53 protein-coding genes and 1 pseudogene (1 of these 54 only partly in view) are annotated in these 56,022 nt (G+C 59.4%); 37 read left to right on the top strand and 17 right to left on the bottom strand.

Translation table 11 applies throughout. From position 1 onward, the window contains the following. The 4 genes in view from ssuD to A7D21_RS04050 are tightly spaced (at most 28 nt apart) and all read left to right on the top strand, a layout consistent with a single transcriptional unit that may run on beyond the window. On the top strand, positions 1 to 1,062 hold the 3' portion of the coding sequence (gene ssuD / locus A7D21_RS04065) for an FMNH2-dependent alkanesulfonate monooxygenase (RefSeq protein WP_053258557.1). The gene continues 87 nt to the left of window position 1, outside the view; only the last 1,062 of its 1,149 coding nucleotides appear in the window; its start codon lies off the left edge, out of view; the stop codon is at positions 1,060 to 1,062. Positions 1,063 to 1,071: 9 nt separating this feature from the next. Next, on the top strand, positions 1,072 to 1,860 hold the full coding sequence (gene ssuC / locus A7D21_RS04060; RefSeq protein WP_069551129.1) for an aliphatic sulfonate ABC transporter permease SsuC: 789 nt from the start codon (positions 1,072 to 1,074) through the stop codon (positions 1,858 to 1,860). Further along, positions 1,857 to 2,663, top strand: coding sequence for an aliphatic sulfonates ABC transporter ATP-binding protein (ssuB, locus tag A7D21_RS04055; RefSeq protein WP_069551128.1), 807 nt, complete (start codon positions 1,857 to 1,859; stop codon positions 2,661 to 2,663). The genes ssuC and ssuB overlap by 4 nt, the downstream gene beginning before the upstream one ends. A 28-nt stretch (positions 2,664 to 2,691) precedes the next feature. Then, positions 2,692 to 2,907: a molybdopterin-binding protein gene (locus A7D21_RS04050; protein ID WP_003213899.1), complete on the top strand. Its 216-nt coding sequence runs from the start codon at positions 2,692 to 2,694 to the stop codon at positions 2,905 to 2,907. 124 nt (positions 2,908 to 3,031) lie between these two features. Here the strand turns inward: A7D21_RS04050 and A7D21_RS04045 are convergent, their stop codons facing one another. Together A7D21_RS04045 and A7D21_RS04040 are read right to left on the bottom strand one after the other, a co-directional pair. After that, a complete protein-coding gene (locus A7D21_RS04045; protein WP_053258554.1) occupies positions 3,032 to 3,673 on the bottom strand; it encodes a TetR/AcrR family transcriptional regulator in 642 nt (213 codons plus the stop codon). Between the two features lie 227 nt (positions 3,674 to 3,900). Beyond that, the gene (locus A7D21_RS04040) at positions 3,901 to 5,277 is read right to left on the bottom strand and encodes a glutamine synthetase family protein (protein WP_053258553.1); all 1,377 of its coding nucleotides are present in this window, start codon (positions 5,275 to 5,277) and stop codon (positions 3,901 to 3,903) included. Between the two features lie 278 nt (positions 5,278 to 5,555). Here A7D21_RS04040 and A7D21_RS04035 point away from each other — a divergent pair, with 278 nt between their 5' ends. The 8 genes from A7D21_RS04035 (at position 5,556) to A7D21_RS04000 (ending at position 14,715) form a co-directional block, all read left to right on the top strand. Further along, the gene (locus A7D21_RS04035) at positions 5,556 to 6,335 is read left to right on the top strand and encodes a gamma-glutamyl-gamma-aminobutyrate hydrolase family protein (RefSeq protein WP_053258552.1); all 780 of its coding nucleotides are present in this window, start codon (positions 5,556 to 5,558) and stop codon (positions 6,333 to 6,335) included. A gap of 39 nt (positions 6,336 to 6,374) precedes the next feature. Beyond that, positions 6,375 to 7,733: a glutamine synthetase family protein gene (locus A7D21_RS04030; protein ID WP_053258551.1), complete on the top strand. Its 1,359-nt coding sequence runs from the start codon at positions 6,375 to 6,377 to the stop codon at positions 7,731 to 7,733. Between the two features lie 58 nt (positions 7,734 to 7,791). Then, the gene (locus A7D21_RS04025) at positions 7,792 to 9,156 is read left to right on the top strand and encodes an aspartate aminotransferase family protein (protein ID WP_053258550.1); all 1,365 of its coding nucleotides are present in this window, start codon (positions 7,792 to 7,794) and stop codon (positions 9,154 to 9,156) included. Positions 9,157 to 9,363: 207 nt separating this feature from the next. After that, positions 9,364 to 10,458 (top strand): polyamine ABC transporter substrate-binding protein, encoded by a 1,095-nt coding sequence (locus A7D21_RS04020; protein ID WP_053258811.1) that lies wholly within the window; start codon positions 9,364 to 9,366, stop codon positions 10,456 to 10,458. Positions 10,459 to 10,605: 147 nt separating this feature from the next. After that, positions 10,606 to 11,700, top strand: coding sequence for a polyamine ABC transporter substrate-binding protein (locus A7D21_RS04015; protein ID WP_053258549.1), 1,095 nt, complete (start codon positions 10,606 to 10,608; stop codon positions 11,698 to 11,700). Positions 11,701 to 11,774: 74 nt separating this feature from the next. Continuing rightward, entirely contained in the window at positions 11,775 to 12,917 is a 1,143-nt protein-coding gene (locus A7D21_RS04010) for an ABC transporter ATP-binding protein (protein ID WP_003176776.1), read from the top strand. Then, entirely contained in the window at positions 12,914 to 13,834 is a 921-nt protein-coding gene (locus A7D21_RS04005) for an ABC transporter permease subunit (RefSeq protein WP_069551127.1), read from the top strand. Before A7D21_RS04010 ends, A7D21_RS04005 begins: the two co-directional genes overlap by 4 nt. After that, positions 13,831 to 14,715: an ABC transporter permease subunit gene (locus tag A7D21_RS04000; protein WP_003176774.1), complete on the top strand. Its 885-nt coding sequence runs from the start codon at positions 13,831 to 13,833 to the stop codon at positions 14,713 to 14,715. Before A7D21_RS04005 ends, A7D21_RS04000 begins: the two co-directional genes overlap by 4 nt. A gap of 131 nt (positions 14,716 to 14,846) precedes the next feature. Here the strand turns inward: A7D21_RS04000 and A7D21_RS03995 are convergent, their stop codons facing one another. After that, positions 14,847 to 15,488: an HD domain-containing protein gene (locus A7D21_RS03995; protein ID WP_053258547.1), complete on the bottom strand. Its 642-nt coding sequence runs from the start codon at positions 15,486 to 15,488 to the stop codon at positions 14,847 to 14,849. A 287-nt stretch (positions 15,489 to 15,775) separates the two neighbouring features. Here A7D21_RS03995 and A7D21_RS03990 point away from each other — a divergent pair, with 287 nt between their 5' ends. Then, positions 15,776 to 16,741, top strand: a complete 966-nt coding sequence (locus A7D21_RS03990; RefSeq protein WP_069551126.1) for a GlxA family transcriptional regulator — start codon at positions 15,776 to 15,778, stop codon at positions 16,739 to 16,741. On the opposite strand, the gene A7D21_RS03985 is transcribed toward A7D21_RS03990, so the two are convergent. Further along, a complete protein-coding gene (locus tag A7D21_RS03985; protein WP_069551125.1) occupies positions 16,719 to 17,072 on the bottom strand; it encodes a carboxymuconolactone decarboxylase family protein in 354 nt (117 codons plus the stop codon). The two genes, A7D21_RS03990 and A7D21_RS03985, sit on opposite strands and share 23 nt — an antisense overlap. A gap of 99 nt (positions 17,073 to 17,171) precedes the next feature. On the opposite strand from A7D21_RS03985, the gene A7D21_RS03980 reads away from it, so the two are divergent. Then, a complete protein-coding gene (locus A7D21_RS03980) occupies positions 17,172 to 18,074 on the top strand; it encodes an AraC family transcriptional regulator (RefSeq protein WP_053258544.1) in 903 nt (300 codons plus the stop codon). Positions 18,075 to 18,117: 43 nt separating this feature from the next. On the opposite strand, the gene A7D21_RS03975 is transcribed toward A7D21_RS03980, so the two are convergent. Then, positions 18,118 to 20,475 carry a penicillin acylase family protein gene (locus tag A7D21_RS03975; RefSeq protein WP_069551124.1) on the bottom strand — a complete coding sequence of 786 codons (2,358 nt, stop codon included), beginning with the start codon at positions 20,473 to 20,475 and terminating at the stop codon, positions 18,118 to 18,120. A gap of 170 nt (positions 20,476 to 20,645) precedes the next feature. Between A7D21_RS03975 and A7D21_RS03970 the strand changes: the two genes are divergently transcribed. Both A7D21_RS03970 and A7D21_RS03965 read left to right on the top strand, forming a co-directional pair. After that, positions 20,646 to 21,752, top strand: coding sequence for a GNAT family N-acetyltransferase (locus A7D21_RS03970; RefSeq protein WP_069551123.1), 1,107 nt, complete (start codon positions 20,646 to 20,648; stop codon positions 21,750 to 21,752). Continuing rightward, positions 21,749 to 22,627 (top strand): hypothetical protein, encoded by an 879-nt coding sequence (locus A7D21_RS03965; protein WP_069551122.1) that lies wholly within the window; start codon positions 21,749 to 21,751, stop codon positions 22,625 to 22,627. Before A7D21_RS03970 ends, A7D21_RS03965 begins: the two co-directional genes overlap by 4 nt. On the opposite strand, the gene A7D21_RS03960 is transcribed toward A7D21_RS03965, so the two are convergent. The 4 genes from A7D21_RS03960 to A7D21_RS03945 all read right to left on the bottom strand — a co-directional run bounded on the left by A7D21_RS03960 (position 22,605) and on the right by A7D21_RS03945 (position 25,257). Further along, positions 22,605 to 23,822, bottom strand: coding sequence for a DegT/DnrJ/EryC1/StrS family aminotransferase (locus A7D21_RS03960; protein ID WP_069551121.1), 1,218 nt, complete (start codon positions 23,820 to 23,822; stop codon positions 22,605 to 22,607). The genes A7D21_RS03965 and A7D21_RS03960 overlap by 23 nt on opposite strands. Next, positions 23,819 to 24,232, bottom strand: coding sequence for a multidrug efflux SMR transporter (locus A7D21_RS03955; RefSeq protein ID WP_053258539.1), 414 nt, complete (start codon positions 24,230 to 24,232; stop codon positions 23,819 to 23,821). Before A7D21_RS03955 ends, A7D21_RS03960 begins: the two co-directional genes overlap by 4 nt. Then, positions 24,232 to 24,588 (bottom strand): EamA family transporter, encoded by a 357-nt coding sequence (locus A7D21_RS03950; RefSeq protein ID WP_053258538.1) that lies wholly within the window; start codon positions 24,586 to 24,588, stop codon positions 24,232 to 24,234. The genes A7D21_RS03955 and A7D21_RS03950 overlap by 1 nt, the downstream gene beginning before the upstream one ends. 90 nt (positions 24,589 to 24,678) lie before the next feature. Further along, complete coding sequence (locus A7D21_RS03945) at positions 24,679 to 25,257, bottom strand: DUF6436 domain-containing protein (protein WP_053258537.1); 579 nt, start codon at positions 25,255 to 25,257, stop codon at positions 24,679 to 24,681. A gap of 99 nt (positions 25,258 to 25,356) precedes the next feature. Here A7D21_RS03945 and A7D21_RS03940 point away from each other — a divergent pair, with 99 nt between their 5' ends. Next, on the top strand, positions 25,357 to 26,298 hold the full coding sequence (locus tag A7D21_RS03940) for an alpha/beta hydrolase (RefSeq protein ID WP_069551191.1): 942 nt from the start codon (positions 25,357 to 25,359) through the stop codon (positions 26,296 to 26,298). A 105-nt stretch (positions 26,299 to 26,403) separates the two neighbouring features. Here the strand turns inward: A7D21_RS03940 and A7D21_RS03935 are convergent, their stop codons facing one another. Further along, complete coding sequence (locus A7D21_RS03935; RefSeq protein ID WP_053258536.1) at positions 26,404 to 27,156, bottom strand: DUF2059 domain-containing protein; 753 nt, start codon at positions 27,154 to 27,156, stop codon at positions 26,404 to 26,406. Between the two features lie 131 nt (positions 27,157 to 27,287). Between A7D21_RS03935 and A7D21_RS03930 the strand changes: the two genes are divergently transcribed. Together A7D21_RS03930 and A7D21_RS03925 are read left to right on the top strand one after the other, a co-directional pair. Continuing rightward, entirely contained in the window at positions 27,288 to 27,920 is a 633-nt protein-coding gene (locus A7D21_RS03930; RefSeq protein ID WP_053258535.1) for a 2OG-Fe(II) oxygenase, read from the top strand. A gap of 2 nt (positions 27,921 to 27,922) precedes the next feature. Next, positions 27,923 to 28,420, top strand: a complete 498-nt coding sequence (locus tag A7D21_RS03925; RefSeq protein WP_069551120.1) for a DUF523 domain-containing protein — start codon at positions 27,923 to 27,925, stop codon at positions 28,418 to 28,420. 49 nt (positions 28,421 to 28,469) lie between these two features. On the opposite strand, the gene A7D21_RS03920 is transcribed toward A7D21_RS03925, so the two are convergent. Then, positions 28,470 to 28,955: a transporter substrate-binding domain-containing protein gene (locus tag A7D21_RS03920; RefSeq protein ID WP_053258533.1), complete on the bottom strand. Its 486-nt coding sequence runs from the start codon at positions 28,953 to 28,955 to the stop codon at positions 28,470 to 28,472. Positions 28,956 to 29,089: 134 nt separating this feature from the next. Here A7D21_RS03920 and A7D21_RS03915 point away from each other — a divergent pair, with 134 nt between their 5' ends. After that, positions 29,090 to 29,530: a DUF4399 domain-containing protein gene (locus A7D21_RS03915; RefSeq protein WP_053258532.1), complete on the top strand. Its 441-nt coding sequence runs from the start codon at positions 29,090 to 29,092 to the stop codon at positions 29,528 to 29,530. 64 nt (positions 29,531 to 29,594) lie between these two features. Here A7D21_RS03915 and serA read toward each other — a convergent pair whose 3' ends face one another. Further along, positions 29,595 to 30,824, bottom strand: coding sequence for a phosphoglycerate dehydrogenase (gene serA, locus A7D21_RS03910; protein ID WP_010167810.1), 1,230 nt, complete (start codon positions 30,822 to 30,824; stop codon positions 29,595 to 29,597). A 226-nt stretch (positions 30,825 to 31,050) separates the two neighbouring features. Between serA and A7D21_RS03905 the strand changes: the two genes are divergently transcribed. The 4 genes from A7D21_RS03905 to A7D21_RS03890 all read left to right on the top strand — a co-directional run bounded on the left by A7D21_RS03905 (position 31,051) and on the right by A7D21_RS03890 (position 35,338). Then, positions 31,051 to 32,445, top strand: a complete 1,395-nt coding sequence (locus A7D21_RS03905; protein ID WP_053258531.1) for an FAD-binding oxidoreductase — start codon at positions 31,051 to 31,053, stop codon at positions 32,443 to 32,445. A gap of 22 nt (positions 32,446 to 32,467) precedes the next feature. After that, positions 32,468 to 33,133: a fumarylacetoacetate hydrolase family protein gene (locus A7D21_RS03900; RefSeq protein ID WP_053258530.1), complete on the top strand. Its 666-nt coding sequence runs from the start codon at positions 32,468 to 32,470 to the stop codon at positions 33,131 to 33,133. A gap of 252 nt (positions 33,134 to 33,385) precedes the next feature. Beyond that, on the top strand, positions 33,386 to 34,309 hold the full coding sequence (locus A7D21_RS03895; RefSeq protein ID WP_053258529.1) for an SdiA-regulated domain-containing protein: 924 nt from the start codon (positions 33,386 to 33,388) through the stop codon (positions 34,307 to 34,309). A 120-nt stretch (positions 34,310 to 34,429) separates the two neighbouring features. Next, on the top strand, positions 34,430 to 35,338 hold the full coding sequence (locus A7D21_RS03890) for an SdiA-regulated domain-containing protein (RefSeq protein ID WP_053258528.1): 909 nt from the start codon (positions 34,430 to 34,432) through the stop codon (positions 35,336 to 35,338). On the opposite strand, the gene A7D21_RS03885 is transcribed toward A7D21_RS03890, so the two are convergent. Then, positions 35,339 to 37,285, bottom strand: a complete 1,947-nt coding sequence (locus A7D21_RS03885; RefSeq protein ID WP_069551119.1) for an autotransporter domain-containing protein — start codon at positions 37,283 to 37,285, stop codon at positions 35,339 to 35,341. It abuts the gene before it with no gap. Positions 37,286 to 37,652: 367 nt separating this feature from the next. Continuing rightward, positions 37,653 to 38,324: a ribose-5-phosphate isomerase RpiA gene (gene rpiA / locus A7D21_RS03880; RefSeq protein WP_069551118.1), complete on the bottom strand. Its 672-nt coding sequence runs from the start codon at positions 38,322 to 38,324 to the stop codon at positions 37,653 to 37,655. Positions 38,325 to 38,461: 137 nt separating this feature from the next. Between rpiA and ilvA the strand changes: the two genes are divergently transcribed. From ilvA to A7D21_RS03860, 4 genes are read left to right on the top strand one after another with little or no spacing between them, the layout of a single operon-like run. Then, positions 38,462 to 39,976 carry a threonine ammonia-lyase, biosynthetic gene (gene ilvA, locus A7D21_RS03875; RefSeq protein WP_053258525.1) on the top strand — a complete coding sequence of 505 codons (1,515 nt, stop codon included), beginning with the start codon at positions 38,462 to 38,464 and terminating at the stop codon, positions 39,974 to 39,976. 40 nt (positions 39,977 to 40,016) lie between these two features. After that, positions 40,017 to 40,430 carry a DUF2269 family protein gene (locus A7D21_RS03870; RefSeq protein WP_069551117.1) on the top strand — a complete coding sequence of 138 codons (414 nt, stop codon included), beginning with the start codon at positions 40,017 to 40,019 and terminating at the stop codon, positions 40,428 to 40,430. A 9-nt stretch (positions 40,431 to 40,439) separates the two neighbouring features. After that, complete coding sequence (locus A7D21_RS03865) at positions 40,440 to 41,690, top strand: SDR family oxidoreductase (protein ID WP_053258523.1); 1,251 nt, start codon at positions 40,440 to 40,442, stop codon at positions 41,688 to 41,690. After that, on the top strand, positions 41,687 to 42,154 hold the full coding sequence (locus A7D21_RS03860; RefSeq protein WP_053258522.1) for a DUF2269 domain-containing protein: 468 nt from the start codon (positions 41,687 to 41,689) through the stop codon (positions 42,152 to 42,154). Before A7D21_RS03865 ends, A7D21_RS03860 begins: the two co-directional genes overlap by 4 nt. 114 nt (positions 42,155 to 42,268) lie before the next feature. On the opposite strand, the gene A7D21_RS03855 is transcribed toward A7D21_RS03860, so the two are convergent. Next, positions 42,269 to 42,925, bottom strand: a complete 657-nt coding sequence (locus tag A7D21_RS03855; protein WP_053258521.1) for an HAD family phosphatase — start codon at positions 42,923 to 42,925, stop codon at positions 42,269 to 42,271. A gap of 143 nt (positions 42,926 to 43,068) precedes the next feature. On the opposite strand from A7D21_RS03855, the gene A7D21_RS03850 reads away from it, so the two are divergent. Together A7D21_RS03850 and ptsP are read left to right on the top strand one after the other, a co-directional pair. Further along, positions 43,069 to 43,548, top strand: coding sequence for an RNA pyrophosphohydrolase (locus tag A7D21_RS03850; RefSeq protein ID WP_053128161.1), 480 nt, complete (start codon positions 43,069 to 43,071; stop codon positions 43,546 to 43,548). A 22-nt stretch (positions 43,549 to 43,570) separates the two neighbouring features. After that, the gene (gene ptsP / locus A7D21_RS03845) at positions 43,571 to 45,850 is read left to right on the top strand and encodes a phosphoenolpyruvate--protein phosphotransferase (RefSeq protein ID WP_053258520.1); all 2,280 of its coding nucleotides are present in this window, start codon (positions 43,571 to 43,573) and stop codon (positions 45,848 to 45,850) included. 98 nt (positions 45,851 to 45,948) lie between these two features. On the opposite strand, the gene A7D21_RS03840 is transcribed toward ptsP, so the two are convergent. Next, entirely contained in the window at positions 45,949 to 46,695 is a 747-nt protein-coding gene (locus tag A7D21_RS03840; protein WP_069551116.1) for an NRDE family protein, read from the bottom strand. A 212-nt stretch (positions 46,696 to 46,907) separates the two neighbouring features. On the opposite strand from A7D21_RS03840, the gene lgt reads away from it, so the two are divergent. The 7 genes and pseudogenes from lgt (at position 46,908) to A7D21_RS03805 (ending at position 55,466) form a co-directional block, all read left to right on the top strand. Beyond that, positions 46,908 to 47,720 carry a prolipoprotein diacylglyceryl transferase gene (gene lgt / locus A7D21_RS03835; RefSeq protein ID WP_053258518.1) on the top strand — a complete coding sequence of 271 codons (813 nt, stop codon included), beginning with the start codon at positions 46,908 to 46,910 and terminating at the stop codon, positions 47,718 to 47,720. Positions 47,721 to 47,785: 65 nt separating this feature from the next. Then, a pseudogene (gene thyA / locus A7D21_RS03830) lies at positions 47,786 to 48,364 on the top strand (thymidylate synthase); the annotation flags it as partial. Between the two features lie 110 nt (positions 48,365 to 48,474). Beyond that, a complete protein-coding gene (locus A7D21_RS03825) occupies positions 48,475 to 49,722 on the top strand; it encodes a tyrosine-type recombinase/integrase (protein ID WP_069551115.1) in 1,248 nt (415 codons plus the stop codon). After that, entirely contained in the window at positions 49,719 to 52,067 is a 2,349-nt protein-coding gene (locus A7D21_RS03820) for a site-specific integrase (RefSeq protein WP_033897587.1), read from the top strand. Before A7D21_RS03825 ends, A7D21_RS03820 begins: the two co-directional genes overlap by 4 nt. Further along, on the top strand, positions 52,064 to 54,133 hold the full coding sequence (locus tag A7D21_RS03815) for a tyrosine-type recombinase/integrase (protein WP_033897588.1): 2,070 nt from the start codon (positions 52,064 to 52,066) through the stop codon (positions 54,131 to 54,133). Before A7D21_RS03820 ends, A7D21_RS03815 begins: the two co-directional genes overlap by 4 nt. Beyond that, positions 54,130 to 54,636 carry a hypothetical protein gene (locus A7D21_RS03810; RefSeq protein ID WP_033897589.1) on the top strand — a complete coding sequence of 169 codons (507 nt, stop codon included), beginning with the start codon at positions 54,130 to 54,132 and terminating at the stop codon, positions 54,634 to 54,636. The genes A7D21_RS03815 and A7D21_RS03810 overlap by 4 nt, the downstream gene beginning before the upstream one ends. Next, positions 54,633 to 55,466, top strand: coding sequence for a thymidylate synthase (locus tag A7D21_RS03805; protein WP_033897590.1), 834 nt, complete (start codon positions 54,633 to 54,635; stop codon positions 55,464 to 55,466). Before A7D21_RS03810 ends, A7D21_RS03805 begins: the two co-directional genes overlap by 4 nt. A 223-nt stretch (positions 55,467 to 55,689) precedes the next feature. On the opposite strand, the gene A7D21_RS03800 is transcribed toward A7D21_RS03805, so the two are convergent. Further along, positions 55,690 to 56,022: MerR family DNA-binding protein (locus A7D21_RS03800; protein WP_069551114.1), on the bottom strand; the 333-nt coding region annotated here is incomplete at its 5' end.

Below are 56,022 nucleotides of genomic sequence, written 5' to 3'. Positions count from 1 at the left end.
GGTTACCTGCAACAAGTGGCACAGGCGGCCGACCGCCTGGGTTTCGGCGGGGTGCTGATCCCGACCGGCCGCTCCTGCGAAGACTCGTGGCTGGTGGCCGCCTCGCTGATCCCGGTGACCCAGCGTCTGAAATTCCTCGTCGCCCTGCGCCCCGGGATCATTTCCCCGACGGTGGCTGCGCGTCAGGCGGCGACCCTGGACCGCCTGTCCGGTGGCCGTGCGCTGTTTAACCTGGTGACCGGCGGTGATCCGGAAGAGCTGGCCGGCGACGGTTTGTTCCTCAGCCACGAAGAGCGCTATCAGGCCTCCGTGGAGTTCACCCGCATCTGGCGTCGTGTGCTGGAAGGTGAAACCGTGGATTACGACGGCGAACACATCAGCGTCAAAGGCGCCAAATTGCTCTACCCGCCGATCCAGCAGCCGCGTCCGCCGCTGTACTTCGGCGGCTCCTCCGAAGCCGCCCAGGACCTGGCCGCTGAACAAGTGGAAATGGTGCTGACCTGGGGCGAGCCTCCGGCCGCGGTCGCGGAAAAAATTGAACAGGTGCGGGCCAAGGCCGCGAAACTGGGGCGCACGGTGCGTTTCGGCATCCGTCTGCATGTGATCGTGCGGGAAACCAACGATGAGGCGTGGAAAGCCGCCGACAAACTGATCTCCCACCTGGATGACGAGACCATCGCCCGCGCCCAGGCGTCCCTGGCGCGCTTCGACTCCGTCGGCCAGCAACGCATGGCGGCCTTGCACGGCGGCAACCGTGACAACCTCGAAGTCAGCCCCAACCTGTGGGCCGGTGTCGGCCTGGTACGCGGTGGTGCCGGTACGGCGCTGGTAGGTGATGGCCCCACCGTGGCGGCACGCGTCAATGAGTACGCTGCGCTGGGCATCGATACCTTCATCTTCTCCGGTTATCCACACCTGGAAGAGTCGTACCGCGTGGCTGAGCTGCTGTTTCCGCACCTGGACATTGAACGTCCCGCGTTGCCGAAAAGTGCCGGTTACGTCAGCCCGTTCGGCGAGATGGTCGCCAACGACATCCTTCCCAAAGCTGCGTCGCAGAGCTGAGGCGCCGTCATGAACGTTGAAAAATTAAGCCATCGTGTCGCGCCTTGGGTGCTACCGGTCTTATTGCTCGCGGTGTGGCAGTTGTCGGTGTCGGCGGGTTGGTTGTCGACACGCATTCTGCCGGCGCCGAGTGCGGTCATCGAAGCCGGGGTTAACCTGGTGCGCAGCGGCGAAATCTGGACGCACCTGGCCATCAGCGGCTGGCGTGCCGGCCTGGGCTTTGTGATCGGTGGCAGCATCGGCCTGGCCCTGGGCTTTATCACCGGCCTGTCGAAATGGGGCGAGCGCCTGTTGGACAGCTCGGTACAGATGATCCGCAACGTGCCCCACCTGGCGCTGATTCCGCTGGTGATCCTGTGGTTCGGGATTGACGAGACCGCGAAGATTTTCCTGGTCGCCCTTGGCACGTTGTTCCCGATTTACCTGAATACCTACCACGGCATTCGCAACGTCGACCCGGCGTTGGTGGAAATGGCGCGCAGCTACGGCTTGTCCGGCTTCAGCCTGTTCCGTCAGGTGATCCTGCCGGGCGCGTTGCCTTCGATTCTGGTCGGCGTGCGTTTTGCGCTGGGCTTTATGTGGCTGACGCTGATCGTGGCGGAAACCATCTCGGCCAGCTCCGGCATTGGTTACCTGGCGATGAATGCCCGTGAATTCCTGCAAACCGACGTGGTGGTATTGGCCATCGTCATGTACGCCATCCTCGGCAAACTCGCCGACTTGGCTGCGCGCGGTCTGGAACGTGTGTGGCTGCGCTGGCACCCGGCTTACCAAGTGAACAAAGTAGGTGCGGCATGACCGCTCAACAACCTCCGCGCCTGCTCAAGGGTATCCCGCTGGCGGTGCGCAAATTGCGCAAGGCCTTTGGTACGCGCGAAGTCCTTAAGGACATCGACCTGCACATCCCCGCTGGGCAGTTTGTGGCCGTGGTCGGGCGCAGTGGCTGTGGCAAAAGTACCTTGCTGCGCTTGCTGGCCGGCCTCGACAAAGCCAGCGGCGGCGAGCTGTTGGCCGGCTCCGCAGCGCTGAGCGAAGCGATTGAAGACACGCGGTTGATGTTCCAGGAAGCACGCCTGCTGCCGTGGAAAAAGATCATCGACAACGTGGGCCTGGGTCTCAACGGTAACTGGCGCCCCAAAGCGCTGGAGGCGCTGGAGGCGGTTGGCCTGGCCGAGCGTGCCAATGAGTGGCCGGCGGCCTTGTCCGGTGGCCAGAAGCAACGGGTGGCCTTGGCGCGTGCGCTGATTCACCAACCGCGCCTGCTGCTCCTCGATGAACCCCTGGGCGCCCTGGACGCCCTGACCCGCATCGAGATGCAGCAACTGATCGAAAACCTGTGGCAGAAGCACGGCTTCACCGTGTTGCTGGTGACCCACGACGTCAGCGAGGCCGTGGCGATTGCCGACCGGGTCATCCTGATCGAAGACGGCGAAATCGGCCTGGACCTGATTGTCGATCTGCCGCGCCCCCGCGCCCGTGGCTCGCATCGCCTGGCTGCGCTGGAAGCCCAAGTGCTTAACCGTGTGCTGTCGCTGCCCGGCACGCCGCCGGAGCCCGAACCTGTTTCACCGCTGCCGACGCAATTGCGTTGGGCTCAATAACTCACTTGTCCCTCGAAGGAAGTACACCATGACTATTAAAGCCATCAACGTGCGTAACCAGTTCAAAGGCACCATCAAGGAAATCGTCGAAGGTGACGTGCTATCGGAAATCGACGTGCAGACGGCGTCCGGTATCGTGACGTCTGTGATCACTACCCGTTCGGTCAAAGAGCTGGAGTTGGTGATTGGCAGCGAAGTGATTGCCTTCGTTAAGTCCACCGAGGTGTCGATCGCCAAGTTGTGATCGGGATTTGCGGTGCTTTTAAGGCCGCTTTCGCGAGCAAGCCCGCTCCCACATTTGACCGAGTTCCAACAGTGGAATGCCTTCAAATGTGGGCGCGGGCTTGCTCGCGAAGAGGCCGGCGCAGTCAACCCAATACTTGGCGCTTGGGCAGATATGCCGGCAAATAAAGCCCCACATACGCATCAAATACCCGCATGCCTTCCTCAGCCATGCGCGGCGTAATCTGCCCATGCTGATGCACCGAGCGCGCATAGACGCGGTCGCTCAGCTCCAGCGCCAACGCGAACACATCCACATCCTCAGGCAGCGTCGGCACTTCGAAGTGGCGGTTGAACACGGCCAGCATCAAGTCCCCCAATTCCAGATCATGCTGGCGGTCGGCCTGGGTCACTTCGGTGAGCCCATGCTGAGCGAGGATCAGCTGGCGTGCGGCGGCGTCGTGCTCGTAGACCGTGAGCATGCGCTGTTCGACGATGCAGGACAGGTCGCGCCAGTGCTTGAGTGACGCGTGCTCGATAGGTGCCTGAATGGCTGCACGAAAGGCTGCATGCACATCGGCGGTCAACGCTTCGAGGAGCGCCGGCACGCTGGCGAAAAAGTGATACACCGACGACGGTGGAATCTGTGCCCGTTCCGCCACGCTGTAGATCGACAAACTGGCCACGCCTTCGGTCGCCAGCAAGGTGCGGGCGGCGTCGAGGATCGCGTCGATCCGGGCCTGGCTGCGGGCGCGGGGTTTGCGAGGGGCGGCGGGGCGGGTGGTCATGGAAGTCTCCTACAAGGCAGCGGGCATTGTATGAGCAGGAACCGGTGTTGTCTGCCAAGGCGCCATCGGGAGCACCCCTCCCACAGTTGACTGAGTTCCAACCTTGCAATGCAGTCAACTGTGGGAGGGGGCTTGCTCCCGATGAGGCCGACTCGGTCCACCGGAAGAAACCCATAAAAAAACGCCACAGACCAAAGGCCGGAGGCGTTTTTCAGTGCAACCACTGCTTACACAGTATGCAGGTACCAGTTGTACTCAAGGTCGGAGATGGAGTGTTCGAACTCTTCCAGCTCACTTTCCTTACAGGCGACGAAGATATCGATGTATTTAGGATCGATGTACTTGGCCATCACCTCGCTGTCGTCCAACTCGCGCAAGGCATCGCGCAGGTTGTTCGGCAGGCTCTGTTCGTTTTGCTCGTAGCTGTTGCCTTCCACGGGTGCGCCCGGTTCGATCTTGTTGGTCAGACCGTGGTGCACACCTGCCAGGACCGAAGCCATCAGCAGGTAAGGGTTGGCGTCGGCACCGGCTACGCGGTGCTCGATACGGACGGCATCCGAGGAGCCGGTCGGTACGCGAATCGCCACAGTCCGGTTGTCCAGGCCCCAGCACGGCGAGTTCGGCACGTAGAACTGTGCGCCGAAACGACGGTAGGAGTTGACGTTGGGGCACAGGAACGCCATTTGGGCGGGTAGGGTCTCCAGCACACCGCCGATCGCGTGACGCAATGCGGCGTTCTGCTCGGGATCCTCGCTGGCAAAGATGTTCTTGCCTTCCTTGTCCAGGATCGAAATGTGTACGTGCAAACCATTGCCTGCCTGGCCTGGGTAAGGCTTGGCCATGAAGGTGGTGTCCATCTCATGGTCGTAGGCGATGTTCTTGATCAGGCGCTTGAGCAGTACTGCGTAATCGCAAGCCTTGATCGGGTCGGCCACGTGGTGCAGGTTCACTTCGAACTGCGCCGGGGCACTTTCCTTGACGATCGCGTCAGCCGGGATGCCTTGCTCTTTGGCACCTTCCAGAATGTCCTGGAGGCAGTCGACGTATTCGTCGAGGTCGTCGATCAGGTAGACCTGAGTCGAGTGCGGGCGTTTGCCGGAGATCGGCGAGCGGGGCGGTTGTGGGCGGCCGTTCACGTTCTCCTGGTCGATCAGGTAGAACTCAAGCTCGAAGGCTGCGCAGATGGTCAAACCGAGGTCGTCAAACTTGCTGACAACTTGGCGGAGCACTTCGCGAGGATCGGCGAAGAAAGGTTCACCTTCAAGTTCGTGCATGGTCATCAGCAGTTGCGCGGTTGGGCGCTTTTGCCACGGCTCATTGCACAGGGTGTCAGGGATCGGATAACAGATTCGGTCAGCATCACCGATGTCCAGACCCAGGCCAGTGCTTTCCACCGTCGAGCCGTTGATATCCAGGGCAAATAAAGAGGCAGGCAGGTTAATGCCCTTCTCGTAAACCTTGTGGAGGCTGGTGCGTTCGATGCGCTTGCCGCGCACCACACCATTCATATCCGCAATTAGAAGGTCTACGTACAGAACCTCAGGATGATCCTTAAGGAACGCGTTCGCTTCGTTAAGCTGAACGGCACGCGGGGGTACCGACATGATGCAACACCTTTGTTGTTAAAAATATCAATCATTGATCTTTTCTGGTTTCAGTCAACCCGAACGGCTAGCCGAAGTCAAGCGAGGCCTTTTTTGCCCTAAAAAAGCGCCTCCAGGCCTTTTTTGGGGCTTTTTGGGGCGGTTTTTTGGGTTTGATGGCCTTGGGACTAGCAGGCTTGAGCGGGCCGTGTTGTATTTTTTACGGGGGTGTTGTGTAAAAAAATGAACAAGGCTAAGCTCGATTCAAACCCATAACAGCAATAATACCGGGGTGCTTCATGTCTCGCCTGCCGTTAATCGGCGTCACCGCCTGCTCCAAACAGGTCGGTCTGCATGCTTATCACATCAGTGGCGACAAATACGTCCGTGCAGTGGCCACCGCTGCCAAGGGCTTGCCATTGATCATTCCATCCTTGGGCGATCTGCTCGAACCGGCCAATATTCTTGACGGCCTGGATGGCATCCTGTTTACCGGCTCCCCCTCCAATATCGAACCTTTTCTCTACGACGGTCCGGCCAGCACGCCCGGGACTGCTCATGATTCTGCACGGGACCAGACCACGCTGCCGTTGCTGCGTGCCGCGATTGCGGCAGGCGTGCCGGTGCTGGGCATCTGCCGTGGGTTCCAGGAAATGAACGTGGCGTTGGGCGGCAGCCTGCACCAGAAGGTTCATGAAGTGCCGGGCATGATGGATCACCGCGAAGATGACACCCAGCCGGTTGAAATTCAGTACGGCCCGGCGCACAGCGTCGCGATCGCCCCGAATGGCGTCTTGGCAAGCCTGGGGTTGCCGCAGACCATTCAGGTCAACTCGATTCACGGCCAAGGTGTCGATCGCCTGGCGCCGGGGCTGCAGGTCGAAGCCACTGCGCCGGATGGGTTGATCGAAGCTTTTTCTTACACCGCGGGCAAGGCTTTTGCTTTAGGAGTGCAATGGCACCCCGAATGGCAGGTAAGCTCTAACCCGCACTACCTCGCGATCTTCCAGGCTTTTGGCTCGGCCTGTCGAAAGCGGGCGATGCAACGCGACGCGGATGCTGCGTCAAACAACGCCTGACCTTTAATGGATGTCAGGAAACACAGCCCAGAGGCATTTATGAGTAACAACCTCGACCAGCTCACCGATTGGTTGAAAGACCACAAGATCACAGAAGTCGAATGCATGATTGGCGACCTCACCGGTATCACCCGGGGCAAGATCTCGCCGACCAACAAGTTCATTGCCGAAAAAGGCATGCGCCTGCCCGAGAGCGTTCTGTTGCAGACCGTGACCGGCGACTATGTCGAAGACGACATCTATTACGAATTGCTCGACCCGGCCGACATCGACATGATCTGCCGCCCCGACCAGAACGCCGTATTCCTGGTGCCCTGGGCCATCGAGCCTACCGCCCAGGTGATTCACGACACCTACGACAAGCAAGGCAACCCGATCGAGCTGTCGCCGCGCAACGTGCTTAAGAAAGTCCTCCAGCTCTACGCCGACCGAGGCTGGCAGCCCATTGTGGCGCCGGAGATGGAGTTCTACCTGACCAAACGCTGCGAAGACCCGGACTTCCCGCTGCAACCGCCGATCGGCCGTTCCGGGCGCCCGGAGACCGGTCGCCAGTCCTTCTCTATAGAAGCGGCCAACGAGTTCGACCCGTTGTTCGAAGACGTCTACGACTGGTGTGAACTCCAGGAGCTGGACCTCGATACCCTGATCCATGAAGACGGCACCGCGCAGATGGAAATCAACTTCCGTCATGGCGATGCGCTGTCCCTGGCCGACCAGATCCTGGTGTTCAAACGCACCATGCGCGAGGCCGCACTCAAGCACAACGTGGCCGCCACCTTCATGGCCAAGCCCATGACCGGCGAGCCCGGCAGCGCGATGCACCTGCACCAGAGCATCATCGACATCGCCACCGGCAAGAACGTCTTCTCTAATGAAGACGGGACCATGAGCCAGCTGTTCCTCAACCACATCGGTGGCCTGCAGAAATTCATCCCTGAATTGCTGCCGCTGTTTGCCCCCAACGTGAACTCGTTCCGCCGCTTCCTGCCCGACACCTCGGCGCCGGTGAACGTGGAATGGGGCGAAGAAAACCGCACCGTCGGCCTGCGCGTACCGGATGCCGGCCCGCAGAACCGTCGCGTGGAAAACCGCCTGCCGGGCGCCGACGCCAATCCGTACCTGGCGATTGCCGCCAGCCTGCTGTGCGGCTACATCGGTATGGTCGAAGGTCATAACCCAAGCGCGCCGGTGGTGGGCCGCGGATATGAGCGCCGCAACCTGCGCCTGCCGCTGACCATCGAAGACGCCCTTGAGCGTATGGAAAACAGCAAGACCATCGAAAAATATTTGGGTCAAAAATTCATCACAGGCTACGTCGCGGTCAAGCGGGCCGAGCATGAAAACTTCAAGCGCGTGATCAGTTCGTGGGAGCGGGAATTCCTGCTCTTCGCCGTCTGATGCGTCGGGCGCGCCTCAGGATTGGCGCGCCCTCACCTGAAAAGTCTAGGAGATTGGTATGTCCAGCAACAACCCGCAAACCCGTGAATGGCAAGCCTTGAGCAATGATCACCACCTGGCGCCGTTCAGCGATTTCAAGCAATTGAAAGTGAAAGGCCCACGGATTATCACCAAAGCCCACGGCGTTTACCTGTGGGACAGCGAAGGCAACAAGATCCTCGACGGCATGGCCGGCCTGTGGTGCGTGGCGATCGGTTACGGTCGCGATGAACTGGCTGACGCCGCCGCCAAGCAGATGAAAGAGCTGCCGTACTACAACCTGTTCTTCCAGACCGCTCACCCGCCGGTGCTGGAACTGGCCAAGGTGATTTCCGAGATCGCACCGGCCGGCATGAACCACGTGTTCTTTACCGGCTCCGGCTCTGAAGGCAACGACACCATGTTGCGCATGGTCCGCCACTATTGGGCGATCAAGGGCCAGCCGAACAAGAAGATCATCATCAGCCGCAAGAATGGCTATCACGGCTCCACGGTGGCCGGCGCCAGCCTGGGCGGCATGACGTACATGCATGAACAGGGTGACTTGCCGATCCCGGGTATTACCCACATCGCCCAGCCGTACTGGTATGGCGAAGGCGGCGACATGAGCCCGGAAGAATTCGGGATCTGGGCCGCCAACCAGCTGGAAGAGAAGATCCTCGAACTGGGCGTGGACAACGTCGGTGCCTTTATTGCCGAGCCGATCCAGGGGGCCGGTGGCGTGATCGTACCGCCAGAGACCTACTGGCCGCGCATCAAGGAAATCCTCGCCAAGTACGACATCCTGTTCGTCGCCGATGAAGTGATCTGCGGTTTCGGCCGTACCGGTGAGTGGTTCGGTAGCGACTTCTATGACCTCAAGCCACACATGATGACCATCGCCAAGGGCCTGACCTCGGGTTACATCCCGATGGGCGGCCTGATCGTGCGCGACGACGTGGTTGCCGTGCTCAATGAAGGCGGTGATTTCAACCACGGCTTCACCTACTCCGGTCACCCGGTGGCGGCAGCGGTAGCCCTGGAAAACATCCGGATTCTGCGCGATGAAAAAATCGTTAACCGTGTGCACGAAGAAACGGCACCGTATTTGCAGAAACGTCTGAGGGAACTGGCGGATCACCCGCTGGTGGGTGAGGTTCGCGGTGTCGGCATGCTCGGGGCGATTGAGCTGGTGCAGGACAAGGCCACGCGCAAACGTTACGAAGGCCGTGGTGTGGGCATGATCTGCCGCACGTTCTGCTTCGAGAATGGCCTGATCATGCGCGCCGTGGGCGACACCATGATCATTTCGCCACCGCTGGTGATCAGCAAGGCGGAAATCGACGAGTTGGTGACCAAGGCTCGCCAGTGCCTGGACCTGACTTTGGCGGCATTGCAAGGCTAAGTGCTAGGCTCAGTGCGCAGCGGCTTCGGGTGCTGCGTGCGGGCAGTGACAAAAACGCAGTAATAAAGGGGGCTTTGGTTGAAAGCCGGCCCCTGAACTTGCCAGACTGTCGCCGTGTTTTGTTGCCCTTTGGAAGGGTCGTAAGACGACTAAAGAACGTGGCCCAAAAAAGAAAAATTGGAGCATCACCAAATGAAGGCATTAGGTTTGAAGAACGCTGGCAAGACCCTCCTCGCGTTGTCCCTGATGGGCGCAATGGCGGGCGCGGCCCAGGCAGACGATAAAGTGCTGCACGTCTACAACTGGTCCGACTACATTGCACCGGACACCATCGCCAACTTTGAAAAAGAGTCGGGCATTAAAGTGGTGTACGACGTTTTTGACAGCAACGAGACCCTGGAAGCCAAGTTGCTGGCAGGCAAGTCCGGTTACGACATCGTCGTTCCGTCGAACAACTTCCTCGCCAAGCAGATCAAGGCCGGTGTCTATCAAGAGCTGGACAAGTCCAAGCTGTCCAACTACGCCAACCTGAACAAATCCCTGCTTAAAGCCGTGTCGGTCAGCGACCCGGACAACAAGCACGCGTTCCCGTACATGTGGGGTTCGATCGGCATCGGTTACAACCCGGAGAAGGTCAAGGCTGCGCTGGGCGTGGACAAGATCGACTCGTGGGACGTGCTGATGAAGCCGGAAAACATCGCCAAGCTGAAAAGCTGCGGCGTGAGCTTCCTCGACTCGCCAACCGAAATGCTGCCGGTGGCGCTGCATTACCTCGGCCTGCCGACCGACACCCAGAAGAAAGCTGACCTCAAGCAAGCCGAGGACCTGTTCCTCAAGCTGCGCCCATCGATCGGCTACTTCCACTCGTCCAAGTACATCTCCGACCTGGCCAACGGCAACATCTGCGTGGCCGTGGGGTACTCGGGTGACATCCAGCAGGCCAAGTCCCGCGCGGCTGAAGCCGGTGGCAAGGTCAAGGTTGCCTACGACATTCCGAAAGAAGGCGCCGGCAGCTTCTATGACATGGTCGCCATCCCTAAAGATGCCGAAAACGTCGATGCTGCCTACAAGTTCATGAACTACCTGCTCAAGCCGGAAGTTATGGCCGCTATCACCAATAGCGTCCGTTTCCCGAACGGTAACGAGAAAGCCACCGCACTGGTCGACAAAGACATCACCAGCGACCCGGGCATTTACCCGCCTGCGGATGTGCAGGCCAAGCTCTACGCCATTGCTGACTTGCCGGCGGCTACTCAGCGTGAAATGACGCGCAGCTGGACCAAAATCAAATCGGGCAAATAAGCCTTTGAACCGTGGGGGCGGCGAACCGCCGCTCCCACACATTAAATGATAGAAAGCTTTGCCGGATCGGTTTATCGAGGGTAAGTTGCGCGCCGGTTTTGTTGCCGGGCAACAACTTTGGGCCCAACTATTTAAGAGGACCTCCACTTGCCAATTTCTTTATTTCGCAAAGCCTTGCTGGTGGGTGCAGGTATCACGCTGGCTGTCAGCGTGCAGGCCGCGCCGACTGTGCATGTTTATAACTGGTCGGACTACATCGGCGCCGACACCCTGGCCAACTTCGAAAAGGCCAGCGGCATCAAGCCGGTGTATGACGTGTTTGACTCCAATGAAACCCTGGAAGGCAAGTTGCTCGCCGGGCGTACCGGTTACGACGTGGTCGTGCCGTCCAACCACTTCCTTGGCAAGCAAATCAAAGCCGGGGCGTTTCAGAAGCTCGACAAGTCGTTGCTGACTAACTATTCCAATCTGGACCCGGCGCTGCTCAAGCGTCTGGAAAAGAACGACCCGGGTAACCAATACGCCGTGCCGTATCTGTGGGGCACCAACGGCATTGGTTACAACGTCGACAAAGTCAAAGAAGTGCTGGGCGTCGACCATATCGACTCCTGGGCCGTGCTGTTCGAGCCGGAAAACATGAAGAAGCTCGCCACGTGCGGGGTCTCGTTCATGGACTCGGCGGATGAAATGCTGCCGGCGGTGCTCAACTACATGGGCCTGAACCCGAACAGTACCAACCCCGAAGACTACAAGAAGGCCGAAGAGAAGCTGCTCAAAGTGCGGCCCTACGTGACCTATTTCCATTCTTCCAAATACATCTCGGACCTGGCCAACGGCAACATCTGCGTGGCGGCCGGTTTCTCCGGTGATGTGTTCCAGGCCAAGGCTCGCGCAAGCGAGGCCGGCAAAGGCGTGAACATCGCCTACGCGATTCCGAAAGAAGGCGGCAACCTCTGGTTTGACGTGCTGGCGATCCCCAAGGATGCGAAGAACGTCAAAGAGGCTCACGCCTTCATCAACTATTTACTGCAACCTGAGGTGATCGCTCAGGTCAGTGATTACGTCGGTTACGCCAACCCTAACCCAGGGGCGGACAAACTGATGAAGCAATCGATACGCACTGACGCAGCGGTTTACCCACCGCAGGCGGTTCTCGACCGGACTTTCGTCAACTTCGAGCTACCCCCGAAAGTGCAACGTTTAATGACCCGTAGCTGGACCAAGGTCAAGACGGGCAAGTAAGGCTTAAGGCTCAAACTATTCTGGGTTCGCCTGCCTCGGGCGAACTGCACTCTTTTTTGTTGGGAGTTTCGTAAATGGCAGTTGCCTCCGGCGCCTATAAGAAAGCCCTCGAGGGCGACCAGACACCGAAAAAGGTGCTGGTCAAAATCGACCGGGTCACGAAGAAGTTCGACGAGACGATTGCCGTGGACGATGTGTCCCTGGAAATCAAGAAAGGCGAGATCTTCGCCTTGCTCGGCGGATCGGGATCGGGCAAATCCACCTTGCTGCGCATGCTCGCAGGCTTCGAGCGCCCAACGGAAGGTCGCATCTACCTCGATGGTGTGGACATCACCGATATGCCGCCCTACGAGCGGCCGATCAACATGATGTTCCAGTCCTACGCCTTGTTCCCGCACATGACCGTGGCGCAGAACATCGCGTTCGGCCTGCAACAGGACAAGATCCCCAAGGCTGAAGTCGATGCGCGCGTGGCCGAGATGCTCAAGCTGGTGCAGATGAGCCAGTACGCCAAGCGCAAGCCGCACCAACTGTCTGGCGGTCAACGTCAGCGTGTGGCACTTGCGCGCTCCCTGGCCAAACGCCCGAAACTGCTGCTGCTCGACGAGCCGATGGGCGCCCTCGACAAGAAGCTGCGTTCGCAGATGCAACTGGAACTGGTGGAGATCATCGAGCGCGTGGGCGTGACCTGCGTGATGGTGACCCACGACCAGGAAGAGGCCATGACCATGGCCGAACGCATTGCGATCATGCACCTGGGCTGGATCGCCCAGATCGGCAGCCCGATCGACATCTACGAAACGCCTACCAGCCGTCTGGTGTGTGAGTTCATCGGCAACGTGAACATTTTCGACACCCAGGTGGTGGACGACGCCGAAGGCCACGCGGTACTCAAGTGCCCGGACCTGGACCGCGACATCTACGTGGGCTACGGCATTGCCACGGCAGTGGAAGACAAGTCGGTGACCTACGCCATCCGCCCGGAAAAGCTGTTGGTCACCACCGAAATGCCGACCTGCGAGCACAACTGGTCCAGCGGCAAAGTGCATGACATCGCCTACCTGGGCGGCCACTCGGTGTTCTACGTGGAACTGCCGAGCGGCAAGCTGGTGCAGTCCTTCGTCGCCAACGCCGAACGCCGTGGCCAGCGCCCAACCTGGGGTGACCAGGTCTACGTGTGGTGGGAAGACGACAGCGGCGTGGTACTTCGCTCATGAATATGAAGAAGTTCAAACGCCAGCTGCAACGAATAACGCCCGGTGGCCGGCATGTGGTCATCGGGATTCCTTTCCTCTGGCTGTTCCTGTTTTTCGCGCTGCCGTTCTTCATCGTCTTGAAGATCAGCTTTGCCGAAGCCGACGTGGCGATCCCGCCTTACACCGAGATCTACACCTTCGTTGAGCAAAAGCTGCAGTTGGTGCTCAACCTCGGCAACTACGCGATGCTCGGCGACGACGAGTTGTACATCGCCGCGTACCTGGGCTCGCTGAAGATGGCGTTTTTCAGCACGCTTCTGTGCCTGTTGATCGGCTATCCGATGGCCTACGCGATTGCCAGCGCGCGCAAAGAAATGCAGACCGTACTGGTGCTGCTGATCATGATGCCGACCTGGACCGCGATCCTGATCCGCGTGTATGCGTGGATGGGCATCCTCAGCAACAACGGCTTGCTCAATAGCTTCCTGCTGTCCATCGGCTTGATCAACGAGCCGCTGCAGATCCTCAACACCAACATCGCGGTGTACATCGGCGTGGTCTATTCGTACCTGCCGTTCATGATCCTGCCGCTGTACGCCAACCTGGTCAAACACGACCAGAGCCTGCTGGAAGCTGCGTCCGACCTGGGTTCGAGCACCTTCAACAGTTTCTGGAAAATCACTGTGCCGCTGTCCAAGAACGGCATCATCGCCGGCTGCATGCTGGTGTTCATTCCGGTGGTGGGCGAGTTCGTGATCCCGGAACTGCTCGGCGGTCCGGAAACCCTGATGATCGGTAAAGTGTTGTGGCAAGAATTCTTCAACAACCGTGACTGGCCGGTGGCGTCTGCCCTGGCGGTGGTGATGCTGGCGATCCTGATCGTGCCGATCATCCTGTTCAACCGCAGCCAAGCCAAAGAGATGGAGGGCAAGATATGAAGCGCGTCAGTTTCTCAAGCTTCATGCTGGTGGCGGGGTTGTTGTTCATTTACCTGCCGATGCTGATTTTGGTGATCTACTCGTTCAACGAATCCAAACTGGTGACGGTGTGGGGCGGTTGGTCGATCAAATGGTACGTGGGCCTGTTGGACAACACCCAGTTGATGGGCTCGGTGGCGCGCTCCCTGGAAATTGCCTGCTACACCGCCGTTGCGGCGGTGGCACTGGGTACGCTGGCGGCGTTTGTGCTGACCCGTATCAGCCAGTTCAAGGGCCGCACGCTGTTCGGCGGCCTGGTGACGGCACCGTTGGTGATGCCCGAAGTGATCACCGGTCTGTCGCTGTTGCTGCTGTTCGTGGCCATGGCGCAGATGATCGGTTGGCCCCAGGAGCGTGGCATTGTCACCATCTGGATCGCCCACACCACGTTCTGTGCGGCGTATGTGGCGGTAGTGGTGTCGGCGCGCTTGCGTGAGCTGGACCTGTCGATTGAAGAAGCGGCAATGGATCTGGGCGCGCGGCCATGGAAGGTGTTCTTCCTGATCACCATCCCGATGATCGCGCCATCGTTGGCGGCAGGCGGCATGATGTCGTTCGCGCTGTCTCTGGACGACCTGGTACTGGCCAGCTTCGTGTCGGGGCCGGGTTCGACTACGTTGCCGATGGAAGTGTTCTCGGCGGTACGTCTTGGGGTTAAACCCGAGATCAACGCCGTGGCCAGCCTGATTCTGTTGGCGGTGTCACTGGTGACCTTCCTGGTGTGGTTCTTCAGCCGCCGTGCCGAAGAGCACCGCAAGAAAGCCATCCAGCAAGCGATTGAAGAAGCCGCGGCGGATGGCTGGCAGCAGCCGGACAAGCGCCGGGCGCCTGCACCGGTCTAACCGCGGAACGGGATCAACATGTGGGAGGGGGCTTGCTCCCGATTGCGCAATGCCAGTCACTGCAGCTATTGACTGACCGACTGCAATCGGGAACAAGCCCCCTCCCACATTTGATTGGGTTTTCACGTCAGCTATGCAGCCCAAGGCGACTTGCGAATCACCTCGACAAAGTTCATCGGCTTGAACCCCGGCTCCTGATCCACCAACACATCGGTCTTCACGTTGCCAAACGTGGTCTGCGGGCGATGGCGCAAGCCGTCAGCAAACGCGCAGATGATGCATTCCTTGAACCCTTCGCCGCGTGGATGCGCATGCACCACGGCCTCGCGCTGCACGCTGGAAAAGGCGGCGTAGTCCATGCCCAGCACATCCATCTCGACACCGGCGGTCACCAGCGCCACGGTCGGGCGCAAGTGCTGCGGTACACCCGGCGTGGTGTGCAGGGCGATCGACAGCCAGACTTGTTCGATATCGTCATCGCTCAGCCCGTAAGGTTTGAGGAATGCGGCCGCCGCGTTGGCGCCGTCCACTTCGAAACGCTCGTTGTTACTGCGATGGCCTTCGACCAGGCCCAGGTCGTGGAACATCGCGCCGACGTAAAGCAGCTCCGGGTTGTAGGCCAACTGCTTGCGCTCACCGCTCAACGCACCGAACAGAAACACCCGGCGCGAGTGGTGGTAAAGCAAGTCGGACTCGACGTCGCGGATGTATTCGGTGGTGGCTTTGGCCAAGGCGCTGTCCGGGATCTGGATGCCGGCGATGGAGTTGCTCATGGTCGTGCTCCTCAACAAAGCGCCGGGGGTGGCGCCGATGAGTGAAGTCTGGTCGCGTACCCGCGAAGGGGCTATCGCGGCGAGGGCGCGATCCCGGCCAATGTGGCGCCACATCGTGCCAGCCGGATTAGTCTCTTGAAATCTGCGCAGATCAAATGTGGGAGCGGGCTTGCTCGCGAAAGCGGTATGTCAGTTAATGCATGTACCGACTGAACAACCGCATTCGCGAGCAAGCCCGCTCCCACAGGGTTTTGCCTTTATTCAGTTAGAAAAGGGTGTCTCTATTTATGGGCAAAACCGTCGCCATCCTGATCTTCCCCGGCGTCCAGTCACTGGACGTGACCGGCCCCATGGATGTGTTCTGCGAGGCCAACCGTTTTCTGCCGCCCGAAGAGCATTATCAGCTTGAAGTGATCGGCCTGAGCCACGGCACACTGGTCGCCTCCAACGGTTTGTCATTGCAGGCCCACAAACATTACTGCGACGCCTTGCAAGCCTATGATCTGTTGCTGGTCGCTGGCGGCCCTCAGCTGCCTTTCGAAGATTTCGGCGCCCAGTTTGATGATTGGCTACGCGGCGCCGCCGCCCGCGCACAGCGTTTCGGCTCGATCTGCAATGGCGCCTTTATGCTGGCGCGCGCCGGGTTGCTGGATGGCAAAACCGTCACCACCCATTGGAACGACGCTGCCGACCTGGCGCGCCTGTGCCCCTCGGCCCAGGTCGATGCCGACCGTCTCTACGTGCAGGACGGTAATCTCTACACCTCGGCGGGCGTCACGGCAGGCATCGACCTGTCGCTGTACCTGCTGGCCCAGGATCACGGCCCGGAAGTCGCGCTGAGCGTGGCCAAGCGCCTGGTGGTGTTCACTCAGCGCTCGGGCGGGCAGTCGCAGTTCAGCCCGTTCCTCACGCCTCACGCCGAAAGCACTTCGGCGGTGGCATTGGTGCAGCTGTACGTGCTGGCGAACTTGACCGGGGATTTGACCATTGCCGATCTGGCCAGGGCGGCCAACATGAGTGCGCGTAATTTCTCTCGAGTGTTTGCTCGTGAGGCGCGCATAACGCCTGCCGAGTTCGTCGAGCGAGCGCGAGTGGACGCGGCGCGGGTGATGCTCGAAAGCAGCGCCGCACCGCTCAAGACTGTGGCCTATCAATGCGGTTTCCGTGACGCCCAGCACATGCGCAGTGTGTTCAACCGCCGGCTGGGCGTGACGCCGCAACAGTTCCGGCTTAACTTTGCGGCACCGGTGTGAGCGTGTCGTAGGCTTCCAGCGCGCGCAGTGAGTAGATATACGCGGCGCCTGCATTCAGCGAGATGGCGGTGGCCAAGGTGGCGGCAACTTCTTCTCGGGTCGCGCCGGCATTGATCGCCGCATCCGCGTGTGCGGCGATACAGCCGTCGCAGCGCGTGGTGATCGCCACGGCGATGGATATCAGCTCGCGGGTCTTGGCGTCGAGTACATGGTTTTCCTCGGCAGCCTCGTCCAGCGCCATATAGGCTTTGACCATCTTCGGGTTGCTCTTGCCCAGCGCACCAAAGGTTTTATTCACGTTAGCAAGCAAGTCGGACCAGTTATTGAACATTGCGGTAACTCCTGAACGGGTTGGGTGTGAAGCCAGTCTGTGCCGTTCGGGGTTGGTATGATTGTTCGATCCACTCATCTTTTTGACCGATGTTCGCAAATGAATTCGATCGATACCCTTATTGCGCTGGCCAACCTGCGCGGCAGTCTGGATTTACGTTGCCAGTTCCAGGGTGACTGGGCGCTGGAACACACCCCGGAGAATCTCGGCGTGGCGCCGTACCACATCGTCATTAGCGGAACTTGCCGCGCCGAATTGTCGGGCGGCCAGCACGTGACGCTGGAGGAGGGCGACATCCTGTTGATGCCCGGTGGCGCAACCCATTTGCTGCGCAGCCAGGGTGAGCGGATTCGGCCGGTGCAGCCCACCGTGATCGAAGGCGGTGTACTGCCGGTGTATCGCCTGGGTGGCGAACGGCCGGAAGTGGACATGCTCTGCGGCAACTTTCACTACAACCGCCAATCGTTGTTGCTTGGTGCATTGCCGGAATTTTTGGTGGTGTCCAGCCGCCAGTGGCAGGGCGATGGGCAGTTGGCCGCGTTGATTGCTTTACTGCGCAGCGAGGCGGACGGCCAGCAATTGGGCGCCCGCTCGTTTATCGACGCGCTGTCGCAGGCCTTGTTCACTTTGATCCTGCGTGCCTGGCTGGCTCGCCAGACACCCGTGGCAGGCACCTTCGCTTTGCTCGCCGACAAGCGCCTGAGCAAAGCCTGGCAGGCGATGCTGGCCGAGCCTGGTCAAGAGTGGACGATCGACAGCCTGGCGGCGGCAGCCACCATGTCGCGGGCCACCTTCATGCGCGCGTTTGTAAAAGTGGCGGGCGTGTCGCCGTGGGTGCTGCTGACCCAGCTGCGCATGGAACTGGCCTTCAACCTGCTGCGCCAATCGCGCCTGAGCCTGCTGGATATCGCTGCGCAGGTGGGTTACCAGTCCCAGGCGGCGTTCAGCAAGAAATTCAAGGAAACCTACGGCGAGGCGCCGGGGCGGATGCGGGCTCGTTAGTCGCTACAACACAAAGCAAATGTGGGAGCGCATTCTTCCAGCACTATTTTCTCGCAGGCAACAGCTTCAGCGTGCCACGGGTATTCGCCGTCACTTCTTCATCACTGAAATGCGCCTGCTCGTACCCACCCTCGATATAGGTTTCCGCCTGGTCGCCATAGTGCGAGTCAAACGGCACCCCGCTTTGCCCCACAGGGTTGATGGTCAACGCATGGGCCGGGTCGGCGAAGTCGATCAGGCGCCGGGTCGACGGGCCATAGGTCACGGGCCATGGCGCAGGGCCGATCATGGCCGATTGGTTATTCGGCACTTCGTGGGTACCGGGCGCCGGGAATGGGCCGACGTTGAAAATCTTGTCCAATGGCTTCTGCATGCCCAGCGGATGGCCGTGAGTCAGGGTATGGGCCTTGCCCCATTGCCATTGCGACGGGTCATCGCCAAAGGTGGCGTTGAGGTGAGCCAGGCTGTTGTCCCAGGCGAGCTTGACGGTGTCGGCGCGCTTGCCGTTCCACCAGGGTGAGTCTGGTGAAGCGGCCAGGCGTGGCAGCGCGGCGTCGATCACCCGAGTACCGAGCAGGGTTTTAAACATGGCGTCGCCGAGCTTCGGGTGGAAGGCCGCATCGGTGAGGTTAAACAGGAACTGGTTGAAGAGTGTCGCGCTGGTGGAGTCCAGCGGGTAATCGCCTTTCCAGGCGGCCAACTGTTCTATCAGTTTCAACTGCGCCGGGTCCTTGACCACCTCACGCAGCACCGGCAACAGCGGTGCCAGCAAGCGTGGGCCATAGGCGGTAGTCGTGCCCAGTTGCAAGGCTTGGCTGTTGTTCACGTCCCACTTCACGCTTTTGTCGCTCAACTGCGTGTTCAATTGTTGGCCACGGTCGGCCAGGTTGTAGTAACCGGGGATTTCCATGCCGGTGGGTGACGCCGGCTGGGCATTGGCCGACACCACATAACCCCGCGCCGGGTTTTCTTCCTGAGGGTTGGCGCTGAACGGGTAGAAGCCCAATTTGTCGGCCTGAGTGGTACTGCCGTCGAGAATGAACGCCGGGTTGGCCCCGGCCGGGCGGATCGGCAGTTGCGCGGCCGCCCACCAGCCGATATCACCCTTGGCATTTGCCCACACAATATTCAGGCCCGGTGCCGAAACCTTGGCCGCTGCGGCGCGCACCTTGGCCAGGGTATCGGCGCGGTTGAGCTGGTAGAAACCTTCGAGGATAGGGTTTTCGGTGTCGAGGAACGCCCACCACATGGCAATCGGCGTGCTGCCGGCATTCTCGCCGAGCACGTCATTGATGATCGGACCGTGGGGCGACTGGCGCAGGGTAAAGGTCACCGGTGCCTGGCCCTTGACCGCGATCTGTTGCTCGCTGCTGGTCATGTTGACCCACTGGCCGTGGTACCAGACCTGGTTGGGGTTGTCGGGGTTGACCTTTTCGGCGATCAGGTCGAGGTCATCGTTCTGGAACATGGTCAGGCTCCAGCCGAAATCCAGGTTGTGCCCCAGGAACGCCACCGGCACCAGCGCGTTGTGATAGCCGTAGAGCTCAAAACCCGGTGCAGAGAGCTGTGCTTCGTACCACACCGACGGCACCGAGAAACGGATATGCGGGTCGCCCGCCAGCAAGGGCTTGCCGCTCTTGGTGCGGCTGCCGCTGATGGCCCAGGCATTGCTGCCTTCGAACTGCGGCAAGCCATTCTCGGCCAACGCCCTGTCGCTCAACGAGGCCAGCGCGCCGAGCGTCTGCCAATCACGGGCGGCCAGGTTAAGCGCGCCCTTGGGCTGCCAATCAAGGTCGAAGACTTTCAGGTAGTCGCCCCCCAATTGGTCGCGTACGTAAGTCAGCAACGGCTCGGTACGAAACGCGGCGGCAAAGCTGTAGGCCATGTACCCGGCGACGCTGATGGTGTCCTCAGCGGTGAACCGCCGCTTGGGAATGCCCAGCACGTCAAACTCCATCGGGCTGGGGTGGCTGTCCTGAAATTGATTGATCCCGTCCAGGTAGGCTTGCAGGGCTTTCCAGGCCGGTGAATCGTGGTCCATGTGTTCCACGTAGCTCAAGGCGCGTTCGCGAATGCGCAGGCTGCGAAACAGCTTGTCGGTCTGGAGCATCTTCGGGCCCAGTATCTCGGCCAGTTCGCCACGGGCCAGGCGCCGCATGATTTCCATCTGGAACAGCCGGTCCTGTGCATGCACATAGCCGAGGGCGCGGTACAGATCGGTCTCGTTCTCGGCGCGCAGGTGCGGCACGCCACGGTCGTCATAGCGCACGGTGACCGCGCCTTGCAGGTTGGCGAGTGTTTCGGTGCCCTGGCGGGTGGGTTGCTTACTGTAGACATACCAGCCGGCGCCGGCCATGAGGGCGGCAATCAGGATAGCGAGCACGGTCAGGCTGCGTTTCATGGACGGTCCTTGAGTCATTCACCTTGAAGGTCAACGGAGTCTAATAGGTTTGGCGAGGGCTGAGGGAAATGCTGATATCGCGCACGATGCACCGCAGTGACAGCCGAGGTTCAAGTGGTGAGTGCCCTGACTACGCTACTATTGCGCCGGTCATCTTTGAGCTTTTTTCCATGACTTGCGCCCCGCAACCCCTTCCAGACTCCAGCCGCTCCGAGGCTGCCTACGCGTGCTGCCTGGAAGCGCCGTCGCTGATCAGCCGCTTCTTGCAGCACCCGCCAGTGGGCTTCGATGCGCGCCTGTCCGAGCAGGGCCTGCCGTATTTTTTCACGCCCTTCGACCTGTTGACCACCGCCGACGATGCGTTCGAAAAGCGTGTTCGCAGCTGGCCCGGGTATCGTTTCTGGAACGCCTGGCTGCGTGTCGACAGTTGTTTTGTGGGGACCACGGTCAGTGAATATTCACCACTGCCCCAAGGCGTGTCGCCTCATGACCTAGCGCAGTGGTTGCAGGAGGCGTGCGCGCCGCAGCGCAAGCTCACCATCGTCAAAGACGTACCGTGCAACTCGCCGCTGCTCAGCGAGGCGGATAACCGCTACGCGCAAACCCTGATTGATGAGTGCACCCGGCGCGGTTTCATCAGCGTTGAGGGGCAGGCGCTGGCGTACGTGCCGATCAACTTTGCCACGATCGATGAGTACTTGGCGCGCTTGTCCCACAGCCGTCGCCGCAATATCCGACGCAAACTGCGCAGCCGTGAAGCGCTGCGGGTGGACGTTCTGGACACCGGTGATGCGCGCTTCAATGATGATGCCTGGCTCACGCAGTTATACGGGTTGTACAAGGCGGTGTATGACCAGAGCGAGATCCATTTTGACCTGCTCACCCCTGAGTTTTTCAGCAGCCTTCTGCGGGACGCCGACAGTAACGGGCGCGTGTTCTGCTATTGGCACTGCGACGAACTGATCGGCTACAACCTGTGCTACGTGGAGGGCGACAAGCTGCTCGACAAGTACATCGGCCTTAGCTACCCGCTGGCGTTGGAATTCAACCTGTATTTCGTCAGTTGGTTTGTGAACCTTGAATATGCGCTGGCCAATGGGCTGAAATTTTATGTGGCGGGTTGGACCGACCCGCAGGTCAAGGCCAGCCTGGGCGCCGACTTTACCTTTACCCGCCATCTGGTCTGGGTGCGTAACCCGCTGTTGCGCAAGCTGGGCAACCGGTTCCGTCATCACTTTGAAAGTGATACCCAGTGGCACCAGGAGCACACCGCATGAGCCAGGCCCGACCGCCGCTGATTCTCGATTTCGACCGTGCCGTCAGTGACATTCCTGGCGCAATTACGCTGGCGTTGCAGGCCTGGCAGGAAAAAATCCGTTTCGGCTGCCGCTGGGCACAATTCAAACTGCTGGAAACCGCCCTGCACGCACAAATGCCCAGCGATTACGGCTGTGTATTTACCGGCAGCGGTGACTATCACCACCTCAGCCAGCTGTTGTTGAATCGCCTGCCGACGCAGCAGAAATTCCAGCTGATCATCTGCGACAACCACCCGGATAACATGCGCTACCCGTTCGGTATCCACTGCGGCTCCTGGGTCTACTGGGCCAGCCGCTTGCCGCAGGTCGAGCATGTGCATGTGCTGGGCATCGGTTCGCAGGATATCGGCCTGGGCCACGCCTGGGAGAATCACTGGTCGCCGCTGCTCAAGCGCAAGTTGACCTACTGGAACATCAACGTCGACACGCGCTGGATGAACTGGATCGGTGCCGGGCGCAGCAATCGCGCCTTCAGCAATGCGGATGAATTGATGCGCGCGTTCCTGGCACAGTTTGACCGTTCACTGCCGGTGTACCTGTCCATTGATAAAGATGTGCTGAGCCCGGAAGTGGTGAACACCAACTGGGACCAGGGCGAATTCCTCGAGCAGCATTTGAACGACCTGATCAGTGCCTGCCAGGGCCGAATCATCGGCGCGGACATCACTGGCGATGTGTCGGCCTACCACTATGAAAGCAAGTTCAAACGCTGGTTGAGTGCGTCCGATGGCCAGGAAGAACTGCCTGAGGCCCAGGTGCAGATCTGGCAGCAGCAACAGAACGAGCTGAACAGCCGGCTGGTGGCCCGTATCAATCAGGGTTGGCGACAATAGCTTTTAGCTGGGCGAATACGCTTTCGAAATGTTCATCCGTCAGCCAATGGCTGTTACTGATCGACAGTGTGCGAGTCGCGAACGCCTGGGCTTGGCTGATAGCGCCGCCAGGCTGCAGCAGCGGGGCCACGTGGGGATAGTCCGGCAATGTGTGGATAAACAGACGGGTCACGCCCAGCCCCGAGGTCCACAGCTGCGCCATCGCTGCATCGCGGGCTTGTGCAGACGGCATCATCACCATCAGAAAGGGCCAGGTGCCTTGCTGGCCTGGCCGGTCCATAACGACCGAGACACCGGGCAAGGCATTCAAGCGAGCTGCACGGCGCAAGGCCCGGGCGCGACCTTGCTGCAAGTAATCGGGCAGGCGAGCCAGCGCGGCGGCGCCGACCTTCTGGCGATAGCCGCCGAGGCGGTGCAACGGGATGTCGTTGACTGAAAAGTCATCGCCCACGGCACTCACTTCATCGCCCTGTTCCAACGCTTTGCGCAACGGCTTGCCATACACGTAGTGCAAGCCGCGAGGTTGGTAAAGCAGCGCGTAACCCCACAACTCGGCGCTGCGTTGCAGCTCCCAGCGCAGGCTGAACGGCAGGTCCTGTGCGCATTGGCGGTGCAGCGCCTGATGCAGCACCGGATCGCGGCTGAACAGTACGCCACCTTCGGCCGTCGTCAGGCCTTTGCCCAGCGCCATGCTGAAAAATCCCACATCACCTTTGAGCCCGACGCTGCGGCCGTCGTCGAGTGCGCCCATGGCTTGGGCGGCGTCTTCGATGACCACCGCGCCGACAGAATCGGCAATACGCTTGGCGGTATCGACGTCCGCGACACGCCCGGCCAGATGAGTGACCACCACGGCCAGCGTACTGTCGTCGCACAGCTGCTTCAGGTGCTGTTCATCCAGGTCAATGCTGCCCGGCTGAAAATCGCAGGGCACCACGCGCAACGGCGGGCAGTAATGGGCGGCCAACGCCACCAGCGGGCAGGTGTAGGCCGGCACGATCAGCCGGGTGCGGCCGGGCATGCGTTGCTGCAAGACTCGCAGGGCGATGATCAGCGCAGCGGTGCCGGAGCAGGGCAGCGCCGGCAGTGGAATCGAGAACTGGCGAGCCAGAGACTGGGCCAAATCGCCCGAAAGGTTCAGCAAATCCCGCCAGCTTAACGGCAGGCCAGCGGTGGGCGGGATTTCCCTGGTCATGACGCCAGTGGCTGTGAAGGTTCGGCCTCGACAGTTTTGCTGTCTTTGTCTTCACTGCGTGCGAGACAGAGAATGCCTGCGATGATCAAGGCGCCGCCGATGATTTTGGGCCAGGTCAGGGTGTCATCGAACAACCAGACAGAGATCAGCGTTACGCTGATCAGCTCCAAATGGGACGCCGCAAACGCGGGCCCCACCGGTGCATATTTGAGCAACGTCATCCAGGTGAAGAACGCGCCGATGTAGCCCACGAAGGCACCGTAGATCCATGGTGCGCCAAACACGCGCACCAACCAGGCGGCATCCATCGTCAGGGGTTCGGCATGCACCGAGGCGAATTTGAAACTGACCTGCGCCAACGTGTCGAAAATGATCAGCGCCAGAAAGCCCAGGATATAGAACCGTTTCATTATTCAAACCCCACAACGGTCACGCCACAGGCGATCAGCATGATGCCGATCAACCGCCACTTGCTCAGGCTTTCCTTGAACAGGAAACGCCCGGCAATCATGATCACGACAATATTGATCGAGCCCAGCATCACGCCCACCGACAATGGAACCAGCGTCAGGAATGCCAGCCACAACACAAATTCGAAGACGTAGCAGATCACCCCAAGCCAGATCCAGGGGCGCTTGAGCATGTGCTTCCAGTGAGCCATGCCGTCATGCTCGGCGCTGGCAGAGGCGGCGGCTTTAAACGCCAACTGGCCGGAGGTATCCACGATAACGTTGAGCATCCAGAGGATGATGGTTAACTGGCTCATGTGTTCCTATGCTTACAATCTCACCGAAAACGTACGATACAGCAGCCGGTTCATCGCGGGATTGGAGTTTGCCGGTTGAACAGCCTGTGTTCAGTTTGACGCCTTGCTCCACTCGCAATAGCAGCCCACCGCCAGGGTATGGGTGGCGTCGACTTCGCGCCCGGCCTCAAGTGCTTTCAAAATCGGCTCAATAAAGCTGTTGCCGGAATTACACGTCAGGCCCTCGCTGTACGGCCCGAAATACGCGAGCTTGCCTGTGCGATCCCAAATCCCGACAGCCGGGGTGGCGGGGACCTGATCGGCGCCGGCCAGGCTATTGAGGGTTTTCATCTTGCGCAGGTTGTCAGGCAGTTGGCCGTGGCTGCCGGCTTTTTGCAGGGCATAGAATTCGACGCCTTGGGGCGCGTACTGCTCGATGAGCTCGCCCAGGTGTTGCTGGTTGCCGACGTTGCACGGGCAGGCGGGGTCCCAGAAGTGCACCAGGCGAATCGGACCTGGGCCTGCGAGTTCGGCGGGCAGGCGCAAGGCGTCGCCGGAGAACACGGCCGTGTGTTCGCTGAATGCGCGCAGGTAGCGGCCCTGGAACCAGTCATACGCCGCCCACAGCACGCCGGTGCAGATGATCAGGAGCAGGCTGGCGAACAGGGCGGAACGGTAGGGCTGTCGCATTCAGAACTATCCTCGGAGGTCGCGTAGCTTGCCATGCTTGCCCTGACAGATGAATATCGCAGCTCGATATTCATCTTCACCGTCAGTCTGGAACCCTTTATGCCTGTCAGCTTTGACCCCGATCATCTGCGCGAAAGTTTGCGACCCCTTGTGGATGCGCAACCGCTCAGCGCCGAGGCGCGGGTCTACCAGCGTTTCTATGGGCTGGATTTATCTGCGCGCAAAGTGCCGGCGTTGAGCCGTCTAGGGCGTTTCGACGTGGATGGCTTTGAGGTGGTTGCCCAAGTGTGGTGGCCACCACAGCCGGTGGCGACGATGTTTATGTTCCACGGCTTCTACGACCATATGGGGCTGTACCGCCACGCGGTGGACTGGGCGCTGGACCAAGGGTTTGTGGTGATTGCCTGCGACTTGCCCGGCCATGGTCTGTCCAGTGGCGCACGCGCCAGCATTGATGACTTTTCGGTGTACCAGGACGTGGTGCAGGCTTTGTTCGCCCAGGCCAAGGCGCTGCAACTGCCGCAACCCTGGCACCTGTTCGGGCAAAGCACCGGCGGTGCGGTGGTGGTGGACCATTTGCTCAATCACGGTGCCGCCAGCCCGGCCCAGGGCAAGACGTTTCTACTGTCACCCTTGGTGCGGCCGCGTGCATGGGGTTGGTCGCAGGTCAGTTATTACCTGCTGCGGCCGTTCGTCAAAGGCATCGCCCGGCGGTTCAGCGAGAACACCAACGACCCCCAATTCAAGCCGTTCCTGGAAGCTGACCCCCTGCAGCCACGCCAACTGCCGACTGCCTGGGTGGGCGCGCTGGCGCGCTGGATCAAACGTATCGAAGCCGCACCGCGTAGCCCACGGCAGCCGGTGATCGTGCAGGGCGAGGAAGATATGACGGTGGATTGGCAGCACAACTTGCAGGTGCTGCGGGCTAAGTTCGATCAGCCGGAGGTGTTGATGCTGCCGCGGGGCAGGCATCACTTGGCGAATGAGATTCCGGAGATTCGCCAGGAATACTTCCAGTATTTGACGGACCATCTGAAGTAACACGGACCCAATGTGGGAGCGGGCTTGCTCGCGAAAACCGCCTGTCAGTCAACTAATACAGTGGCTGACACACCGCATTCGCGAGCAAGCCCGCTCCCACATTGGTTACTGCGCCAGGCTGGAAGTGCTTTGACCAACGGCAAGACCTGCGCGAATGGCTGCAAGAGCTGCCTTGTAATACGCCCTGCCTTCCGGCGATTCCGCAAACGTGGCGAATTCTTCCAGCTCCGGGTCGGACAAATCTCGATAGACATACAGCAGGGTGTTATTCAGGTCGTTGCCGATTTGCTGCATCAGCCGCTCGCGCTGACCATTGAGCATGCCCTGGGCCTGGCCGCCACCCAGCAGGCCAGGAATCATCTGGCTCAAGCTGTCGGCGGCAACCCCGGCAATCGCCAGGCTGACTTCCGCCCCCGCCTCGCGTGCCGGCAGGGCCTGAGCCAGGTGCCCGATGATCAGGCTGCGGGTCGCGTCGGCTTCGATGTGTGGCAGGCCTTGCGCGTTTTTTGCCAGCTGGTCACGGCGGGTGGCCAGCAACTCGGCGGCGACAATCTTGCGGCCCAGCGGCGATTGGAAAAACGCCAGGGCAGGTTTCGGGTCCGCGAGGTTTTTGCGCAATTGCGCTTCAGCACGCTTGTCCACGGCCTGCGCCGCAAAACGTGTGTTGCTGTTGTCCACCAGCGCCTGGTACACCGCCGGCGGCAAGCTGTTGCGGTAGCGCTGCTGGGCTGCACTGAGGGCGTCATTGAAATGCGCACGTTGTTCGGCCCAGCCGGCGACCTTGTATAACTGGTCATGGCCGTCTGCCCAAGCGGGCAAAACGCAGAACATCAGCATGGAAAAAAACAAACGACGCATAGGGACTCCTGTCAGTCGGCCACTATTGTCCGTGTCGGGCGTAGGATTTGTCGAGAAATCCTATCAGTCACCTGACTAAAGTGTGTTCAGACGCTCGGCGGCTCTGTCGGATTTACAGGCGTATGGATACTATGCGCGCCATGCAAATACCCCTCGATCATCCGCTGCTGCAACGCATTGTCGACGACCTGGCCGAAAAAGGTTGGTCGCAGCAGAACGGCTTCCTGCCCCAGGCTCTGACCCTGGAACTGGCGGCTGAGTGCCGTAAACGTGCGGCTGAGGGTGAACTGGCGCCCGCAGCGGTGGGGCGCGGCCCGGCCCAGGAGATTCGCGAAGGGATTCGCGGTGACCATATCCAGTGGCTGGAAGAGGGTGATGCCGCCGTCTGCGAGACGTACATGGGCGTGATGGACAGTCTGCGCCAGGCGATGAATCGTGGTCTGTTCCTGGGCCTGGAGGATTTCGAAAGTCACTTTGCGATGTATCCACCGGGGGCGTTTTACCTCAAACATGTGGACCGTTTTCGCGACGACGACCGGCGTATGGTCTCGGCAGTGGTTTACTTGAACGACGCTTGGCTGCCCGAGCAGGGTGGCCAGTTGCGCATGTACCTCAAGGACGGCGTGGAATACGACGTGGTGCCCAGCGGTGGTAGTCTGGTGGTGTTCCTGTCTGGCGAGGTGCCCCACGAAGTCCTGCCCGCAACGCGTGAGCGCCTGTCCCTGACCGGCTGGTTTCGCCGGCGCGGTAACGAGCCGTTTTAAGTATGGAAAAGATTCTGATCAGTCGCTGCCTGCTCGGGCACAAGGTGCGTTACGACGGTGGTGCCAGCGGCACGTTCGATCAATTGGCAGCCTGGCAGGCACAAGGGCGCGTGGTTGCGATCTGCCCCGAAGTGTCGGGCGGTTTGCCTACGCCTCGGCCCTCTGCCGAGATCCCGGGCGGGCAGGGTATCGATGTGTGGGAAGGTCGCGCTCAGGTGCTGACCGCTGAGGGAGAAGACTTCAGCGCCGCCTTTCTCGATGGCGCCCGCCAGGCCTTGGCGCTGGTGCAGCGCCATGACATCCGCATTGCCGTTCTCAAGGCCAATAGCCCGTCTTGCGGGAACCTGCTGACCTATGACGGCACCTTCAGCGGCGTGAAGGTCAGCGGCGAAGGCGTGACGGCGGCATTGCTCAAGCGCCATGGAGTGCGGGTGTTCAGTGAGCTTGAACTGGCCGAAGCGGCAGCTGCTCTGTGCGATAGCTCAACACCTGATGTGTGACTGACACACCGCTATCGCAGGCAACCCAGATCCCACATCGACCGAGTATCTATTCGCCTTTGGTGTTGCCCCCAAACCACTTCTGCGTCAGCGCTTTCAAGCGGCCATCGGCCTTCACGTGCTGCAACGCCTTGTCCAGGCTGCTCTTGAAGGCCGGGTTGCCCTTCTGGAAGGGAATCGCAAGCTCCGGCTTTTGGTGATAAGGCTCGCTGAAATCGAACCGATCACTGAGCTCGGCAGTCATAGCGATATGGTTGATGGCCACGTCGTACTTGCCGGTTTCAACACCTGGCAGCAGGTCGGTGTCGTCGGTGGTGATAAACGAGGGGCGCACGTCCATCTCCTTCGCCAGTTGCTCACCGAGTTCCACTTCAAAACCGGTGAGCTTGTCGCCGTCCTTGAAGTTGAACGGTGGTGTGTTGGCCTCTACGGCGATACGCAATTCGCCGCGATCAAACACATCATCAATCAGTTCGGCGTGAGCCAAAGGGCTCAGAAGGGGCAGCAAAAGTACAAGGCCAGGCGAAAAGCGCATGGTCGCTCCTAAAGAATTCGTCTGTGCGAGGCGCCTTTCAGCATCGCTTTGCTATGGTGTTGAGTGCCTTGGACAGCAATTTGTCGCGAAGTTGTGATAACCCAACAGATTTCCTGGAAAAACTGGAGAAGCGAATGAAAGCTCTATTGTCTCGTGCAACCCTGGCTAGCCTCTTGCTGGGGGCGTCGATGCTGGCCACCGCCGCTGACGGTATTCCGCGCAGTGCTCCACCCGAAGGTGCGAAAGTATTTATTGTGTCGCCTAAAGATGGCGCCACCGTCGATAAAACCTTCACCGTCAAATTCGGAATGGACGGCCTGAAACTGGCCCCGGCCACCAGCCAGGACCCAGGCACCGGCCACCACCACCTGCTGATCGACCAAAAAGAGCTGCCTGACGCCAGCGTGCCGATCCCGGCCACCGACACCGTGATTCACTACGGCAAGGCCCAGACTGAAACCGAGCTGACGCTCACTCCGGGCAAGCACACGCTGCAACTCGTTGCCGGCGACAAACTGCACATGCAGTTCAACCCGACTGTAGCCTCGAAAGTCATCACGGTTAACGTCAAGTAAGATTTGTTCAGATGTAAAAAAGGGAGCCCCGAAAGGCTCCCTTTTTTGTGCGGCGTTTAAAGCGTTAGAACAACACGCGGCTACGAATGGTGCCGTTGATGTGCTGCAGCTTCTCTTGCGCCAGGTCCGAGTACTCGGCGTCTACGTCGATGACCACGTAGCCGACTTTCTCGTTGGTCTGCAGGAACTGACCGGAAATGTTGATGCCGTTTTCTGCGAAGACCTTGTTGATCTCCATCATCACGCCAGGGATGTTCTGGTGGATGTGCAGCAAACGGTGCTTGCCAGGGTGAGCCGGCAGGGCCACTTCCGGGAAGTTGACCGAGGACACCGACGTACCGTTGTCGCTGTACTTGACCAGTTTCTCCGACACTTCCAGGCCGATGTTGGCTTGGGCTTCAGCAGTGGAACCGCCGATGTGTGGAGTCAGGATCACGTTGTCCAGGCCACGCAGCGGGCTTTCGAAGATGTCGTCGTTAGAGCGTGGCTCTACCGGGAACACGTCGATAGCGGCGCCGATCAGGTGCTTGTCCTTGATCGCGTCGGCCAGTGCGTCCAACTCGACCACGGTGCCGCGTGCAGCGTTGATCAGGATGCCGCCTTTCTTGATCGCGCGGATTTCCTTCTCGCCGATCATCCACTGGGTCTCAGCGGTTTCCGGAACGTGCAGGGTGACGATGTCGGACATGCCCAGCAGTTCGGTCAGGCTCGACACCTGAGTGGCGTTGCCCAGTGGCAGTTTGGTCAGGGTGTCGTAGAAGAACACCTGCATGCCCAGGCCTTCAGCCAGTACCGACAACTGCGTACCGATCGAGCCGTAACCGACGATACCCAGCTTTTTGCCGCGGATTTCGAAGGAGTTGGCCGCGCTTTTGATCCAGCCGCCACGGTGGCAGGAAGCGTTCTTCTCTGGGATGCCGCGCAGCAGCAGGATGGCCTCGGCCAGCACCAGTTCCGCCACGGAACGGGTGTTGGAGTACGGTGCGTTGAACACCGCGATGCCGCGCTCGCGCGCTGCGTTGAGGTCGACCTGGTTGGTGCCGATGCAGAAACAGCCGACGGCCACCAATTTCTTGGCGTGGTCGAAGATCTCTTCGGTCAACTGAGTGCGGGAGCGAATGCCGATAAAGTGCGCGTCGGCGATCTTTTCCTTTAACTGGGCTTCCGGCAGAGAACTGGTGATGTACTCAATGCTGGAGTACCCAGCGGCTTTCAGTACGTCGACAGCCGATGGGTGGACGCCTTCCAGAAGAAGGAACTTGATCTTGCTCTTATCGAGAGAAGTCTTGCTCATCTGCGTAAACCTGTATCCCGGAGAAAAATGGCAGGGAATCGAGCAGTTAGTGCCCTGAACCAGTGCACAAGAGCTGACCCGGACGGCAGGAAAGCCGTCACCGCAGAAACGCCTTTGGGCTCTGTCCTGCGGGGGCGGTATGCTAGCATACGCGCCCCGCTAAACACCTATTCCTGCGACGTGAAGCGTTCTCAGGATGACCATGAATTGTTCGAGAGTTCTGTCGATGACCCATCCTGCCCTGATTGATGAGCTAAAGACCCTGGTTGAGCCCGGCAAAGTGCTGACCGATGCAGACTCCCTGGAGGCTTACGGCAAGGATTGGACCAAGCACTTCGCACCAGCACCGTCTGCCATCGTCTTTCCCAAGACCATCGAACAGGTGCAAGCCATCGTCCGTTGGGCCAATGAACACAAGGTGGCGCTGGTGCCATCCGGTGGTCGTACCGGCTTGTCGGCTGCTGCCGTTGCGGCCAATGGCGAGGTGGTGGTGTCGTTCGACTACATGAACCAGATCCTCGACGTGAACCTCACCGACCGCACCGCCAGGTGCCAGCCGGGCGTGGTCACCAAGCAATTGCAGAACGTCGCCGAAGAAAAAGGCCTGTACTACCCGGTGGACTTCGCTTCGTCCGGTTCGAGCCAGATTGGCGGCAACATCGGCACCAATGCCGGCGGGATCAAAGTGATTCGCTACGGCATGACCCGCAACTGGGTCGCCGGCATGAAAGTCGTCACCGGCAAAGGTGACGTACTGGAGCTGAACCGCGACCTGATCAAGAACGCCACCGGTTACGACATGCGCCAGCTGTTTATCGGTGCCGAAGGTACGTTGGGTTTTGTGGTGGAAGCCACCATGCGCCTGGACCGTGCGCCGAAAAACCTCACTGCCATGGTGCTTGGCACCACTGACTTCGACTCGATCATGCCGGTGCTGCACGCGTTCCAAAGCAAGCTGGACCTGACCGCCTTCGAATTCTTCTCCGACAAGGCCCTGGCCAAAGTCATGGGCCGTGGCGACGTACCGGCACCGTTCGAAACCGAATGCCCGTTCTACGCGCTGCTGGAATTCGAAGCCACCACCGAAGAAGTCGCCAACCACGCCCTGGAAACCTTCGAGCACTGCGTTGAGCAGGGCTGGGTGCTGGACGGCGTGATGAGCCAGAGCGAAACCCAACTGCACAACCTGTGGAAACTGCGCGAGTACATCTCCGAGACCATTTCCCACTGGACGCCCTACAAGAACGACATCTCCGTGACCGTTTCCAAAGTCCCGGCGTTCTTGAAGGAAATTGACGCGATCGTCGGTGAGCATTACCCGGACTTCGAAATTGTCTGGTTCGGCCACATCGGCGACGGCAACCTGCACCTGAACATCCTCAAGCCGGAAAACCTGAGCAAGGACGAGTTCTTCGCCAAGTGCGCCACCGTCAACAAGTGGGTGTTCGAGACCGTCGAGAAGTACAACGGCTCGATCTCCGCCGAACACGGCGTGGGCATGACCAAGCGCGATTACCTGACCTACAGCCGCTCGCCGGTTGAAATTGAATACATGAAGGCAGTCAAAGCGGTGTTCGACCCTAACGGGATCATGAACCCTGGCAAGATCTTCGCTGTTTAACCGTCCCTGAAGGAGTCGTTTCATGAGCTACCAGCACAAGTACATCGACGGCACCAACATCCACTTTCCCCTGGGTAAAGTGGTGTGCATCGGGCGTAACTACGCCGAACATGCCAAGGAACTGGACAACCCGGTCCCGACCGAGCCCCTGCTGTTCATCAAGCCGGGCAGTTGCGTGGTAGCACTGGAAGGCGGTTTCGCCATCCCTACCGAGCGCGGCTCGGTGCACTACGAAGCGGAAATCGCGGTACTGATCGGCAAACCGTTGTCGGCCAAGCCGAGCCGTGAAGAAGTGCTGGACGCCATCTCCGGCTTCGCCCCGGCACTGGATTTGACTCTGCGCGACAAACAGGCCGAATTGAAAGCCAAAGGCCTGCCGTGGGAAATCGCCAAGTCGTTCGACGGCGCGGCGGTGATCGCACCGTTTGTGGTGAGCAGCACCTTTGCGGACGTGACCGACATCGGCATTCGCCTGACCATCAACGGCGAAGTGCGCCAGGACGGCAACAGCGCGCAGATGCTCAACCCGATCATCCCGATGATCCAGCACATGGCCGGCTGCTTCTCGCTGCAGGCGGGTGACGTGATTCTCACCGGCACCCCGGCCGGTGTGGGCCCGTTGAATGTGGGCGATGAGCTGGTGTTGGAGCTGGCGGGCGTGAGCCGCTTCGAAAGCAGCGTTCGCTAAGAACCCGGCCAAACGCGGTCAAAAATGTGCGAGCGGGCTTGCTCGCGAATGCGGTGTACCAGTCAACACATTCGGTGACTGACACGCTGCATTCGCGAGCAAGCCCGCTCCCATTTGATTGCGTACATCATTAGCAGAATCGAAGGGTTTTGCATTTTTTTCACACGCCATCCGGATAATCCACAGGCTCCTGCGCGCGGGCCCGTCGATCCTGTGCTATCACCTAAAGCTGACTTTCTGGAAAAGCGCTCAATGGCCGTGCTCCTGCCTTCCGTTAAATCCAAACCCCGTTCACGTTTTGCCCTGCGCTGGTATTCCTGGCTGTTCCTGGTCGCGGTAATTGTGTATGGCGTTGCCTGGGCGATGCATTGGGATGATCGCGGCGTATTGTGGGTGGCGGAGCGTTTTGAAACGCCGGCTGAGCGACAAGCGAGCGTGTGGCTGCCGGACTACCGTGCGGTTATCGACGCCAAATTGCTGCCCGGTATGGAGAAGGACGAGGCTTCGGACGTTTCCTATAACCCGCAGACCAAAACCCTGTTTTCTGTGATGGGCAAAAACCCGTTCCTCGTGGAGCTGAGCCTGCAAGGCGACGTGCTGCGCAAAATGCCGCTCAACGGCTGGAATAACCCGGAAGGTGTGACAGTCATGGAGAACGGCCAGATGGCCATTGTCGATGAACGCATGCACACCCTGACCGTGGTCAGCGTTGACGCCAGCACCCAGCAACTGAATTTCGCGGACTTCAAGACTTACGACCTGGGCCCGTCCAAGGATCAGAACAAAGCCTTTGAAGGCGTGACCTGGGACAAACGCAACCAGCACATCGTACTCGGCGAAGAGCGCCCGCCGGCGCTGTTCACCTGGAAAAGCGATGGCAGCACGCTGACCGGCGACAAGCAAAAGATCGCCAGCACCGCGCTGGACGTGCGCAACATCTCGGCCCTGGCCGTCGACCCGCGTACCGGGCACTTGCTGGTGTTGTCGGCCGACTCCCACCTGCTGCTGGAGTTGGATGAGAAGGGCGAGCAAGTCAGCTTCATCACCCTGCTTGGCGGCTTCAATGGTCTCAAACACACCATTCCCCGGGCGGAAGGCGTGACCATGGACGAGAACGGCACGTTGTATATGGTCAGTGAGCCGAACCTGTTCTATCGCTTCGAAAAACAGAAATAACCGACGATTGCGTCGGTTACCGCTCTATAAGCGGCATTCACCAGGCACTCGGCAGCGTTTAAGTTTAAATTCAGAACGGCGTGATATTTATTCGCCACTTTTTGTCTTTGAGCTTGCCTGATGCGTCGACTTGCCCGCCCCAAACCCGCGTTCTTTATCGTGATGCTGCTCACTCTGGTCGCCGCCGGAGTGGTCGCACAGCACTTTCGCCTGTTTGAGCGTGGCTGGTTCAATTTCCAGACATGGCGCCATCCTGCCGATGAGCGCTCCATTGGCCTGGGGGATTACCGCGTCAGCCTGCAAGCCGTGGTCATCGACGGTCTCGACGACAACGTCTCGGCCCTTACCTACGACCCGGTGCGCAAAAGCCTGTTTACGGTCACCAATAAAAACGCCGAACTGATCGAGCTGTCCCTGGACGGCAAGATCCTGCGGCGGATTCCTCTGGTGGGGTTTGGCGATGCGGAGGCGGTGGAGTTCATCAGCGACAACATCTACGTGATCAGCGATGAGAGCCAGCAACGACTGATCAAGGTGCATGTGAATGACGACACCCAATTTCTCGATGCTGCGGATGCTGAGCAGATGACGTTGGGCGTGCACATCGGTGGTAACAACGGCTTCGAGGGCCTGGCGTACGACTCGGTGGGCAAGCGCCTGTTTGTGGCCAAGGAACGCGACCCGATGCTGATTTACGAGGTTCACGGGTTTCCCCATTTCAAACCGGAAAAAACCTACTCCGTGCACGTGATCAACAACCCCAAGCGCGATGCCGGGCTGTTTGTGCGCGACCTCTCGAGCCTGCAATACGACGAGCGCAGCGGCCACCTGCTGGCGCTGTCGGATGAATCGTTCCTGGTGCTGGAGCTGGGCCTTGATGGTCGCCCGTTGAGCAGTCTTTCTTTGCTCAACGGGCGCCATGGCCTTGAAAAGCGTGTGCCGCAGGCCGAAGGGATCGCCATGGATGACGAAGGCTCGTTGTATGTGGTCAGCGAGCCGAACCTGTTCTACGTGTTCAAAAAGCCCTGATCAAAACATCCATTGCACGCCCAATGAATAGCCGGTCTGGCTGCCTTCCGTATGCCCAAGGCGGCTGTTCACTTCGGCATACACACCCAGTTGCGGGGTAATCGCCAACTGGCTGCCGACCTGGGCGCGGCCAAAGCGCTTGTCCACTGAACCAAGGTTGGCGGTGCGCGCCTGGCCGTCGGCGCGGGCGGTCAATTGCAGGTCTTCGAGGCGGCCGTCAGCCAATTCGTTGACCCAGGCGATGTCGCCGTAAGGCAGCAGGCTCATGCCATAGGGCGGGGCAACGGCACCGCGCACGCGCCAACCGAGGCTGGCTTCCAGGGAGTCGAAAGACTGTTGTTCGTATTCCAGCGCCGTGCGCAGGTTCTGTTTTTCGTGGAATTTATCAATGCGCGAGTGGCTGTAATCCAGGCCGGCAAATGGCCCGCTCTTGATCGCACCGAAATCAAAGTCATAACCGCCCAATACGCGCGCGCCCAACGACAAGGCGTCGGTGTTGCCGGTCAGGTGCTGGTCGAGCAGCACCGGGCCGCCATTGGCCTGGATCAGCAGGTTACGCTTGGAATCAAAACGCGTGTGGCCGACGCTCAGGTCGCCGGCCAGCCAGCTTGGCCCGCCATCGTTGAGCAAGGCATAGGCCGCGGCCTGCCAGGTGGCGCTGTCCAGTTTGCCGCGCTGCTCCAGCGTGTCGCGGCCATTGAGGTAACTGAGGCTGGCGCCGATATTCAGGCTGGAGGTGAGCTGATAGTCGCCCAAGGCGTGTACGCCCAGGCGTCGGGTGTCACGGTTGAGCGGGCTGTCGAAGCCGCTGTCCGGGGTGTATTCGCCGTCCACGCCGATTTCGCCGTCTACGCTTCCGACCTCGCGGCTGGCCGCTTGCAAGGTCAACCAACGGCGATCATGCAGACGCACCATAGCCTGATGCTGGCGTTGCAGGTTGTCCTGCAGGTTGCGCGCAACGGCGCCGCCCGACGTGGTGGAGGCCAGCAAGTCGGCGTTGGTCAGCTCCAGCACCAGGCGGCTGAGCAGGCGTGAATAGTCGCGCAGGCGCTGGTCGATGCGTTCCTGGCCAAAGGCATTGGTCAGCACGGCCTTGTTGTCTTCTGCCGGGTCGTGCCAGGTGGAGCCGCCGGGGATTTTTGGGTTATTGGTTTGGGTGTAACCGTCCAGATCGCCCAGCTCCCAGTTGGTGGCTTCGATATACAGAATCGGGATCTTCAGCGGTTCGAACGGCTCGCCATCACTGCAGCAGCCGGTGCCCTTGGGGTACTGCGGGTCCAGGCCCGGGTTGGTGAACAGCGGGATGTTCAGCTCCTTGGCGATTTGCAAGGTGTGCTCGCGCAGCGACGCCAGGGCGGGGTTGGCCGTGCTGTTCTGACCGGCGTGGGCGTACATCATGTCGCCGGTGATCAGGCTGTCGAGGTTGATCATCGCCAGCATGTTCGCGCGTTGGCTGGCGCTCAGTGAGTCGACGAAGGCCTTGGAGCCGCGCAGGCCTTCTTCTTCGGCGCCGAAGCCGACGACCTGCAAGCCGTTCTCCAGCGGCAGGCCGCCGAGGTTCCTGGCCACTTCGGTCAGCACGCTGGCGCCGGAGCCGTTATCGTCCAGGCCTTGCAGGGTGGGGCGGCCGAAGTAGGTGTCGAAGTGCGCGCCAATCACCACGTACTGCGGTTTAGTGCCTGCAGCATAGGCCACCACGTTTTGCGAAGCGCGAGTGCCGTTGTTCCAGGTGAAGTTCTGGCGACTGAGGTTGTAGGCCGAACCCATCTGGCTTTGCATCCAATCTGCCGCGCCGGCGAAATTGGCCGTGCCGCGATAACGGCCGGGGTAGTCGTTGATCAGCTTTTCCAGGGTGGTATTGGCGTGCTGGCCGTAATCGTAGGCCTGGGTTTGCGTCGACAGCAGAGTGCCGACAACGCTGATAGCGAGGGCAAGAGGCTTTATCACAAGGTCGTCCTTGAGGTGATGGGGGTTTCAAAGCCCAGACCCATTGCACAATGCGCGCCTCATTCCATGGGCGTGTGCGAAGTGGCGCATTGTTAAACGCGTGGGTCGCCTGGGTGTAATTTGTAACGGATTTGATACTAAGAGAGGCGTGGAATGCCGTGACATGCGCACGGTTTTTGAGCGCGGGTGCTGCGAAAAGTAGCGGTTTTGTTACACAGTTATCCAGGTCAGCACATATTAAATGTGGGAGCGGGCTTGCTCGCGAATGCGGTGTCTCGGTCGCCAGATCAGTTGATTGACACACCGCATTCGCGCGCAAGCCCGCTCCCACACAAGCCCTGTCTCCACAGGAAATCAGCGCTGAGCTTCAGGCCTTAAGGGTTTTCACGCCTTCAGGCGTACCCAGCAGCAGCACATCTGCCGGGCGCGCGGCGAACAAACCGTTGGTGACCACGCCGACGATCGCATTGATCTGGGTTTCCAGTTCCACCGGGTTGGTGATCTGCATGTTGTACACGTCGATGATGATGTTGCCGTTGTCGGTCAACACGCCTTCGCGGTACACCGGGTCGCCGCCCAGTTTCACCAGTTCACGGGCCACGTGGCTGCGGGCCATCGGGATGACTTCGACCGGCAGCGGGAACGCACCGAGTACCGGCACCAGCTTGCTGGCGTCGGCGATGCAGATAAAGGTCTTGGCCACGGCCGCGACGATCTTCTCGCGGGTCAGGGCGGCGCCGCCGCCTTTGATCAGGTTCAGGTGTTCGTCGCTTTCATCGGCGCCGTCTACGTAGAACTCCAGGTCGCTCACGGTGTTGAGCTCGTACACCGGAATGCCATGGCCCTTGAGGCGCGCGGCGGTGGCTTCGGAGCTGGCCACCGCGCCGTCGAACGCGCCCTTGTGCTGGGCCAGTGCATCGATGAAGCAGTTGGCGGTGGAGCCGGTGCCGACACCGACGATGCTTTTGTCGTCGAGTTTAGGAAGGATTAAATCGACGGCGGCCTGGGCCACTGCCTGTTTGAGTTGATCCTGGGTCATGCGGGCTCCGGAACGGGCGGGGAGTTATCGAGGGCGGCGAGTATAACCCAACAAAACCTCGGGATTCGTGTGGTCGCCCGGCCAAAAGCCGGGTTAGACTCCTTGGCCCTGCCCAACCCGCTCAGTGATGCCTGCCGATGCTTGAACAGTACGTCAAAAAGATCCTCACCTCGCGCGTTTATGACGTTGCCGTAGAAACCCCATTGCAGACCGCTCGCCAGCTCTCCGAGCGGCTGGGCAACAAGGTCTGGCTCAAGCGTGAAGACTTGCAGCCGGTGTTCTCGTTCAAGATTCGCGGCGCCTACAACAAGCTGACCCAACTGAGCGCCGAAGAACGCGCGCGCGGTGTGGTCACGGCTTCTGCGGGCAACCACGCCCAGGGCCTGGCCCTGGCGGCCAAGGTGCTGGGGGTCAAGGCCACCATCGTGATGCCCAAGACCACGCCGGAGATCAAGGTCGAAGGCGTGCGCTCGCGTGGCGGCAAAGTGGTGCTGCACGGTGATTCCTTCCCGGAAGCCCTGGCCTACTCGCTGAAGCTGGTCGACGAAAAAGGCTACGTTTACATTCACCCCTACGATGATCCGCACACCATTGCCGGGCAGGGCACCGTGGCGATGGAAATCCTGCGCCAGCACCCGGGGCCTCTGGACGCGATTTTTGTGCCGGTCGGCGGCGGCGGGCTGATCGCGGGTATCGCGGCGTACGTGAAATACCTGCGCCCGGAGATCAAGATCATCGGCGTCGAGCCGGACGATTCCAACTGCCTGCAAGCCGCGATGGCCGCGGGTGAGCGCGTGATCTTGCCGACCGTCGGCATTTTTGCCGATGGCGTGGCGGTGGCACAGATCGGCCAGCACACGTTCGACATCTGCAAAGACTATGTGGATGAAGTGATTACCGTCAGCACCGATGAAATCTGCGCGGCGATCAAGGACATCTACGACGACACCCGCTCCATCACCGAGCCGGCGGGCGCACTGGGTGTGGCGGGGATCAAGAAATACGTGGAGACCCGTGGCGTGACCGGGCAAACCCTGGTGGCCATCGACTCCGGCGCCAACGTCAACTTCGACCGCCTGCGTCACGTCGCCGAGCGCGCCGAGCTGGGTGAAGGCCGCGAGGCCATCATCGCCGTGACCATCCCCGAGAAGCCGGGCAGCTTCAAGGCGTTCTGCGAAGCAGTGGGCAAGCGCCAGATCACCGAATTCAACTACCGCTACCACTCCGGGCGTGAGGCGCACATCTTCGTCGGCGTGCAGACGCACCCCGAAAACGACCCGCGCAGCGCGCTGATCGCCAGCCTTACCAGCCAGGGCTTCCCGGTGCTGGACCTGACCGAGAACGAACTGGCCAAGTTGCACATCCGCCATATGGTGGGTGGCCACGCGGCTAAAGTCAGCGATGAGCTGGTGTTTCGTTTCGAGTTCCCGGAGCGCCCGGGCGCACTGTTCAACTTCCTTAACAAATTGGGCGGGCGCTGGAACATCTCGATGTTCCACTATCGCAACCACGGCGCGGCCGACGGCCGTGTGGTCGCGGGCCTGCAAGTACCGGCAGACGAGCGTCACCTGGTGCCGGCCGCGTTGGCACAAATCGGCTACCCGTATTGGGATGAAAGCGAAAACCCGGCCTACCAGCTGTTCCTCGGTTGAGCGACTACGCTGACTGAGCGGCCTATAAGGAATCGAGACCATGGAAACGCTGACCACCCTCAAGGTTATTCACATCACCGCCACCGTGTTGCTGCTGCTCAGCGGCCTCGGCCTGGCGGTCCTGGCCTGGCGCAAACGCAGCGCCGGCCCGGCCTTCACCGTGCAACGCCCATGGGTGTTCGTGTGGTTGTTGATGGGGATAAGCCTTGTCAGCATGCCGTTCACCGGCTGGTGGCTGGTGCACTTGGTCGGCTGGCCGCTGGGGCAAACCTGGATTCTGGGCTCCAGCCTCCTCTATACCGTGGCCGCGCTGGCCTGGTTCTGGCTGGTGGCACGGCTTAATCGCCTGCGCAAAGGCGAAGGCGGCAACCTGAATTTCACCCTGGTGCTGGCGGTGGTCAGCCTGGTGGGGTTTGTGGCGATTGCCGGCTTGATGGGCGCCAAACCGGTCTAAAGGATCTTCATGAACATTCTTTTGGTCGGCGCCACAGGGTTTGTAGGCGGCCACCTGTTGCGTGCCTTGCAGCAAGCGGGGCACCGCGTGATCGCTACGTGTCGCGAGCCTCGAAGTCAGAACTGGCCAGGGGTAGAGTGGCGGTCACTGGATTTGAGCCGGTTGGCGATCGACCCCGAGTGCTTTGTTTTTCCTGACTCTGTTGATTTATTGATCAATGCGGCGGGCCTGCTGAGCGTGGATGCGGCGCAGTTGAGCCGTGTCCAGGATCAGGGCGCCCGCGTGCTGTTTGATCTGGCGGCCCGGCATGGTGCGCGGGTGTTGCAGATTTCTGCCCTGGGGGCTTCGGCGCACTCCGACGTGCCATTCCTGGCCAGCAAAGGCTCGGCGGATGATTACTTGCTCGGCCTGGGCAAAGCGTGCGTGGTGCTGCGGCCTTCATTGGTGGTGGGTGCTGGTGGTGCCAGCAGTGCGTGGTTGGCCGGGCTTTCGCCTTGGCCGTTGATTCCGTTGCTGAACCTCAAGGCCCACCTGCAACCCGTGCATATCGACGACGTGGTCGGTGCGGTACTGGCGCTGTTGCGGCAGTGGCCGGCCGAATCAATGGTGCTGCCGTTGGTGGGCCCTGAGCCGATGCCACTGTCCAAGGTCATTGACCACCTGCGTGCCGCTCAAGGCTGGGGCGCGGGCCGCTACCGGCAAGTGCCGTTGCTGGGGTTGGGCGGTTGGCTGGGAGACCACTTGGGTTGGCGGGCGTTGAATCGACAAAGTATCGCACTGGCGCAACAGGACAATGTGGCCGACCCCGAGGTGCTGGCTTCGGTGTGCGGCTATACGGCCGCACCGCTGGCCACGCGGCTGCGGGATTGGCCGACGGCAACAGTGAGTAGCCAACGCACTGTCCGTCCGCTGATGCTGGCGGTGATGGTGCTGATCTGGCTGGGCACCGCAGTGGTCTGCGTCGGCCCGGGTTATGACTGGGGCCTGCGCATCCTGGCCGAAGCGGGCGTGCAAGGCGCTTGGGCGACGCTGGCGGTGATCGCCGGGGCCGTGTGTGATGGCCTGTTGGGCTTGGGGCTGCTGGTCGCGCGTTGGCGCAGGCAGACCCTGATCCTGCAACTGCTGCTGATGGCAGGTTACACCGTGGTTATCAGCATAATCCTGCCCCATTACTGGTTTGATCCCTACGCGGCGGTCGCCAAAAACCTGGTACTCATGGTGGCTACTCTTTGGCTTCTTTGGACTGAACCCCGGCGATGAGCGCTTACCTGCTGCTGAAAACCCTGCATATCCTGTCGTCGACCATTCTGTTCGGGTTGGGTGCGGGCTCGGCTTACTACGCCTTGCGCGCCTGGCGCAGCGGCAAGGTTGAAGTGATCGCCGTGACCTTCAAACACCTGGTGTTCGCCGACTGGGCGTTTACCGCGACCACGGCGGTGTTCCAGCCCTTGAGCGGAGTTGGCTTGATGCACTTGGCGGGTTGGTCGATGCAGCAAAGCTGGCTGCAATGGACCATCGGCCTGTATTGCCTGGCCGGGATCTGTTGGCTACCGGTGGTGTGGTTACAGATTCGTGTGCACACGATGGCCGAGCAGGCGTTGCGCGAGGGCACGGCGATGCCGATCAAGGCGACAACCTATATGCGCTGGTGGTTTGGTCTGGGCTGGCCGGCGTTTCTGGCGTTTGTGGCGATTTTCTATTTGATGGTGGCGAAGCCGATGTAAGGCTTGGGGCCCAGTCGACTTCATTCGCGAGCAAGCCCGCTCCCACATTCGAGCCGGTTCCTTCAGAGGGAGCGCGGTCAAAATGTGCGCGCGGGCGTGCTCGCGAAGGCGTTATCAGCCGCGCAGACTAATCACCGGCCAGCCACGCTTCTGGGCTTCAGCCCGCAGATTCGGGTCCGGGTCCACGGCTACCGCATGCGTCACCTGCTCCAACAGCGGCAAGTCATTCATCGAATCGCTGTAGAAGTAGCTGTCTTCCAGGCTGTGCCCGGTTTCTTCGAGCCAGCGATTCAAACGCGTGACCTTGCCTTCGCGGAAGCACGGCACATCGGTGCTGCGCCCGGTGTAGCGGCCATTTTCCATCTCGCACTCGGTGGCGATCAGGGTTTCAACCCCCAGGCGCGCGGCAATCGGTGCGGTGACGAAGCGGTTGGTCGCGGTGATGATCACCAGCTTGTCGCCGGCGGCACGGTGCTTGGCCAGCAGTTCCATGGCCTGCGGCAGCATGATCGGCTCGATGCAGTCACGCATGTAATCGTTGTGCCATTCGTCCAACTGGGCCATCTCGGTGCGGCCGAGGATTTCCAGGCAGAAATTAAGGTAAGCGGCGTTATCCAGCTTGCCGGCCAGGTAATCCTGGTAAAACTCATCGTTGCGCGCCTTGTAGGCCACCGCATCGAGAATTCCGCGTTCGCAGAGGTAATCGCCCCAGGCGTGATCGCTGTCACCGCCCAGAAGCGTGTTGTCCAAGTCGAATAAAGCCAGGCGCATTGCAGTTACTCGCTGAAAAGTCTGTAAAAAGGCGTCCAGAATACGGTCTTTTCACAAGAGTGCACATAAGGTAAGAAGCCTCGTTGCCGCTGGAACAACCTTTGTGGAACAATGCGGCGACATGCGTTTGCGAGGTTGTTGCCGTGATCGACCCCGATGGTTTCCGTCCTAATGTCGGGATTATTCTTACGAATGATGCCGGACAGGTGCTATGGGCTCGCCGAATCAACCAAGATGCCTGGCAGTTTCCTCAAGGCGGAATCAACCCCGACGAAACCCCTGAAGACGCCTTGTACCGTGAGTTGAATGAAGAAGTCGGCCTTGAGCGCGAAGATGTGCAAATTCTGGCCTGTACTCGCGGCTGGTTGCGCTATCGTTTGCCGCAACGCCTGGTGCGTACGCACAGCCAACCGCTGTGCATCGGCCAGAAGCAGAAATGGTTTCTCCTGCGCCTGATCTCCAACGAGCAGCGGGTGCGGATGGATTTGACCGGTAAACCGGAGTTCGATGGCTGGCGCTGGGTCAGCTATTGGTACCCGTTGGGCCAGGTGGTGACATTCAAGCGCGAGGTTTATCGTCGCGCTCTCAAAGAGCTTGCCCCGCGCCTTTTATCGCGCGACTGACGACGGAGTTCGACCCCGAGCCATGCTCAATACGCTGCGCAAGATCGTCCAGGAAGTTAACTCCGCCAAGGATCTCAAGGCGGCGTTGGGGATTATTGTGTTGCGCGTCAAGGAAGCCATGGGCAGCCAGGTCTGCTCGGTTTACCTGCTGGACCCCGAGACCAACCGTTTTGTGCTGATGGCCACGGAGGGCTTGAACAAGCGCTCCATCGGCAAAGTCAGCATGGCGCCCAATGAAGGTCTGGTGGGCCTGGTGGGGACGCGTGAAGAACCCCTCAACCTCGAAAACGCGGCCGATCACCCGCGTTATCGCTACTTTGCCGAAACCGGTGAAGAGCGCTACGCCTCGTTCCTCGGCGCACCGATCATTCACCACCGCCGCGTGGTCGGCGTGTTGGTCATTCAGCAAAAAGAGCGCCGCCAGTTCGACGAAGGTGAAGAAGCCTTCCTCGTGACCATGAGCGCGCAGTTGGCCGGGGTTATCGCCCATGCCGAAGCCACTGGCTCGATTCGCGGCCTGGGTCGCCAGGGCAAGGGCATCCAGGAAGCCAAGTTCGTCGGCGTACCGGGTTCGCCGGGCGCTGCCGTCGGCACGGCGGTGGTCATGTTGCCACCGGCCGACCTCGATGTGGTGCCGGACAAGACCGTCAACGACATTGACGCTGAAATCAAACTGTTCAAGACCGCCCTGGAAGGCGTGCGCGCCGACATGCGCAACCTGTCGACCAAACTGGCCACGCAACTGCGCCCCGAAGAGCGCGCGCTGTTCGACGTGTACCAGATGATGCTCGACGACGCGTCGCTGGGTAACGAAGTCAAAACCGTCATCAAGACCGGCCAGTGGGCCCAGGGCGCGTTGCGCCAGGTGGTCACCGATCACGTCAACCGTTTCGAATTGATGGACGACGCCTACCTGCGCGAGCGTGCCTCGGATGTGCGCGACCTCGGTCGCCGTCTGCTCGCCTACCTGCAGGAAGACCGCACCACCAACCTGGTGTACCCCGACAACACCATCTTGATCAGTGAAGAACTGACCGCCACGATGCTCGGCGAAGTGCCGGAAGGCAAACTGGTGGGCCTGGTCTCGGTGTTGGGTTCGGGTAACTCCCACGTTGCGATCCTGGCGCGGGCCATGGGCATCCCGACGGTGATGGGCCTGGTGGACCTGCCGTACTCCAAGGTCGACGGCATCGACATGATCGTCGATGGCCATCGTGGCGAAGTCTTCACCAACCCCAGCGAGCTGATGCGCAAGCAGTACGCCGAGGTGGTGGAAGAAGAGAAACAACTGGCGCTGGGCCTCGATTCGTTACGCGAACTGCCTTGCGTAACCCTCGATGGTCACCGTGTGCCGCTGCTGGTCAATACCGGCCTGCTCGCCGATGTCGCCCGTGCGCAACAACGCGGTGCCGAAGGGGTGGGGCTGTACCGCACCGAAGTGCCGTTCATGATCAACCAGCGTTTCCCGAGTGAGAAGGAGCAGCTCGCGATCTATCGCGAGCAACTGTCCGCCTTCCACCCGTTACCGGTGACCATGCGCAGCCTGGACATCGGCGGCGATAAGTCACTGTCGTATTTCCCGATCAAGGAAGACAACCCCTTCCTTGGCTGGCGCGGTATTCGTGTCACCCTCGACCACCCTGAAATTTTCCTCGTCCAGACTCGCGCCATGCTCAAGGCCAGCGAAGGCCTGAACAACCTGCGCATTCTGTTGCCGATGATCTCCGGCACCCATGAGCTGGAAGAAGCACTGCACCTGATCCACCGAGCCTGGGGCGAAGTCCGTGACGAAGGCGCCGACGTACCGATGCCGCCGATTGGCGTGATGATCGAAATCCCGGCGGCGGTGTACCAGGCTAAAGAGCTGGCGCGGCAAGTGGACTTCCTGTCGGTCGGTTCCAACGACCTGACCCAGTACCTGCTGGCCGTGGACCGCAACAACCCAAGGGTGGCCGACCTCTACGACTACCTGCACCCGGCGGTCCTGCAAGCCCTGCAGCACGTGGTGCGTGACGCCCATGCCGAAGGCAAGCCGGTGAGCATTTGCGGTGAAATGGCCGGTGACCCGGCGGCAGCGGTGCTGCTGATGGCGATGGGCTTTGACAGCCTGTCGATGAACGCCACCAACTTGCCGAAGGTGAAGTGGTTGCTGCGCCAGGTAAACCTGAGCATGGCCAAGGAGTTGCTGGCCGAGTTGATGACCATCGACAACCCGCAAGTTATCCACAGCTCGCTTCAGCTGGCGCTGAAGAATTTGGGGCTGACGCGGATGATCAACCCGGCCTCGGCAAAAACCCTCTAAGCCGAGGTGCGGCCGTCGCCGGCAAGCCCGTCTCCCACAGAAGAATGCATCCAACTGTGGGAGCTGGCCTGTCTGCGATGGCGTCGGCCCAGGCACCCTCACATATTGAGTTCCACCTCGCCCAATCGGCCACCGTGCGGCCCGAAACTGCGCTCCAGCATCCGCCGTGTGCCATCGGCATTCACAATCAACGCCGTACTCGCCCGCGTTCCATAACTGGGGCTGGCGATAAACACGCTCGACAACAGACTCTCCGTCGCCAACCCCACGCCGGTATCCGGCAAGTCAGCAAATGGCGCGGTCTGCGGGTCACTCAGAATCCCCAGCAAGGCTTGCGGCTCGGGGTTGTCCAGTAACTCACTCAGCGCCGCCCTGGCCTTGATCAACTTCGGCCATGGCGTATCCAGCCCGGCATTGGATAAGCCATAAACCCCAGCCTTCAACTGCGTCGCTTCGGTCTCATTGGCGTTGTAATGCCACAGCTCGTCCCGTGTACCCACCAATAGATTAAAACCGGCATATTCAATCGAACGGCCGTTAACGTCGGCCAAATACTGATCTATTGGCAGCGAACTGCTTAAAAAGCGGGCCACCAGTTCTCCGCGCGATTTACGCGCCGGGGGCTGGTGCGGATCGCGGATATTGGTCAGGGCGGCAAAACGCCCGTCGGCGTTGACCCCAAGCCAGGTGCCACCCGCTTCCTGGTCGCGACCGGCATAGATGTCAGGCGCATCGAGCCATTGGCCCAGCGGCAGACTGGGCCGGGCGTAGAACTCGTCACGGTTGGCCGCGACGATCAGCGGCTGGGCGTGGCCCGGCCGCCAGGCGAAAACGATCAGGCACATAAGGCATTCCCTGTGTGTTTTGCCCACTCTACCCACACAACGGCGGGCGTTCCATCGTATCGAAGTTGGGTCGCACGCCTTCCATCCGTTAACATGCCAGGCTGTTCAGTATGTGCGAACTTCTTAATTTGAAATTGCGGCTGTAACGCAGGCTTAATCGCACACCGGCATGGTCCGGTGCGCCATGACTAATGATTTAACGAGGAGTCGCAATGCTGCCTTACCCGCAGATCGACCCGGTGGCCTTGGCCATCGGTCCGCTGAAAATCCACTGGTACGGGTTGATGTACCTGATCGGCATCGGCGGTGCCTGGCTGCTGGCTTCCCGGCGCCTGAACCGTTTCGACCCCACCTGGACCAAAGAGAAACTCTCCGACATGGTGTTCTGGATGTCGATGGGGGTGATTGTCGGCGGACGCCTCGGGTATGTGCTGTTCTACGATCTGCCGGCCTATATCGCCAACCCGACGCTGATTTTCGAAGTGTGGAAGGGCGGCATGGCGTTCCACGGCGGCTTTGTCGGCGTAATGATCGCTGCCTGGTGGTTCGGTCGACGCAACGGCAAGTCATTCTTCCAGCTGATGGACTTCGTCGCGCCGTTCGTGCCGATCGGCCTGGGCGCCGGGCGTATCGGTAACTTCATCAACGCCGAGTTGTGGGGCAAGCCGACCGACGTGCCGTGGGCCATGGTGTTCCCGCCGTTCAGCGACCCGGCGCAATTGCCGCGCCACCCGTCGCAGCTCTACCAGTTCGCCCTGGAAGGTGTGGCACTGTTCCTCATTCTGTACATCTTCTCGCGCAAGCCACGTCCAACCATGGCTGTGTCGGGGATGTTCGCCTTGTTCTACGGGATCTTCCGTTTCATCGTCGAATTCGTGCGCGTGCCGGATGCCCAACTGGGCTACCTGGCGTGGGGCTGGCTGACCATGGGCCAGATCCTCAGCATGCCGATGATCCTGGCTGGCCTGGGGCTGCTGTGGTGGGCGTACAACCGTCCGCAAGGCATCAAGAACACCGCGCTTTAAATTCGAATGCCGAGGCTCTTCCGTGAAGGATCAGCCTCCTCGGCTTCAACGATACGGGTAATAACATGAAGCAATATCTCGAACTACTGAACGACGTCGTGACCAATGGATTGACCAAGGGCGATCGCACCGGCACCGGCACCAAAGCCGTATTTGCCCGTCAGTATCGGCATAACTTGGCCGACGGCTTCCCGCTGCTGACCACCAAGAAGCTTCATTTCAAAAGTATCGCCAACGAGTTGATCTGGATGTTGAGCGGCAACACCAACATCAAGTGGCTCAACGAAAATGGCGTGAAAATCTGGGACGAGTGGGCCACCGAAGACGGCGACCTGGGCCCGGTGTACGGCGAGCAATGGACCGCCTGGCCGACCAAGGACGGCGGCAAGATCAACCAGATCGACTACATGGTCCACACCCTCAAAACCAACCCCAACAGCCGCCGCATCCTGTTTCATGGCTGGAACGTCGAGTACCTGCCGGACGAAACCAAGAGCCCGCAGGAGAACGCGCGCAACGGCAAGCAAGCCTTGCCGCCGTGCCACCTGTTGTACCAGGCGTTCGTGCATGACGGGCATCTGTCGATGCAGTTGTATATCCGCAGCTCCGACGTCTTCCTATTATACCCCCTCGAAGAACCTGCACAGTACGCAATGGCTGCGTAGTAAGGCTTTACTTCCAAGCTCATTTATTGTGCCCCGGTACGAAATGCACATTGTGTATAGTACGGGCCGCTTTGAGGAGAACGGAAGCAGTGAAGGTCATCGCAGTTAGGGGCACCCCCCTAGATTTCAGAGAGTCCCCAACCAGGCGGGACGACCCATCTGAAGAATCCCCAATTCAGGAAGCCGTGAACGTCATAGGGACAGCCGTCTTTGATGATGATGAGCGCCTAATGCCTTTGATTTCGGGCTACCTATCCCACGCGCTCCGGGAAGCCGATATATCCCAGCAGACGGCCATCACCTATGGTCGCAACCTCGGGTACACCTGCGAGTACCTGATGAACCGCCGTGAGTTCCGTGATTGCGAGCGTGACTCAGCGTTCTTGGAAATCCGTACCCACGTGATCGAGGAGTACTTCGCTCACCTACTCGAGGCAGAAGGTCTTTCCAAGACGACGGTGCGCAACCGGGATTCGTCTTTGATGGCGTTTTTCAACGATTCTCTATGCCGGGGAGTGGACGACGTACCCGCGCCTCGTACCGCGCCTAACCCTTACACTGCCGGGTACCTATCTCCCCGTCCTAACAAGAACTTGGTGGTAGCCTGTTCCCTGAATAATCTCAGAGAGCTCATCCTGGCCACGCAGAGTGAGCGTGAGCGTTGCTTGCTCCAGTTCATGTACGACGCAGGCGTGCGCCGCTCAGAAGTCCCGCGAGTGACCCTCAAAGCCATCGATGATGCCCTTCAATTCCAGGACACGTTGTTCATCTCGCCTGGTGTCTCAGAACCGGTGAACGCGGACTACTGCCCGCTGCATATTGATGGAAGCAAAGGCCCTGCGGACTCCTTCAAACCCCGTCAGACGTTGGTCAGCCGCGCCACGCTGCTGCGCATCAAGAAGTACCATGCTTCGCCGCTGTACAAAATGACTAAGCGTCAATTCAAGGGGGCTGAGAACACCCCTGCTTTCCTGAATGCGGAGGGGGGTGAGTACACCCCTCGCTCGATCTCCAAGCTCTTGGAGCGCACATCCGAGCGAGCGCTGAACCTGCTGAAAATCGACAGGATGATCTCTCCCCACAAGTTGAGGCACGGGAACGCCTATGCCCTGTTGAGGACGCCAGACATTGGTAGTGATTACCTTGACCGGCTAGTGACCGTGCAAAAGACGCTGGGTCACTCGCGCCTCAGCACGTCGGAAACCTATACCCAGATCCCATACGACCTCTACCAGAAGCTCGTACGCCCCGGAACTGAAACCAAGACGAAAGCAGGCGAGATGGCCGAGCTTTCCCAACAGACGCGCCTGAAAATTGATGCGGGAGATATGAAATGAGTCGGCTGACTAGCGCTCAGGTAGATGCTGTCATTGAATCGTTTGTGGCCCGCGTCACTGATGATCGTGAATCGTTGCTTAGGGTATGCCTCAGTAGGGGGGAGGACTTGGCCGTAGCCCCTAACTACGTCATTGAACAGACCAACCTCAGCCCAATGGCGATCTCTAAGCGCACTTCATACTTTGAGCCGATCTTCGATGCGATGCGCTCCGAAGGCATCATTGTCCCAGGTCACTCGTCGAACGCTTGCGATTGGCGCCGTAGGTTGCTTGCTTGGTATGAAGGCATGCCTATGGAGGAGAAGTTGGCCATCCCGGTGTTTGGCAATAGCATCAAGGATCGAGGCTTCTTGAGCGAGATTCCTGAGTTATCAGGCTTCAATGGCGCGAGGACGAGATATGAACTCGTGAGGATGACATTCGAGGAGATCGTCGATGACCTCCGAAAGCTCGGCGTACTTGATTCCAGCTACCAAACTGTTGAGCAACGGGTTGCCTCGAAAACAGAGAGCAAACCCACTAAATCTTTGCGAGACGTCTTCAGCGCTTTGCGCTCAGTCCACATCCATCGCCTGTCTGACCTCGCAAGCCCGGAAGCGGAGCATCCCTTCCAGCACTTGCTGCACCTATTCAGCGCTTCATCAATGAAGAGCAGTAGTACGTCTGGTCAAAACAACTTCATCGAGGCTTTTAAATACTTCCGAGCCTATCTCATGGAGGCCAACTACACAGGCCAGGAGGATATCCGGGAGCTGGTAACGCCGTACTCCCTTCCTAAGCTCAGGGGATATCTCCAGGACAAGATCCTTGAGCGTTCACTGTCGACCAGCCACAGCAGTACCCTTATGAGCTCTGCTCGGAAAATGATGGCACGCGCTATCCAGATTGAGGGCCTGGGGCTGACCAGTTTCGTCGGTGCTGCAGGGTTTGATACTGAACGTGAGACTGACCAGTACAAGCCTTATCCCCAGGCTGTGCGAAACCGAATCTCGAAAGTCATTGAGCAAGAGATTGAGGAAACCAATCGCTTGGCCCAGCCTTACGTTCCAAGCCAGGTAGGGGAAAATCCGCTGAACCCTGACGGAAAAGTACGCCGAGGCTTTAACACTCTCGATAATGCGCGGTGGATTTTTGAGAACAAACTCGACTGCAAGCCCTTGAGCTTCGAATCCGTAGATAAAAACGACCCCTATCAACGGGCGTTTATGTCGATTATTTCGACTTCGTCAATTTCTATCTTCGAGGTTTATAAAAGCTGGGGCGTGCAGTATCAGATCGATGGTCGAGTCATTGCGCCATACATCGCTCGGCTTGCCCAGGTCACCGGCATGAACGCTGACTCTTTGCTTGGACTGGAGCTGGATGATTTCATTGAACGCCATGACTTAACCGATCGGCCTTGCTTGCTGTATTGGAAAGAGCGTTCTGAAGGCGCGAAGATGCTTCATCTCGATATTTTCCATGCGGAAATTTCTTGGCTGACGACGTCTCAAGGCCGTGTGGTCAAGAAAATCTTTGACGATGTGAAGCATCTGACCCGTGAGATCCGCTTGAATGCGCCTGTCGAGGCTCAGAACAAGCTCTTCATCTACCGTTCAAGCTCTCCCAGGAAATACGGTGTTGTAGATTCCTTTGAGAACTCTGGTGGCAACCAGCTCAATAAGACCCTGGATAAGTTCTCTCAGGATCACGGGCTGCTTGACGAAGATGGCAATCCTCTCAAACTATCACCGTCACGTTTCCGACCAAGTTTCGTGAGCGAGCTGATCGAGCGCGGCGTCTCTCCGCGTGAGATTCAGGTGCTCCTGGGACATAAGAGCCTCAGCACCACCATGGCCTATCTGGATCAGATGGATTTCAACCCCATGGCGCGCCGGATGCTGAACAAGGTTCTCCATGAAATGCAGCAAGACACGCTGGAGGAGGCCCCGAAGCTCATCCCGACCACGACTATCGAGTCCGCGCCTGAAGCTATGCCGCTGCGTTCTGGCCTGGCGACCTGCATGAACGTCTTTGATCCACCAGCATTCATCAAGGCTTTGGCAAGCTACGACCCCAGCAAGCCCTGCACGCTGTTTAACAAGTGCCTTTCATGCAGCAACAGCATCATCACGGTATCGCACCTGCCGGAGCTCTTCGCCATGCGGCGCGACTACCAAAGAATGATTGAGGTCAACCGGGTGCTCGATACGCCTTACGGAGCCGTCATCCTGGACAACCTTGATGTGCTGAACAACCTTCTAGATCCTGAGACATCGGACTTTTCCGTAGAAGAGTTGACCAAGGCTGAGCGCCTCTCTGAAAACCTGCAGGTCAGTATTTTGACCGAGGGGGTAACGCTGTGAACCATGCTCTGATCCCTGAACTCGCTGCGTACAAACAGTGGCGTACAGCTGCTCACACCCTGCTGCTTGAGTTGCGCAGAAACATCGCCGATCCGACTCCTGTGTCGCTGGAAGCACTCTCTTGGTACCAGGCGCTTATGGCGTTGCCTGTCAGTAAGACGTCCGTCTTGGGCGACGCCGTATGGGACTTCAATGACGATCATCCGAACGCAGCCAGGAACGTCCAAGGAGCCAAGCTACGGCTCAATTTTGAATCGTATCCATTGCTCAATCAGTCGGCGGTCTTGGAGGTCAAGGTGGCCCTGTATTGCTGGCTGAAGATGCCGGCGGCAACCCGATCGTTTGCCTCGCCAAGGAACATCAAGGCCAACACCGCCATTTCATGCATGAAGGCTGGATTGAGCTTCCTGGATACGATGTCGGGGCAGGCGCGTCAGCTGATGACGGATGAGTTCTTCGAGGTTGCACACCATGGTCTGACGTACTTTGACACGGGTATGTACCGGGAGGCAGCGCTCATTCATCCCTACGCCTTTGGCCCTGATCTCAAGAAGTTCTTTACCTTGGTCAGGTCGCCATTTTTCGAGGAGCAGATTTTCGAAGAGCCACTGCCGTACGTTCAGCTGGAGTCGCTGGCCTGGGCCAAGGTACTCAAGCACGTCCCTGATTCCGAGCGCACATACCGTATTCTGCCGAACGATGTGTTCGAGAAGGCTTCCCGCGAGGCGTCGTTCGCAGTCGTCGATTTCCTAAGCACTCTAGGGGAGCCTGTAGATGATCTGGTTGCCCTGACCCGCCAAAATGCCAGTGGCTATTCGTTGGCAAGGGCCCAGGAGCTGTCGCGGTATAACTTCGATCTCTACGTGGCTCTGCGGCTCCGCAGGAAAGGCTACGAGTCCGACGCGATGGCTGAAGCATTGGATGAGGTTCGACCTGAGTACCTGTCGCAAATCGGTCAGCATGATTTCAAGGCACCTGAAACCCTGGTCAAGCTCACCAGTGCGAGATTGGACGATGAGTTTCGTCGGTACATCAATTTCGTCTCGTACAGTGCCTGCTATCTTGTGGCGCAGTACACCGGCATGCGGCCTTCAGAGCTTTCAGAGATCCTGGTTGAGTCGTGCATGGAGGAGGAGAGCGATTACTGGTTGCTGATCAGCAACGTGATCAAACATCGCCAAGGCTTGGCCAAGCTGTTCGACGACAAATGGATCGCGATTCCGATCGTGCGTGACGCGATTCGTGCTGCTTGCTTCATCGCTAAGGTGAAGCAAAACCCTTACCTGTTCTCCAGTGTGGACACCGTCGATCAGGAGGCTGAACCGAACTCGATGTCCTCCGTCGGCATCACTCGCCAGTTCAGCACGTTTTTTGAGGAGATTCTGACGGACGAGGAGTTCGAGAGCCTGGAGTTCTCACCTTACACGTTGCGGCACACCCTGGCCTATCAGATGGCCAGGGCAGAGCTTGGTCTTCCGTTTATCTCTCACCAGCTGAAGCATTTCGGTGACCTCATCGGTAGTGCTGGCCAGAACAAGGCGTTCAGTGCGGTGACGCTTGGGTACGGAGCAATCGCTGAGATCTTGTCCAAGGGTGGGCGTTCTTCTAGTAAGGCGCCGACACAAATGGCGGAGGAGGAGTACATCCTGAGCTACTGCGATCCTGACGGTAACTACGCCGGCCCCAATGCAGAGAGCCACAAGGCGCGGATGAAGAAGGTGTTCAGCGGGTACATGGCGGCTGGCTACACCAAAGAGCAAATCATCGCCCAGATGGCCAAGAAGCGCATGGCGATCATCAATGTGGGACAAGGCTTCTGCTATGGCGGTCAGCGCGAGCTATTTGACGAGTCTCTTCCCTGCATCGGATCGCTGCGTTGCAATCCGAATCGGTGCAAAAACGCCGTTGTCACAAAGGCTCATGCCCCTAAATGGCGGGAGATCTATGTGCAGAACAGCTTGGCCTTGAGCTCTCCGAACTCAGCAGGCGCGGAGGAGGAATTGCGAGCGGCGATGGAGGAAGCCAAGGGTGTGTTGGAACATCTGGGTGAGGAGGTTGAGGTATGACAGTCCAGGCCTTTGATGCCAAGAATAAGCTCGACTACGACCGGAACACTGAGCTGCTGGCTCAGGGGCTTATGCAGATTGCCTCTGATCCGAAACTGAAGCCGACGATGGCGGAGCTGAGCCGCATCACAGGCATTCATCGCAACACTATCCGGCAACGTGACTTCCCGGCGCAGCGGCTTGAGGCGATCAAGGACAACCGTCGCATTGCAGTGCTTGCTCAGAGGGTCAAGGCTGAGAAGAAGCAGGATCCTAAGACGATTCTGATGCAACGCCTTGAAAAGAGTCGATTGGAAGTGCTTTATTGGTTCAATAGGTATCAGGAATCTGAGAACTCTTGTGCCACGTTCAAGAAGAGATTGGACACTGTCCGCGAGTCTAGGGACTATTTCAATCAGGTCGCAGATGAGCTGCGCCGGAAGATCAAAGAGCAAGATGCCGAAATTCTGAAATTACGTGACGCGCTGGATTTGGTCAGCGCGAACCTTGAGGAACCGAAATGAAGATGTACCACGATTTGCTGGCCGACGTGCTAGAGAATGGCGTCGAGAAAGGCGATCGCACCGGCACCGGCACGCTGAGTGTCTTTGGTCGCCAATTCCGCCACAACCTGGAGGATGGCTTCCCGCTCCTCACCACCAAGAAGCTGCATTTCAAGAGCATCATCAACGAGATGATCTGGTTCCTGAATGGTGACACGAATACCAAATGGCTGAAGGAGCATGGTGTCAGCATCTGGGATGAGTGGGCAACTGAAGACGGTGACCTCGGCCCGATCTACGGCAAGCAGTGGACGGCCTGGCCTACCCAGGACGGCAAGACCATCAATCAGATTGACTACGTCATCAACACGCTCAAGACGAACCCGAACAGCCGTCGCATCCTCTTCCACGGATGGAACGTCGAGTACCTTCCCGATGAGTCTGTGAGCCCTCAGGAGAATGCCCGGAACGGGAAGATGGCTTTGCCACCGTGCCATCTGCTCTATCAATTCTATGTGGCAAATAATAAGTTGTCCGCGCACTTATATATTCGGTCTAGTGACCTATTGCTTGGCAATCCCTACAATTTGGCTGGAGTTAGTTTTCTAACTCATATGCTCGCACAGCAGTGCGATTTGGGAGTTGGCGAAGTTGTAGTTACCATGGGTGATGCGCATATTTACTTGAACCATATTGAGCAAGTTAAGCTGCAACTGACTCGTGATCCGCGCCCTCTTCCAAAATTGGTGTTCAAGCGTAAGCCAGAGAGCATCTACGACTACAAATTTGAAGACTTTGAGGTTGTGGGCTATGACCCACATCCTCATATCCCCGCTCCTGTATCGATCTAACTGAGTCGATGCCTGGCTAGCCAATCTTGGTTGGCCAGGATGCGGGTGTCGAATGGCAAGTCTAGGCCTAGCCTCATCGTTTTAGACGTCTCTCCTGCAAGCGTCTGCCCAACACATCTTGCACCAGCCCGCTTGGTGTAGACGGACGCTCGAAACACCCTGTCGAGACTATCGCGCTATTCGGTTTCGATGGCAGCTTGCTCCCCCTATGCTCTTGACTCGTCTAGGAGCAGCAACCAGAGCGAGCCCCAGCAGCGGGTTCGAACAGTGACTCAACAATCGTACAGTCTGGAGTGTTCGAGCCTAGGCATGTTGACTCACACGTGCCTGCCATTGAGAGCAGCTCTATCCGGATCTGCTGGAGCTTAGCTACCTTAGATTCCACTTCTGCCAAGTGCTTCTTGACCACCGACAACGCATCAGCACACGGACGATCAGCATCTGCCGCGAGCGCAATGAGTTCGCGGATATCGTCGAGTGGAAAGCCCAGTTCACGATTCTGCCGGATGAAGATGAGTCGTGACCGATGCTTTTCGGTATAGATTCGATGCCCCCC

The sequence above is a fragment of the Pseudomonas sp. AP19 genome (assembly GCF_001728855.1).
Classification (GTDB): Bacteria; Pseudomonadota; Gammaproteobacteria; order Pseudomonadales; family Pseudomonadaceae; genus Aquipseudomonas; species Aquipseudomonas fluorescens.
This window is presented reverse-complemented; position numbering and strand designations above follow the sequence as displayed.

What these genes read in the sequence shown, in the direction of transcription:
- A7D21_RS04035 (WP_053258552.1), top strand. Translation starts at nt 5,556, where the DNA reads ATGTCTCGCCTGCCGTTAATCGGCGTCACCGCCTGCTCCAAACAGGTC.
- A7D21_RS03955 (WP_053258539.1), bottom strand. Translation starts at nt 24,232, where the DNA reads ATGAAACGGTTCTATATCCTGGGCTTTCTGGCGCTGATCATTTTCGAC.
- A7D21_RS03860 (WP_053258522.1), top strand. Translation starts at nt 41,687, where the DNA reads ATGAGCGCTTACCTGCTGCTGAAAACCCTGCATATCCTGTCGTCGACC.
- A7D21_RS03950 (WP_053258538.1), bottom strand. Translation starts at nt 24,588, where the DNA reads ATGAGCCAGTTAACCATCATCCTCTGGATGCTCAACGTTATCGTGGAT.
- A7D21_RS04005 (WP_069551127.1), top strand. Translation starts at nt 12,914, where the DNA reads ATGAATATGAAGAAGTTCAAACGCCAGCTGCAACGAATAACGCCCGGT.
- A7D21_RS03915 (WP_053258532.1), top strand. Translation starts at nt 29,090, where the DNA reads ATGAAAGCTCTATTGTCTCGTGCAACCCTGGCTAGCCTCTTGCTGGGG.
- A7D21_RS03930 (WP_053258535.1), top strand. Translation starts at nt 27,288, where the DNA reads ATGCGCGCCATGCAAATACCCCTCGATCATCCGCTGCTGCAACGCATT.
- A7D21_RS04000 (WP_003176774.1), top strand. Translation starts at nt 13,831, where the DNA reads ATGAAGCGCGTCAGTTTCTCAAGCTTCATGCTGGTGGCGGGGTTGTTG.
- A7D21_RS03870 (WP_069551117.1), top strand. Translation starts at nt 40,017, where the DNA reads ATGGAAACGCTGACCACCCTCAAGGTTATTCACATCACCGCCACCGTG.
- A7D21_RS04050 (WP_003213899.1), top strand. Translation starts at nt 2,692, where the DNA reads ATGACTATTAAAGCCATCAACGTGCGTAACCAGTTCAAAGGCACCATC.
- A7D21_RS03805 (WP_033897590.1), top strand. Translation starts at nt 54,633, where the DNA reads ATGAAGATGTACCACGATTTGCTGGCCGACGTGCTAGAGAATGGCGTC.
- A7D21_RS03895 (WP_053258529.1), top strand. Translation starts at nt 33,386, where the DNA reads ATGGCCGTGCTCCTGCCTTCCGTTAAATCCAAACCCCGTTCACGTTTT.
- A7D21_RS03970 (WP_069551123.1), top strand. Translation starts at nt 20,646, where the DNA reads ATGACTTGCGCCCCGCAACCCCTTCCAGACTCCAGCCGCTCCGAGGCT.
- A7D21_RS03935 (WP_053258536.1), bottom strand. Translation starts at nt 27,156, where the DNA reads ATGCGTCGTTTGTTTTTTTCCATGCTGATGTTCTGCGTTTTGCCCGCT.
- A7D21_RS03855 (WP_053258521.1), bottom strand. Translation starts at nt 42,925, where the DNA reads ATGCGCCTGGCTTTATTCGACTTGGACAACACGCTTCTGGGCGGTGAC.
- A7D21_RS03905 (WP_053258531.1), top strand. Translation starts at nt 31,051, where the DNA reads ATGACCCATCCTGCCCTGATTGATGAGCTAAAGACCCTGGTTGAGCCC.
- A7D21_RS03945 (WP_053258537.1), bottom strand. Translation starts at nt 25,257, where the DNA reads ATGCGACAGCCCTACCGTTCCGCCCTGTTCGCCAGCCTGCTCCTGATC.
- A7D21_RS03925 (WP_069551120.1), top strand. Translation starts at nt 27,923, where the DNA reads ATGGAAAAGATTCTGATCAGTCGCTGCCTGCTCGGGCACAAGGTGCGT.
- rpiA (WP_069551118.1), bottom strand. Translation starts at nt 38,324, where the DNA reads ATGACCCAGGATCAACTCAAACAGGCAGTGGCCCAGGCCGCCGTCGAT.
- A7D21_RS03840 (WP_069551116.1), bottom strand. Translation starts at nt 46,695, where the DNA reads ATGTGCCTGATCGTTTTCGCCTGGCGGCCGGGCCACGCCCAGCCGCTG.
- A7D21_RS03985 (WP_069551125.1), bottom strand. Translation starts at nt 17,072, where the DNA reads ATGTTCAATAACTGGTCCGACTTGCTTGCTAACGTGAATAAAACCTTT.
- A7D21_RS03960 (WP_069551121.1), bottom strand. Translation starts at nt 23,822, where the DNA reads ATGACCAGGGAAATCCCGCCCACCGCTGGCCTGCCGTTAAGCTGGCGG.
- A7D21_RS04045 (WP_053258554.1), bottom strand. Translation starts at nt 3,673, where the DNA reads ATGACCACCCGCCCCGCCGCCCCTCGCAAACCCCGCGCCCGCAGCCAG.
- A7D21_RS04010 (WP_003176776.1), top strand. Translation starts at nt 11,775, where the DNA reads ATGGCAGTTGCCTCCGGCGCCTATAAGAAAGCCCTCGAGGGCGACCAG.
- A7D21_RS03995 (WP_053258547.1), bottom strand. Translation starts at nt 15,488, where the DNA reads ATGAGCAACTCCATCGCCGGCATCCAGATCCCGGACAGCGCCTTGGCC.
- lgt (WP_053258518.1), top strand. Translation starts at nt 46,908, where the DNA reads ATGCTGCCTTACCCGCAGATCGACCCGGTGGCCTTGGCCATCGGTCCG.
- ssuC (WP_069551129.1), top strand. Translation starts at nt 1,072, where the DNA reads ATGAACGTTGAAAAATTAAGCCATCGTGTCGCGCCTTGGGTGCTACCG.
- A7D21_RS03820 (WP_033897587.1), top strand. Translation starts at nt 49,719, where the DNA reads ATGAGTCGGCTGACTAGCGCTCAGGTAGATGCTGTCATTGAATCGTTT.
- ptsP (WP_053258520.1), top strand. Translation starts at nt 43,571, where the DNA reads ATGCTCAATACGCTGCGCAAGATCGTCCAGGAAGTTAACTCCGCCAAG.
- A7D21_RS04025 (WP_053258550.1), top strand. Translation starts at nt 7,792, where the DNA reads ATGTCCAGCAACAACCCGCAAACCCGTGAATGGCAAGCCTTGAGCAAT.
- A7D21_RS03965 (WP_069551122.1), top strand. Translation starts at nt 21,749, where the DNA reads ATGAGCCAGGCCCGACCGCCGCTGATTCTCGATTTCGACCGTGCCGTC.
- A7D21_RS03890 (WP_053258528.1), top strand. Translation starts at nt 34,430, where the DNA reads ATGCGTCGACTTGCCCGCCCCAAACCCGCGTTCTTTATCGTGATGCTG.
- A7D21_RS03920 (WP_053258533.1), bottom strand. Translation starts at nt 28,955, where the DNA reads ATGCGCTTTTCGCCTGGCCTTGTACTTTTGCTGCCCCTTCTGAGCCCT.
- A7D21_RS03980 (WP_053258544.1), top strand. Translation starts at nt 17,172, where the DNA reads ATGAATTCGATCGATACCCTTATTGCGCTGGCCAACCTGCGCGGCAGT.
- A7D21_RS03990 (WP_069551126.1), top strand. Translation starts at nt 15,776, where the DNA reads ATGGGCAAAACCGTCGCCATCCTGATCTTCCCCGGCGTCCAGTCACTG.
- A7D21_RS03810 (WP_033897589.1), top strand. Translation starts at nt 54,130, where the DNA reads ATGACAGTCCAGGCCTTTGATGCCAAGAATAAGCTCGACTACGACCGG.
- ssuB (WP_069551128.1), top strand. Translation starts at nt 1,857, where the DNA reads ATGACCGCTCAACAACCTCCGCGCCTGCTCAAGGGTATCCCGCTGGCG.
- A7D21_RS03975 (WP_069551124.1), bottom strand. Translation starts at nt 20,475, where the DNA reads ATGAAACGCAGCCTGACCGTGCTCGCTATCCTGATTGCCGCCCTCATG.
- A7D21_RS03865 (WP_053258523.1), top strand. Translation starts at nt 40,440, where the DNA reads ATGAACATTCTTTTGGTCGGCGCCACAGGGTTTGTAGGCGGCCACCTG.
- A7D21_RS03900 (WP_053258530.1), top strand. Translation starts at nt 32,468, where the DNA reads ATGAGCTACCAGCACAAGTACATCGACGGCACCAACATCCACTTTCCC.
- A7D21_RS04030 (WP_053258551.1), top strand. Translation starts at nt 6,375, where the DNA reads ATGAGTAACAACCTCGACCAGCTCACCGATTGGTTGAAAGACCACAAG.
- serA (WP_010167810.1), bottom strand. Translation starts at nt 30,824, where the DNA reads ATGAGCAAGACTTCTCTCGATAAGAGCAAGATCAAGTTCCTTCTTCTG.
- ilvA (WP_053258525.1), top strand. Translation starts at nt 38,462, where the DNA reads ATGCTTGAACAGTACGTCAAAAAGATCCTCACCTCGCGCGTTTATGAC.
- A7D21_RS04040 (WP_053258553.1), bottom strand. Translation starts at nt 5,277, where the DNA reads ATGTCGGTACCCCCGCGTGCCGTTCAGCTTAACGAAGCGAACGCGTTC.
- A7D21_RS03940 (WP_069551191.1), top strand. Translation starts at nt 25,357, where the DNA reads ATGCCTGTCAGCTTTGACCCCGATCATCTGCGCGAAAGTTTGCGACCC.